This is a genomic window from Flavobacterium sp. DW-iso2 (assembly GCF_058725285.1).
In genome coordinates, this window is record NZ_JBZXDY010000008.1 from 307 (window position 1) to 57,977 (window position 57,671).

Below are 57,671 nucleotides of genomic sequence, written 5' to 3' on the forward strand. Positions count from 1 at the left end.
CTTAGTAGCGGGAACTGGACTCGAACCAGTGACCTTCGGGTTATGAGCCCGACGAGCTGCCTACTGCTCTATCCCGCGATGTGCGTTTGTAATCTCAATAAAATTAACTTAGTAGCGGGAACTGGACTCGAACCAGTGACCTTCGGGTTATGAGCCCGACGAGCTGCCTACTGCTCTATCCCGCGTTGTTTCGGGTGCAAAGGTACAACGAATTTTATCATTTGCAACAAAAATTTTAAAAAATGTTTTATTTTATCTATTCACTTGATATAACTACCTTTGTAAAATAAATAATATATTAAATGTCACATAAAGCAGGTTTTGTAAATATCATCGGGAATCCAAACGTTGGGAAGTCCACATTAATGAATGCCTTTGTAGGGGAAAGATTGTCTATCATTACGTCTAAGGCACAAACGACTCGTCATAGAATCCTTGGGATCGTAAACGGAGAAGATTTTCAAATGATTTTGTCTGATACGCCGGGGATCATTAAGCCCGCGTACGAAATGCAAGCATCGATGATGAACTTTGTAAAGTCCGCTTTTGAAGATGCTGACATTTTAATTTACATGGTAGAAATAGGGGAGCAAGACTTAAAAGATGAAGCGTTCTTTAATAAAATCATTCATTCAAAAATACCTGTGTTATTATTGTTGAATAAAATTGACAATTCTAATCAGGAACAATTAGAAAAACAAGTGGCTTTTTGGACGGAGAAGGTGCCTAATGCAGAAATATATCCTATATCTGCCTTGCAGAACTTTAATGTTCCAGAAGTTTTTCAAAGAATAATTTCACTTTTACCAGAATCACCAGCCTATTATCCAAAAGATCAACTTACGGACAAACCAGAACGTTTCTTTGTAAACGAAACCATTCGGGAGAAAATTTTATTGAATTACAGCAAAGAAATTCCATACGCAGTCGAAATTGTAACAGAAGAGTTCTTTGAAGATGAAAACATCATAAGAATCCGTTCTTTGATTATGGTAGAGCGTGAAACTCAAAAAGGGATTATTATTGGACATAAGGGAGCTGCACTAAAGAAAGTAGGGATGGATGCTCGTGCTGATTTAGAGAAATTCTTTGGAAAACAAATCCACATCGAACTGTATGTAAAAGTGAATAAAAACTGGAGAAGTAACGTGAACATGTTAAAGCGTTTTGGTTACAACCAATAAGCTTGTTGTTTATCGTTTTGATTCGAAATTAAAAGTAAACAGTAAGAAACATAGCGTTTAGTTCCGGCAGATCTTATAATATGAAAAATCAATATTAGAATTCAAATTCTGATATTGATTTTTTTTTGCTCAATTCGATCGGGATCAAATATATTTTTAATAATTAGGATGCTAGAATCTTTAAGAACAGGGTTTCTAATTCATTCATTTGATCATGACCATTTTCGCGGATTTGTTTTGCAATAAAATACAATAGGAACCAGGAAAATACCATAAGTCCAATAACTATAAAATCGAATGTCATGCTGTTTTTTAAAACATAGTCGGAGTAGGCTATTCCGCTAAATGTTAGAAAGATTCCCGCAATTATAAAATGAAGAAACATGAAAAGAGTCCATAAGGTGGGGTCGGGGCCAAATAATCCTCTTATATGTGTTTCGTTCTCATTTTTCGGTTCCAATTCTAAATGTAAATGCGGGGAATAGTAGGATCTTTTGTTGTCTTTTATATTTAGCCAAATGTGGGTACCACCCGTTTTTACAGAATAATCGTCGCAGTTTGATTTTTTATAATCTTCAAATTTTTGAAGTACTATGTCTGTGTTTTCTGGAACATCTTTGTAAAATCGTAAACGAAGTCTTAATTCATTATTGGTTTCCATAGTAGTAAAGTTATATCTGTTAAAAAGGTAAGGATGTGCTAATATATCAAAAAAATTGATATTGACGGGATTAAACACTACCTTTGCAAAATATTGAAATTAGTATTATGAATAACATTGTTGCGATAGTAGGAAGACCTAATGTAGGGAAATCAACCCTTTTTAATAGGCTGATACAAAGAAGAGAAGCTATTGTAGATTCAGTTTCGGGAGTTACCCGTGACAGAAACTACGGAAAAAGTGAGTGGAACGGAAAGGAATTTTCTGTAATCGATACGGGAGGATATGTACGTGGCTCTGATGACGTTTTTGAAGGCGAAATCCGTAAGCAAGTAGAATTAGCCATCGATGAAGCAGATGTTATTATATTTGTTGTTGATGTCGAAGAAGGGATTACTCCAATGGATGATGCTGTTGCGAGACTATTGCGTAAAGTGACTAAACCGGTTTTACTTGCTGTAAATAAGGTGGATAATGCGATGCGTGAAAAAGATGCGATTGAATTCTATAACTTAGGTCTAGGAGAATATTACACTTTTGCAAGTATTTCAGGAAGTGGAACTGGGGATTTATTGGACGCATTAATTGATGCCTTTCCTATAAAACCAGAACCAACACAGGAAGAAATCGAATTGCCTCGTTTTGCAGTAGTAGGAAGACCAAATGCGGGAAAATCAAGTTTTATCAATGCATTAATTGGTAAAGACAGATATATTGTTACTGATATTGCGGGTACTACTCGGGATTCTATTGATACAAAATTTGACCGTTTTGGTTTCGAATTTAACTTGGTTGATACTGCTGGAATTCGTCGTAAGGCCAAAGTAAAAGAAGATTTAGAATTTTATTCTGTAATGCGTTCGGTGCGTGCCATCGAGCATTCTGATATTTGTATCCTGATAATTGATGCAACTCGTGGATTTGAAGGTCAAGATCAAAGTATTTTTTGGTTAGCCGAAAAAAACAGAAAAGGTGTTGTTATTCTTGTTAACAAATGGGATTTGGTCGAAAAAGAAACCATGTCAACAAGAGATTACGAAGAAAAAATCAGAGAAGAGTTAATGCCATTTACGGATGTGCCTATTCTTTTTGTTTCTGCATTAACTAAACAACGTTTATTGAAAGCATTGGAAGCAACTGTAAAAGTGTACGAAAGTAGACAACAACGTATTGCAACTTCTAAATTCAATGAATACATGTTGAAAGTGATTGAAGCGTATCCACCACCTGCAACAAAAGGGAAATATGTAAAAATCAAATATTGTATGCAATTGCCAACGAAAACACCACAGTTTGTGTTTTTTGCTAATATGCCACAATATGTAAAAGAGCCTTACAAACGTTACCTTGAAAATAAAATCAGAGACAACTGGGACTTCTCTGGAGTACCAATTGATATTTACATTAGAGAAAAATAAAGATACAAAACAAACAAAGTATAAAGAATATAAAAACCCTTGTAGGCAATAGCTTTTAAGGGTTTTTTGCTTTTGCAAATATAGCTTTATTTTGTGATGTTATGTGTTAGTTTTTCATTAGATTTGTCCCTATTGTGTCCCTCAAAACAAATTTATATGAGAACTAAAGTAACCATAAAACAAAAACCGTTATCGGAAGGACGTGAAAGTCTTTATTTGAATTTTGCTCCTAAATTCATAAATCCAAGAACGAGCAAAGAAATACGTAAACTTTATTTAAAGGTATTTATTTATACCAAGGCGAAAACACCCAAAGAAAAGTCTGATAATAAAGAGGCATTAAAATTTGCAGAGGGCATGAGACAGAATTTTGAGACCCAAGCCAATAAATTTGAAATCTACAATGTATTAGAATTGGAAGTACTTAAAGAAATTGAAAAAGAGAAAGAAAATTTTATTGATTTTTTTGAAAAAGTTAAAAATACTAAAGTAGGAGCAACAAAATCAATTTATAAAAGTACGCTAGATTATTTTAAGAATTACACAGGACATAAAACCGTTATTTTCAAAGATGTTAATTCTTTGCTCGTTGAGGGGTTCAGTAACTTCTTAAAAACAACACCAAGTATAAAGAGTAAAAAGGTTACACTTTCTACAAATTCAGCTTCTAATTATTTAGGGAAACTAAAATCAGTTTTAAGAGAAGGGCAAAAGCAAGGTTTTCTAAAAGATAGTAAGGTTTTTAATGTTGCAAGTATTAAAACCGAAGAAGCAGAAAAGAATTTTTTAACAGTTGATGAGCTGAACAAAGTTTCTAATACAACTTGTAAAATTCCAATATTAAAAAGTGCCTCTTTATTTTCAGCTTTAACTGGTCTAAGGTTTTCAGACATAAGGAATTTAACTTGGAGAAGTTTTGAAACGGATAAAGGGAATTACTTTTTAAAATACAACCATCAAAAAACCAAAAAACATGTACACAGGCAGCCAATACCTAGACAAGCCTTCGAATTAATGGGAGAGCCTAAAGAAGCAGATACAAAAGTTTTTGAGGGTTTAACTTATGGTTCAGTTGAAAATAATACTATTAAGAATTGGGTTAAAGAGGCGGGAATAACAAAAAAAATAACCTTCCATTGCTTTCGCCACACGTATGCAACTCTACAACTGGAAGCTGGGACAGATATTTATACAGTTTCAAAGATGTTAGGGCATAAGGCATTAACGACTACACAAGTTTACGCAAAAATTGTTGATACAACTACACAGAAAACAACTAAAGCAATTAATATAGATTTTTAACAAATGAAAATAGAAAAGGATACCGTAAGTAGAATAAAGGAATTGAGTAAAATGCTTAAAAATATAGTAGGAACAGCCCCAACTGGAAGTTTTTTTAACACTTCTAATGGCGAACTGATAGACCTCCGAACAAAAAAAAACGAAAATGACCGTAACAAAATCAATTCCATAGAAAAACAAAAACTTAATTTAAAAGATTTGTTTTGTAATGAAAACGACATTCAAAGATGTCTTCAAGTTTTAAGAGATTTAGAAAAGCCATTCATTACGGCAGATAATAAATATATTGGAAATAATAAGGGAATGTTTCCTTTGTGGATTAATGTATTGAGAAACCAAAAACCAAAGTCTTTAATTAATATATTGACAGATGAAGCAGTAAAAGACATTTTAAACGATAATATTGAAGGCTTGAAATTAAGTAAAGATGCAAGCGAGTTTAGAAAAACGTATTCAAGGTTAGAAAATAGCGGAGTTAGAATGGAAATAAAAACCCTTTTAGCTTCAAGATAGACCTTTAATCTTCCCAATTTTCCCATCGTGCCGAATTGGGAAAATTACCTTTTATGTTCATCTTTAATTTGTTCCGAACCAACAAATTAAGAAAAAAATGGAACAGATTATTTTTACTTCGTTACCTATTGGAGATTTAGAAACTCTAATGATTAACTGCTTTACAGCTTGTTTAAAACAACACGTAAAAGCAGAAAAACAACCCTCCAATGAACAACAGCAAAATGAATTGCTAACCGTTCAACAAACAGCTACTTTTTTAAGTTTGTCAGTCCCGACAATTTACGGCTTAATTCATAAAGGAGAAATCCCAAATATGAAGCAGGGCAAACGATGCTATTTTTTGAAGTCTGATTTAATGAAATATTTAGAACAGGGCAGACGTAAAAGCAATGCAGAGATAAAAAAAGTAGTTTCTAAAGCCGTCAAATCTATTAATCATTAATATTATGAGAGATAGTAAACCACAGGCAAAACAGTTAAGCGATGCAATTGACAACGCTATGACCACGGAACAAACGGCAATTTTAAACCCGTTTCCTATTGATGTATTCCCGTTACTTTTTAGAGATTTGGCAAAGGATTTAAACACGTCCTTAAATTTTCCTACTGATTATGTAGGAACAGCAATTTTAACAGCAGTAGCCACAGCAATCGGAACAACAGCAAAAGTAAGAGTAAAAAGCAATTGGTTTGAATATGCTTCACTTTATACTTGTTTTATAGGAAACGCTGGAGCAAACAAAACCCACCCGATGAACTATTTATTTGGAGCTATACGGGAACTCGACAAAAAAAGCCACGATATTTTCAAAGAGCAAATGATTGAGTATGGAACTTATTGCAAATTATCAAAAGCAGAAAAAGAAGGATCAACGCCCGTTCCTTTACCAATTCTAAACAAAAGTTTATTAACGAACTTCACACCCGAAGTATTAAATAAAAGATTAGAAGAAAATTTGAGAGGTTGCACGGTTGTAAGCGATGAAATGTCTACTTTTTTTGAGGGAATGAATCAATATTCAAAGGGCGACCAGATTGGCGTGTATCTTTCATTTTGGAGCAACCAACCCACCACAATTGACCGAATAGGAAACCCGATACCTTTATATATTCTAAGCCCTTATTTGTAGATCATTGGCGGTTTACAACCTCGAATGTTAAGTAGTGCGTTTCCAGTTCAAAAACTAAATAATGGATTTTTTCAAAGATTTTTATTTGCGTATCCTGAATCTAATTTCAAACAACCGATTAATGATATTGAAAACGATGAAGCTATTTATAACAAGTATAAAGACTTTATTCAAAATTATATTAACACTTCAACGGTTTATGAAGTGGACGGCAAAATTGAAAGTAAAATTTTAAAATGGACACCCGATGCGAAAATATTTTTCTACAAATGGCAGAAAGAAAATTGCGATTTAGTGGATGAATTTCAAAACAATATTAAGGGTGAAATTGCTTCAAAATATGATAACCATTTTGCAAGGTTATCTTTATTGCTTCAATTGATGTTAGACCCGAAAAGCGAAAGTATTGACATTACAGCCGTGCAAGGTGCAAAAGAATTGTGTAGCTATTATATGAACTGTGCTTTTAAAGTTTTGGCAGTTATTCAAAACCCCGCTGAATATTTGGAAACATTAAACCAAAATAAAAAAGATTTTTATAAGACTATAGCAGATAAATTCACAACAGCCGAAGCCTTAGCAATAGGATTAAGATTTGACTTTCTTGAAAGGCGTATAAAGGAATTTTTAAACGATACCATTTTATTTAAGAAAATAAAACACGGAATGTATGAGAAAATCATAAAATCCGAACGAGAAAATTTAAAATAATTTAGTCTTTGCACTTTGCATTATCGACATTATTGACATTTTGAAAGTGTTGAAAGTGTTGAAAATGCAAAGTGCAAACTATAAAAATCTTATTACGATGAAAATTTATAAATACAATTTGGATAAAAGCGGAAAAAAGTTTTTTTGTCCTAAATGCAATAAACGAACCTTTGTTAAACTTGTGGAATTTGAAACAGGAAACTATTTGAGCGATGAATTTGGACGGTGCGATAGAGAAACAAATTGCAGTTATCACAGCACCCCGAAAGTTGAATTTATTAATTCCTATGTAGTCAAACATATTCCAACGCCCGAACCCTCATTTCACAATTACGAACTTGTGAGCCAAAGCGGTCGGAACTTTACACAAAATAACTTTGTACAATTCCTGAAAACAATATTCACACACGATCAGGTTAAAAATGCACTATTAAAATATCTTATAGGTACTTCAAAACATTGGAGCGGTGCAACTGTATTTTGGCAAATTGATCAAAATGAGAAAGTAAGGCACGGCAAAGTAATGTTATTCAACTTTGACACAGGCAAACGACAAAAACGAGCAGACGGCAAAGCTTACATTAGTAGCGTTCGCAGTATCTTAAAACTTGAAAATTTTAATCTTAACCAATGTTTATTTGGTTTGCACCTAATTAATGAAAGCAACCACAACACTATTGCGGTAGTAGAAAGCGAGAAAACAGCCGTTTTAATGAGTATTTTTAAACCTCAATACATCTGGGTTGCAACTGGAATGAAAGGGGGGTTTAAATACGAGAATTTGAAGCCAATTAAGAACTATAAAATTATAGCGTTTCCAGATAAAAGTGAGTTTAACGATTGGCACAATAAAGCAATAGAATTAAATGTAGTAGGGTTTAATATAAATGTAAGTGATTGGCTGGAGCAAACAGACTATAAAGAAGGAACAGACCTCGCAGACGTTTATATTGATGAGGTTGCAAATGTAGTTCCTGAACGAATAAGAGAACCTACAGCCACAGAAATAATAGTTAATCGAATAGCAGATCACACGCCCGAAATAAGGTTATTAATTGAAACCTTTGATTTGACCGATGTAAATGGTAACGAAATAAGAGAGAATTAATTTTATTAAATTGTGGAAACCCGTAAAGTAGATTAAATTTATTAGTGTACTTTTGATTAAATTTTAAATTATGAGAAAAATATTATTATTTGGGATGTTGTTATTGAGTGTTAGTTCTTACAGCCAATCATATAAAGTCGGAGCTTTGTTTTTTAATTCTACTATTGCAAAAACTGACATACTCCTCACGATAACTGATGAAAAAGTTAGACTTGAATCTAAAGATTATCCATCAGAGTATGATATAGTAAAAAACACAAACGGCACAATTTATACAACAGACGGAGTATTAACACAATCATTTATTCTTTCTAAACAATCGGGAAAGCAAAAAGGATTTGCTTACGATACTATAATTATTTTTAGTTTAGACGCTAAAATACCAACAAGTCAAAAAATAATGTATTATTGTAAACTTCAGGAATAATTTATTCAATACTTAATAGACAAAAAAAAGGCGAACCATTACGGAACGCCTTTTTTTATTCAAAATAGTTCACACAGGCAAGTGTAAAACCTTAACAAATATAATCATAAGTTTTATCTATCAATAATATTTATTACATTTGTTTTATCTATAATAGTTTAAATTAGATTGATATGGCAAACAATACAGGAATTAAATTTGGAGGTCGCACAAAAGGAGTGCCAAACAAGACCACCGCAGAAACCAAAGAACTATTACAAAAGATAGTTTCAAAAGAGATAGAGAATTTAAGCAATTTGCTGGAGCAACTCGAACCGCTGGAGCGTGTTAATGCAATAGCTAAACTTTTGCCTTACATAGTTCCAAAACAAAGCGAAGTTTCGGTATTAGAACCAGAATTACCTCGAAGAATTTTAATAAAAGTCAATAGGCAGTAAGTTGAAGTTACCCAAAATTGAGTAGTTTTTTTATTTAAATATCACTAAAAGTGGGTATTGTTTACCACAGATTTAAGTTGTTTATTGTTAATATATATAAACAACAAAAAAGATGAAAAAAGTATTAGGTTTACTATCGGTTATATTATTAGTTTCGTGTTCCAATGATTCTGAATCAATTTCAACCGATACACAAAAATATGTAACTGATAGCTCGTTTAAGTATAGAGTAACAAGTGAAACACAAATATATGATTTCACAAATGATGGGGTTTTCAACCCAACGGAGAAAGACTTATACCCTATCTCAGATAAGTATTATACTGATTATTACGCAGTAGCAAATTATTCTTTTTTTGACAAAGAAAAAATGATTCTGGACGATAAAGAGCATGGCACATGGGATGGTGGTGATAACCTTCAGGTATTTGTTAAAGTAATTAGTTCAGATATGGGAATTTTAAAATTGGAGTCTGGTGAAAAAGTTGATTTTACATTAAAAAATCAATTTACCGTAAAAATTATTGAACAAGGCTTGGCTGATGACAGAACGTATTATGGTTGGTTATCAACTACAATTTATAAATTAATTCCTTAATAATAAAAGTAGTTTATGAAATGGATAAAATCATTGTTTAAAACGGACAAAAAAGAAGAAATTTTGGTTACTACAGTAAGAAATTCTAAAGTTGATAACATTCAAAATTCAAATTCTTTTCCTACTACAAATGTCATAAGTGAAGGAAGTAAACAATTTGAAAAAGTTAAAGCTTATACGGAAACAGAAATTAGGCAATACATAAACGAAGTTGTTAGAGAAGCGAAAGATACATCAAAGGTGGATACTGGATATTTACAACGTTCTATTCGTGGAAATTTATTTAAAGGAAAGATTACTTTTAGGCAAATTTATTATGGAGCAGAGAATGGAAATTCTAAATTAACTGAAATTGCTCAAAGATTAATGCCTAAAGATTTAGAATGGAAAATTATTTTACAGGATGATGAAGGTAGGGATTTGTCTTAATATGTTCGAACATGAAAATTTTGGAAGCTAGAATAATAGTCTGATTAAAGTGCTCTTATTGGTACTATTTATTCCCTTAAAATTTTTTCTGAAAGTATTGTTTTTAATAATTTTAAGTTAATTAAGTCCCTTTTTTGTCCCTATTAATAGTAAGTTACTGATAATCAAATACTGATATATTTATTAGAGAGAAATAATTTTTATTTCCATATTTATAACAGAAAGTTTATCGAGTTAGTCATAACTCGGTAAACTTTTTTACATTTATAATAAAAAATGGCATCTATAAATAATAAAGTAGTTTGGATCACTGGAGCTTCCAGCGGCATCGGGGAAGCTTTGGCGTATGAATTAAGCCAAAGAAACTGCAAACTTATACTTTCTGCTCGTAATGTTGAAAATCTCGAACGTGTCAAAGCAAAATGTTCGAATGCCGAAGTCGAAATTCTTCCGTTTGATTTGGCAGATTTCAATAATGCCAAAAAGCATGTTGAAAAAGCCATTTATTTTTTTGGTAAAATTGATGTTCTAATCAATAATGGTGGAGTGAGTCAACGTTCACTTTTAGTTGACACTGATTTTGAGGTAGACAAAAAACTCATTGAAGTAGATTATTTAGGAACGGTTGCTATTACAAAAGCGCTATTACCGCATTTTATTTCGAATAGAAAAGGACGTTTTGTAACCATAACCAGTTTGATGGGAAAATTTGGTTCTCCATATCGTTCTGGTTATTGCGGAGCGAAACATGCGTTACATGGCTTTTTTGACGTGTTGCGAATGGAGCATCAAAAAGACAATATCAATGTCACAATCATTTGTCCGGGATTCATACAAACGAATGTCGCAGTAAACGCACTGACGGGAGATGGGTCAAAACAAAAAAGTAACGATCAAGCAACCCTGAACGGTATGCCAGTATCGGTCTTCGCTAGAAAATTAGTCAAAGCTGTCGAATCTAATTCGTTTGAATCTTATATAGGAGGAAAAGAAGTGCTGGGCATTTATTTAAAACGATTTTTCCCTAAACTGCTTCATCGTCTTGTGCTAAAAAGTCAAGTAAGATAATAAATCTCTATTTTTTCTAAGGGGTGATCATTTAAATGCGATCTCTTAATATCTGATATTCATTTGTTATAGAGGAAGAATTTTAAAATTGCCATAAGAAATTACATATATTAGAATAAATAACTTAAGTTCGTTAGAGATTTAAAATAGTTAGCGATCTTATTTAATTATGACAAAATTTCACCTTCTTATCTTTTCTTTTTTGTTAAGTTTTTCTTTGTTTGCCCAAAGTACTGTTAATCTTCGAGGTAAAATTTTGGACGAAAATACACAAGTGCCTTTGGAGGCCGCTACGATTTATCTTACTTCTGTAAAAGACTCTGTTGTTATCGATTATACTATTTCAGATAAAAATGGAGTATTTAAAATTGATATAAAACAAATCAGCAATCCTTTCTTTTTGAAAGTTTCTTATATGGGATATCAAGCCTATAAGCAGAAGGTGGCCGCTATTTTAGAAAGTAGGGATTTTGGAATTTTACATCTGATTGAAAATTCACATACTTTAGATGAAGTCGTTGTCAAGAGTGAAGCGCCTCCCATTAGAATCAAGAAAGATACTTTGGAATTTAATGCCTCCTCTTTTAAAGTTCGTCCTGATGCTAATGTCGAGACCTTATTAAAACAATTACCAGGAGTAGAAGTGGGAACAGATGGTAAAATTACAGTTAATGGCAAGGAAGTTAACCAAGTTTTGGTAAACGGTAAGCCGTTTTTCGATAAAGATGGGAAAATTGCACTTCAAAGTTTGCCTTCGGATATTATTAATAAAGTCCAAATTTCGGATACGAAAACTAAAAAAGAGGAGTTGAGTGAAGAAGCATCGACATCTAATAATGCTAGTATTAATTTGACTATTGATGAAAAGAAGAATAAAGGGTTCTTTGGGAGGATGATGGGTGGTTATGGAACAGGGGAACGATATGAAAGTAGCGCCTTAATAAATTACTTTAAAGGAAAAAGAAAGATAAGTGTGCTTGCTTCGTCAAATAATATCAACTCTACTGGATTCTCCATGAATGAAATTTTTGATAATATGAGTGGCGGAAGAAACAGTTCTATGGCAGTTAACTCAGCCAACGGGTCTTTTACGCTTAATGGAAATCGTTTTGGTGGTGGACAAGGAATAACTCGTTCTAATATGGTAGGAGTTAATTATTCGGATGAATTATTCGAAAAATTAGAAATAAGTGGTAATTATTTCTTCACGAATTCTAATTCAGATAATGTAAATAGAACCAAGACGATTACATTTTTGCCTACTGGAAATATAAACCGCGAGTCTGAAGCAATAACAAATGCTTATAATTTGGGACATAATGTAAGTTTTGAATTTGAATATAAAATAGATTCGACTGCAACTATTTTTGTTGGACCAAAATTTTCTAAGTCGAACTCGAAATTTTCTAATGACTCTTTTGAAAAATCTTTCAATGAGATCGGTCAGCTGGTTAATGAGAGTATAGCCCTAATTTTTGACGAAAGTGACAAAGGAAGCTTTAGCATTCCAATTAATTTCAATAAGAGATTCAGTAAAAAAGGACGCTTTCTAAGCGCTTCATTTAGCAACGAAAATTCGATTGAGGATGTAAGTTCTTTAAATAAAACCAATACGCAGTTCTATCAAGGTACAGATCCAGATATCATTAGAGATCAAATTAGAAAAAACAGGAATACTGTGGATAGGTATGTGGCTGAAGTAGAATATGCTGAACCTATTTCAGACTCTCTAAAAGTTAAATTTGGTATTAATTACAACAAGGAATCTAAGTCGAATGATAGAAATACCTTTGATTTTAATTCTGGTTCTCAAACCTATTCTGATTTGAATCCAGAATTAACAAATGAGTTGGCGTCAAGCAAAAAAACTTTTCGTCCTCAAACTGGGTTCTCCCTCAACAAAAAAAAATATAACCTAAATGTGACGGCAGGCCCTTCGATAGTGCAATATGATACTCATTCATTTTATCTGGGACAACCGACTAATTTGACAAAAAATCATGTTTTACCATATGCCACTGCGCGACTTTCATATCGCTTTAGTAAATCTAAGTCGATATATTCGAACTACACTTTTGATTATGATTTTCCTAGTGCAACTCAGATTTTACCCGTAAAGGATCTATCAAACCCTTTAAGTACTACTGTGGGGAATGTTAATTTAAAGCCAAGTGGGAATCATGTAGGGTATGTTGGACTACATAACTATGATTATGCGACACGATCTGGTTACTCCTTTTATTTTGGTGGAAACATCTACGATAATCAAGTGGTTTCTTCGGTGCTATATGATTCGAGTATAAAAAACAGTATTACCTTTGAAAATGTTTCGGGAACTTATTCTACTTGGATTGGATCTTCTTGGAACAAATCATTTAAAAAAGAAGCTCATACTTTTAAATATGGCTTGAACTTTAGTGCCAATTATGGATTAGCAAAGGGTTTTGTGAATTCCGAAATGTATGAGGCTAAAACATTAAGGTTAAATCCAAAAGCTAATTTTACTTATGAGTATGGCGAGTTATTGACCATTAATCCAACTTATAATTTCACTTACAATGATTCCAAGTATACTAATTTTAGGACTAACGGAGCCTCGAGTGTAATCCATAAATTTAATGTGCAAACAACGAATTATTGGCCTAAAAACTGGGTTTTCGGAAATGATTTTGGATATACATTCAATTCTAATATTGCAGATGGATTTAAAAAGGATTTTTATCTATGGAATACGAGTTTAGCCTATAGTTTTTTTGAAAATAAAATGACAGCAAAAGTAAAAGTGTATGATATGTTGAATCAGAACCAAAGTGCTACACGAACGATTTCTCCAACAGATATACGCGATGAAGAAAATGTGGTTTTAAAAAGATACCTTATGTTTTCATTGACATACAAACTTAGCAAGTTTGGAGCGACGGACAAAAAATCAAATGGTAATAGTCTTATGTTTTTCTAGACAAAAAAATCTTTTTCCTTACAGTTACTATCTACCAGATATAAAATATAGTCCCGATTTTTGTCGGGACTTTTTATGCTTTACAATTTCTGGTACTTTAAGAATCCTTTAATTTATGATCTTTAATGCGTGCTGAACGCCTTCATAATTTTTTCAACTTGGGGTGTTTGGCAAGTCGATGTCATTTTTCCAAAATTCGTTGACTTTGACTCTCTATCATTCGTTTTCATTTTACCTAATTTCATCATCACAAGTACCCATGATTTGGTAAGTGAATTTCTCGTTCTAAATTTTTTACGCTAATTTCCAAATCTAAAAATAGTTTAATTGAATGATTCATTCTTTATCACGGATGAATAATTACTAGTTTCGTTTGGAATTTCGCGAGATATATTGCAGGTCAATAGTGATTATTTATTCATAACCGGAGTATGATTTATTTTAAAAATTTATCTCTAGTCATCTAAAGTATTCATAGGATGATCACCGTACCAATCCTTAAACGTTTTTGTAGTGGTGTATTTATCAGTCAGTACCGTGTAAACCATAAATAGAATTAATAATTCTCCAAAAATAAGTAAACTTAGGAGTATGGGTACTACTATGTCAGTTAGACATAAACCGGCAAAAATAAATACAAATGCTGTGGTAAACCACACGACTTTTATTGCAAAATTTTTCATGGCTTTTTTCTATTAAATTTACAATTAATAGTTAAAAAATATAGTTAACTAATTGGTAATCAATTATTAAAATTTAAAATAACCTACAAAGTCTAAGTGACCAAGAAATAAGTCCATATAAATTACTTTCTGCGTTGTGGTAAAAAATCAAATAGAGAATAACCATAAAAAAAAGCTGCAAATTGCAGCTTTTTTTATAATTGAATAGAGTGAATCTTGTTTACCAACTTCCTCCAGAACCTCCTCCAGAAAATCCGCCGCCGCCAAATCCACCACCGAATCCGCCTCCGCCAAAACCTCCTCCAGAAGATCCACCTCCAAAACCTCCGCCTCCGCCTCCACGGCCAAGACTGCTTAAGAGAATGACATCCAGTAAACTGGGTCCACCGCCACCGCGATTACCAGAGTTACCACCACCTTTATTTTTTGAAATCAATACAAGAATGATAACAATAATAATGATAAAAGGTAAAATAGGAAAATCTTTTCCTTTGGTTTGCTTTCGCTCTCCTTTGTATTTTCCTTTAAAAACATCAAATAGCGCGTCAGTTCCTTTATCTAAACCATTATAGTAGCTTCCAGCTCTAAATTCGGGTAATATAATATTTCGAGTTATTTCACCACCAATTCCTGCTGTTAGGCGATCTTCAAGGCCATAGCCAGGTGATATCCATATTTTTCTTTCGGCTTTAGCCAATAAAATAAGGACTCCGTTATCATCCTTTTGAGTTCCTCCAATTCCCCATTCTTGTCCCCATTTTGGTGTTAGTATACCTATGTCTTCTCCTTTTAGGCTTTCAATAGTAATAACTACAATCTGGGTAGTTGTGGTATCCGCATACTTAACGAGTTTTTCTTCTAACTGTGTTTTTTCTGATGCACTTAATACATTGGCATAATCATAAACACTAGTTTGAAAATCGGGTTTCTTTGGAATTGTAAATTGTGCAAACCCTATTTGCGTTATAAAAAGACCAATAAGTAAGTGCAGTAAAAGGGTTGTATTCTTTTTTTGTAAAATCATTATCCTTTAGATATTTCGTTTGATAGTTCATTCGTGTCATCTTCAGACCACGGAAAATGTTTCTTAAGTTCTTCGCCTGCTCTTAGGATTCCGTCAATTAATCCTTGTTTAAAATTACCGTTTTTAAAATGAGCAACCATGATATCTTTCGTACTATCCCAGAACGTATTAGTTACAATATCATTTATCCCTTGGTCACCACAAATCACAAATGTTCTGTCTTTCACGGCAAGGTAAATTAAAACCCCATTTTTAAGTTCAGTTTGGTCCATTTTTAGTTCGTTAAAAACTTCAAGTGCACGATCATAAGGATCTAAAGCAGTCGTTTTCTCGAGATGCACTCTGATTTCTCCAGAGGTATTTTTTTCGGCCACACGAATAGCTTCAACAATTTCTTGTTCTTCTTCTTGGGTTAAAAAATCTTCTACTTTTGACATGAGTTGCTTTTTTATTTAGAATTAATAGATAAAGAGGGCTGATTCATTTTAAAATAATAAACCATTAAGAAACAAGATTCATTATTTCTTAATAATCTAAATTCCTTAATGGTTTATTTTAAAACTGCCCTTTTTAATTTAGGGGATTTAGAATTTTACTTCAACTGGTTTTTCAGCACCTACAACAGCTTCGAAATATGGTTTTTCCTTAAATCCGAACATACCTGCAAAGATTGAGTTTGGGAAAATTTTGATATGATTGTTGTATGGTTTTACCGCTTCGTTAAAACGCGTTCTGGCTGTAAGAATTTGATTTTCTGTACTAGCTAATTCATCCTGTAATTTCAAGAAATTTTGGTTTGCTTTTAATTCAGGGTAACGTTCTACACTAACCAACAATCTGGAAAGAGAACTGCTTACGCCGCTTTGTGCTTGATTGAATTGTGCTAATTGTTCCGGAGTGATATTTGTAGGGTCAACAGTAACCGAAGTCGCTTTGGCACGTGCTTCAATAACGGCAGTCAAAGTACTTTTTTCGAAATCAGCAGCACCTTTTACAGTATTCACTAAGTTTCCGATTAAGTCATTTCTTCTTTGATAAGAAGTTTGAACATTACCCCAGGACTCGTTAATTCCCTGCTCGTAAACTACAGCAGTATTATTGATTCCTTTTACATAGCTGTATATTCCGATGATAACAACGGCTCCGATAATCCAAGGCAAAAATCTTTTCATGTTTGTTTAATTTAAAGTTGATTTTTAATATTTGTTAATTGTGTTCTTATTGTTTCTAATTTTCGGATAATTTCAAATTTATCCAATGTTTTCTTCTGTCCTTCTTTCAAATGTGTTTTAGCCCCTTCTAAGGTGAACCCTCTTTCTTTTACCAAATGATAAATAAGTTGCAGGTTCTTAATGTCTTCCGGAGTAAACATTCTATTCCCCTTAGCATTTTTCTTTGGTTTCAGAATATCAAATTCATTATCCCAAAACCGAATCAGCGAAGCATTTACATCAAAAGCTTTGGCGATTTCACCAATGCTATAATATCTTTTATCTGGTTGTAGCTCTATGTGCATTAGTCTAATGATTGATTTTCCTGGTTCGCTAATTTTGAAATGGCAACATATTCCACTGCCGAAATATTTCCATAATAAAAATTAAGCGGATTAACTACTTTACCGTCTTTGTGTACTTCATAATGTAAATGTGGACCTTCAGATCTACCTGTACTTCCCACATAACCTATAATGTCTCCTCGTTTCACTCTTTGTCCCGCTTTGACATTGTATTTGCTTAAATGGCCATACAAGGTTTCGTATCCATAACCATGCCTAAGGACGATATGATTCCCGTAACCGGAAGCCCTGTTGTCCGCTTGTGCTACAACTCCGTCTCCAGTTGCAAAAATAGGTGTGCCTTGTTTAGCTGTAAAGTCCATCCCCTTATGCATTTTACGGGCTTTAGTAAATGGATCTGTCCGGTATCCAAAACCAGAAGCCATTCGTTTTAAATTTTCGTTCATGACAGGCTGAATGGCAGGAATGGCAGACAATAATTTGTTTTTGGCTTTTGCCAGTTTTAAAATGTAATCGAGCGACTTAGATTGTATGGCCAATTCTTTGGTAAGAACATCTACTCTTTTTGTTGTATTAAGTACCAGCTGCGTATTGTCATAACCCTGTAAAGCAGCATATCTATCTTCGCCACTAAATCCTGATTTGCGTTCTTCTTCTGGTATCGGCGCTGTGTTGAAATAAGTTCGGTATAAATTATTATCCCGTTCTTCAATCGCTTCAATTACATTGTCAAGCTGATCCATTCTTTTGTCTAAAACGGCGTAATTCAATTTTAAATTGTCATTTTCACGAATTAGTAGCCGGTCTTTCGGTGTGTCAAAGTAAGGTGTGTTTAATAAAAGCACAAATATAAGTGAGCCAAACAATGCCGAAGCCACTAAAAACAAGGCGGCAAAACCAAATTTCCATCTTTTTTTTGTTTTTATTTTTCTATAAGCTAGATTTTCCGAATCGTAATAATATTTTACTTTCGCCATATTTTAAAATACCCTATTTTTGCACATTGTAAAATGTAAGATGAACAAATTTAATAAATGTTTCATTTGTTCTCGCGTTTTTTCAATAATAAATAAAATAATGTGCCTATTCCAGCTATTCGTTGCAAGTTCTCGTTTAGTAATCGTTTTTTCTAATGATACAGCAGGAGCTTCCGCTGGTCGCTCTGCCGTTTCAAGAAAAAAATGATTACTCAATCTCGAAGCTTTCCACTACTATCTGGGGCATGAAATGCTTTAGAGCAATACATAAATAAAAAAACTTTGTGCCTTAGCGCCTTAGTGGCAAAAAAAATAAAATAATGAAATCACAAGACGTACGTAAACAATTTTTAGACTTTTTTGAAAGCAAAGGACATTTAATTGTTCCTTCGGCACCCATAGTACTTAAAGATGATCCAACCTTGATGTTTAATAACTCAGGAATGGCACAGTTTAAAGAATATTTTTTGGGTAATGCCACACCAAAAAGTAATAGAATTGCCGACACTCAAAAATGTCTTCGTGTTTCAGGAAAACATAATGATTTAGAAGATGTAGGGTTTGATACCTATCACCATACTATGTTCGAGATGCTAGGTAACTGGTCTTTTGGTGATTATTTCAAAGAAGAAGCCTTGCCTTGGGCTTGGGAATTTTTAACCGAAGTTTTAAAATTAGATAAAGACCGTTTGTATGTTTCTGTTTTCGAAGGAAACGAAGCAGAGAATGTGCCTTTTGATCAAGAAGCATTTGATATTTGGAAACAGTTCGTTCCTGAAGATCGCATTATCCTTGGAAACAAAAAAGACAATTTTTGGGAAATGGGAGACCAAGGACCATGCGGACCATGTTCTGAAATTCATATCGATTTGCGTACTGATGAAGAAAGAGCGGCAGTTACAGGTAGAAGCTTAGTTAATGCGGATCATCCACAAGTCGTTGAAATTTGGAACAACGTATTTATGGAATTCAACCGTAAAGCCGATGGTTCTCTTGAAAAATTACCGGCACAACACGTAGATACCGGAATGGGGTTTGAGCGTTTGTGTATGGCAATGCAAAATACTACTTCAAATTATGATACGGACGTGTTTACACCGCTTATTGAAAAAGTGGAGGAAATTACAGGATTGAAATATACTTCGAACGAAGTAAAGGAGATAAGTGAAGATCAAAATAAAACCAATATTGCGATTCGTGTAATTGTGGATCACGTGCGTGCAGTAGCTTTTGCTATTGCCGACGGACAATTGCCTTCTAATACTGGAGCGGGATATGTAATTCGTCGTATTTTGCGTCGTGCAATACGTTATGGATTTACTTTTTTGAATACCAAAGAACCTTTTATATTTAAGTTGGTTGCTGTTTTAGCGGACCAAATGGGAGAGTTTTTCCCTGAAATCAAAAAACAACAAGGCTTAGTAACAAATGTAATTCGAGAAGAAGAAACTTCTTTTTTGCGAACATTGGATCAAGGTTTACAGTTGTTAGATAACGTAATTGCAACTAATCAAGGAAAAGAAGTGCCGGGGGCAAAAGCATTCGAATTGTATGATACTTTTGGTTTTCCAATCGATTTGACGGCTTTGATTCTTAGAGAAAGAGGATTCAGTCTAGACGAAGCTGGTTTTGATAAAGCGATGCAAGAGCAAAAAGCACGTTCGCGCGCTGCCTCTGAAGTTTCAACAGATGATTGGAAAGTTTTAGTAGAAGGAAATACAGAAACTTTCGTAGGTTATGATCAAACAGAAAGTGAAGCAAAAATTACCCGCATTCGTAAGGTGGACTCTAAAAAAGAGGGTGTGATGTACCAAATCGTTTTAGATAACACACCGTTTTATCCAGAAGGTGGAGGACAAGTGGGAGATAAAGGGGTTTTAGTTTCGGCAAATGAAACCATCCAAATTATAGATACTAAAAAAGAGAATAATTTATTTCTGCATTTTACTAAAAAATTACCAGAGAATGTAAACGGTGGTTTTGTGGCTAAAGTAGATAGTAAATTAAGATCAGATACAACAAAAAATCACTCTGCGACCCACTTGATGCATCAGGCATTGAGAAGCATATTAGGAACACATGTGGAACAAAAAGGATCGTTAGTAAGTCCAAACCATTTGCGTTTTGACTTTTCTCATTTTGCAAAAGTGACTGATGAAGAACTGCAGCAAGTAGAAGACTTCGTTAATGCTAGAATTCAAGAACAATTACCATTAATAGAGCGCAGAGATATTCCTTTCGCGCAAGCGGTAGAAGAAGGAGCGATGGCTTTGTTTGGTGAGAAATATGGAGATCATGTTCGTGCAATTAAATTTGGCGAAAGCATGGAACTTTGTGGAGGAATTCACGTGAAGAATACTGGCGAAATCTGGTATTTCAAAATCGTTTCAGAAGGAGCTGTTGCTGCAGGGATTCGACGTATAGAAGCGATTACTGGTGATGCAGTTAAGGTCTTCTTTGCTTCTCAGGAAAATGCATTGAACGAGATTAAGCTTGCTCTGAAAAACCCGCAAGATGTTATTAAAGCGGTAGTTTCAGTACAGGAGGAAAATGCCAAATTAAAAAAGCAAGTAGAGCAATTAATTAGAGATAAAGCAAAAGGATTAAAAACAGAATTGGCGCAACAAATCCAAGAAATAAACGGAGTACAGTTTCTGGCAGTTCAAGTGGATCTTAACCCAGAAGGAGCTAAAGATTTAGCTTATGATTTAGGGAATTTAGGAACTAATATGTTTTTGGTTTTGGCTACAGCCGAAGAAGGAAAACCAATGTTAAGCTGTTATATTTCTAAAGAATTAGTAGCTGATAAAAGCCTAAATGCTGGACAAGTGGTTCGTGAATTAGGGAAGCACATACAAGGTGGAGGAGGTGGACAACCTTTCTTTGCTACTGCAGGTGGAAAAAATGTGGATGGAATTGCAGAAGCTTTAAACAAAGCGGTGGATTTTGTGAAGTAGTTTTTCTTACTCATTAAAATGACTAACCCTTTCCTTTTGCGCAGGCAAATCGAAAGGGTTTTTAAATCACAAATAAAGATTCTAAATTAAATTTTAATTGCTCAATAAACTAAAAAGGAATTTATATCTTAGAAGAAGATGTTGATGAAAATAAATTATATTAATGAAATTTAACTGCTAAGTTGATTTTAATTTATTTGATGAACTCAAGAACATTGTAACGTTTCTGAGTTCATTTTTTATTTCATAGAGATCAAATTTTGTATTTTTGAAACGATTTAATATAATCCTATGAATTTCAGAACTCAAATACCCATTCCTAAAAGTACTCATTCGATAGATTACAATTCGAAGATTATGTCTTTGGGCTCTTGCTTTGCGGTAAATATGTCAGAGAAACTGCATTATTTTAAATTTCAGAATTTCTGTAATCCGTTTGGAATTTTATTTCATCCGCTGGCAATCGAAAAATTTATTGCCTTCGCTGTTGCAGAAAAAGTATTTACGGAGGCCGATATTTTTTTTTACAATGAACGCTGGCATTGTTATGCTGCACATTCTGATTTAAGTAATGCTAATCCACTTGAGTTAATAAATGATTTGAATAAAATCATCCAATTAACTTGGAAACAGCTAAGCGAAGCTTCACACATCATTATAACGTTTGGGACGGCTTGGGCATATCAAAATATTGAAAGCAACGCGATCGTTGCCAATTGTCACAAAGTTCCTCAAAAACAGTTTAAGAAAGAACTGTTGGCGATAGATATAATTCAGAAAAGTATTCAAAATACAATCGATTTAATTCATTCAATTAATCGGGAAGTAAAAATCATTTTTACGGTTTCACCAGTGCGACACATCAAAGATGGTTTTGTCGAAAATCAATTAAGTAAGTCCCATTTAATAGCTGCTATTCATGAAGTTTTGATAACAGAATGCTACCAACTGAAAACGGAATACTTTCCCAGTTATGAAATCATGATGGATGAACTTCGGGATTATCGTTTTTATAACGAAGATATGTTGCATCCCAGCCAGGTTGCGATTGATTATATTTGGAAACGTTTCAAGGAAGCTAATATTTCAGAAGCCGCTTTAGTTGCAATGGAGGAAGTAGAAAATATCCAAAAAAGTTTATCTCATAAACCTTTTAATCCTAGTTCAGAAAGTCATCAAAAATTTGAAGCTAAACTAAAGGATAAAATTACTACATTGGTCTCTCAATATTCATTCATGAAATTTTAATTATGCTAAGAAGATTACTTATTTTTATGGCAATGATAGTCGTCGTTGTATTATTGTTTAAATATTGTGAATTCAAGAAAGAGGACGATTCAGGAATAGATTACAATACGAGCTTGATACAGCAACAAATTGTCAATGTAGGTAAACTAGTAGTAACGGAAGGGCATTTTTCTGAAGTGATTACATATAAGAATCAGGAAAAATACCTGATGGGAATGCTTACATTCGATAAAAAGGCTTTGATAGTCGTTAATGCAGATGTAACTGTCGCATATGATTTGCATAAAATGAAATATGATATTGACGAAAAAAACAAAATGATTTCCATTTTATATATTCCAAAAGAGGAAATTAAAATTAGTCCAGATATTCAGTTTTATGATGTAGAACAAAGTAAGCTAAATCCTTTTACCGGAGATGATTATAATAAAATTAATAAATCAGTAAAAGCAAATCTGGCCAAAAAAATAGAAAAGTCAACACTTAAAACAAATGCTCAAAACAGGTTAGTTAGCGAGTTGTCTAAGTTCTTAATTCTTACCAATAGTTTAGGATGGACATTAAAATATGAGGGGGTTGTAATTGAAAGCGAAAAAGATTTTGGACAGAAAATAAAATTGTGACGCGTTTGCAATTTGTTTTTCGATTCAATAAAAAGGGTTTAAACAGTAGACTGATTTAAACCCTTTTTTTTATTATTTTGTAAGTCCTAATTCAGCCATCATTGCTTCTCTCATCTCGACTTTACGAATTTTACCGGTAACAGTCATCGGAAATTCAGTGACAAATTTTACCTGACCAGGAATGGTATAATGAGCTATTTTTCCTCTACAATATTCTTTTATTTCTGAAGCCGTGAGTTCTGATTTGTCATGCATTTGAATCCAAACACATACTTGCTCTCCATATTTTTCATCCGGTATTCCAAAAACTGATACTTCTTTTATTTTGTCATGGGTATATAGAAACTCTTCTATAACCTTTGGGTAAATATTTTCGCCGCCACGGATAATCATGTCTTTGATTCTTCCCACAATATTAATATAGCCTTCTTCATCCATCGTCGCCAAATCGCCACTATGCATCCAGCCGGCGGTGTCAATAGATTCTTTTGTTCTAATGGGGTCATTCCAATAACCGAGCATTACGCAGTATCCGCGAGTACAAAGCTCTCCTGATTCGCCGATGGGAACGACTTGATGAGTCTCTGGATGGATGATTTTTATCTCGGTATGCGGCAAAACTCGATCCACGGTGCTGACTCTTTTGTCAAATGGAGCATCGTGCCTAGTTTGAGTGCTCAGCGGACTCGTTTCTGTCATGCCGTAACCAATTTCCATTTCGACTAAATGCATTTCGGTTTGCACCTTTCTCATCAGTTCTGATGGACATAGCGATCCAGCCATAATTCCTGTTCGCAAACTGCTGAGATCATATTGTTTAAGATCAGGGTGGTCTAGCTCAGCAAAAAACATTGTGGGTACTCCAAAAAGGGCAGTGGCCTTTTCTTCAGAAATCGCCTTTAAAGTTGCTTCGGCATCAAAGGTTTCACTCGGGTAGATCATAGTTGCTCCTTGACTGATGCAACCTAAATTCCCTAGTACCATACCAAAACAATGGTAGAGGGGAACTGGTATTACGATTTTGTCTTTTTCAGTGATACGCTGTGTTTTAGAAGTAAAATAAGCGTTGTTTAAGATATTATGATGGCTTAATGTGGCTCCCTTTGGACTTCCTGTTGTGCCACTTGTAAATTGGATGTTGATCGGATCGTCAAAAGAAAGAAGACGTTGTCTGGTTTCTAATTTATGATAATCAATGTGGATTCCCATATCGATAAATTCTTCCCACATCAGTATTCCTTCAAGATTGGTCTGACTTAAAGAAATAACCGATCTTAACAACGGAAATTCATTACAATCAAAAGTAGGAAGAGTGTTGTTTTTGAGATTAGGGATTAATTCAAAAAGCATTTCACTATAGTCCGTATGTTTGTTTTTATCAGCAATCACAATCGATTTACATCCGGAATGATTTAAGGCATATTCTAGTTCGTAAGTGCGATAACTGGGATTTATATTTACTAAAATCGCACCTATTTTGGCCGTTGCGATTTGAACAATTAACCATTCTACACAGTTGCTGGCGCATATGCCCACGCGATCACCTTTTTGTATATCAATCGCTAAAAATGCCTTGGCACATTGGTTTACCCGAATTTCTAGTTGCTCGTAGGTATAACGAATATTCTGATGTCTAGAAACAACAGCCTCGTTTTTGGGAAACCGATTTACGGTATCTTCAAAAGCTTCGCCTATTGTTAGACCTAATAAAGGTTCATCACTGATGCCGCTTGTGTAGCTGTATTTTTTCATAATCTTTTATTTAAAAAGGAATTGATTTTTTGCGATATAAGAAAAGGGTTTTCTTTGTATGGAAAATGTCTGCAGCCCTCAATAATAATGGGTAATGCAGTACTTCCTATTTTTTTGGCAATGTTGGTACAATGTTCTTGTGTGGCATACTCGTCTTTTTCACCTTGCAGGATAAGGCTCGGGCATTGAATTTTTTGGAGCTCATCTTCTATATTCCAATTGCTAAATCCCTCTGAAAGCCAGCAGTTTTTCCAATTTTGAAAAAGACGTGCTGTTTTATTGCTATGGTATTTTTCTAATTGAGCAATGATTTTTTCTGAATTTTGAATGGTATTTCTAATACCTGCCTTAGTCGCTTCTTCCACTTTGACGTGTCCTGCAATACTTATGATTGCTTGACAATCTGGGTATTTGGCGGCATATAATAGCGCGATGCTGGCACCGTCGCTCGAGCCAATCAAAATAAAATTTGTGAAATTTTGTGATAGTATAATTTCTCTCAGAAAATAAGCTTCCGCTTCAAGGTAGCCTTTTGACCATTTCGAATCTAAGGTATCTGATTTTCCATGACCTAATCGATCATACAAAAAACCTCTTGTTTCTAGTTTGTCGCAAAGTTGAACAGGGAATTCTTTCCAACTTTCAGAACATCCCAATGCATCATGAAGAAAAATGAGTACGGATTGATTTGTGCAATTCAGTGGAGTGATCTGGCTGCAAAAAATATTATTTTCTACGATGCGAATCATTTTACTGTCTTTAGTACCCATATTCATATTTCCTTTTGAAATTTAAATATAGGCTTTTTTATCCTGAATCAGCCTGATTGCTGTTTTTCTTTAGCTGTATTCCGCTATTGCGTTGAACTATTCTCGTTTTAAAGCAAAAAGGAGGTAATCTGTTTTAAGGACTAAAAAAATACGCTGCCAAACAAGAGATGTAGGGCAGCGTGTAAACTATTAAAATACTTTTTATTTAAAAGTGGGGGGAATTATAATGTTATAATAGTGCGAAAAATTAAGTCCAGACCTCCGCTAATCAAATGAGCTATTTCTGGTCTTTTCTGTTTTAAATCTTCAAGGTGGTTTAGAACTTCATCCAGTAGTTGGGTCTCATTTCTGTTTTTAAGGAGTTCCGCAATTTCAACAGCAAGCAACCAGTCTTTAGGATGATCCTTTTTTAGCTTATTAAGAATAGGAGCTAAGGAAGCGTATATGTCTTTGGATTCTCTTATGATTCGGACAGTTTGGTATAAGACTTCCAGGTCGTCGCGCTCAGCAGTATGCTTTGCCTTAATAGTGGTGCTAGAAGGCATATGTGTAATCAGGTCAAAACTATTCACATCAGCAGGTCCAGAAAATGCCGAAACTACTTTTTTACCCACTGCCATATCGTAAATACCCCACTCCGGTTGAAATAGAATCGTTTCTCCATGTGTAACGGTACAGTTTTTAAAACGGATAAGGATAATTGCTCCTTGTAAATTTCTGGAACCAGTGATGATTTCTCCTTCAACCGTAATGTCTCCTTCAAATTCTAGTTTTACACTGTTGCTTTCCGTTATGCTGTAAGCGTTTAAGTCTTTTGGACTCATGTCTTCGATGGCTATGTTGATGCCTTTCAGTTTTCCGATTGGACTACCAAAACCTTCGGCATGAGTTGCTGTTCCGTGACCTACTAATTCTTTTTCGCGGGAGGCTAGTGCTGTTTTTCCTGTCGTTTGTATGTAAATCGGTTTCCCTTCATGCTCAATTACATTGGTAAAAACTCCCGATATTTGTAAGCCAGTACTTAATTCGATTGTTCCTAAAGCATTCGAGTTAACCAGTTTTTCGATTCCAGATAAACCACCTGTTCTCAATGCCATTTTATTAGCAAACTCCTCCAAAACCAAATTTAGATAAGCAAAATTTGGAGTTACATAAAGCTGAGGTTGCAACTTTGTAATGTCAAAACTTTTTTGGGCAGCCGTAATATCATAAGGGAATTTCTCTACTTGATCCGTCATGCAATGGGCGCTTTCTCCAATTGAAGATAAAAGTCCAGCTCCATAAATTTTAGGGTTTTCAACAGTTCCTATTAGGCCGTATTCCACAGTCCACCAATGTAGGTTTCTTATTTGGGCCATTTCAGATAGTTCGCTCATATTGTTTTGCAAATCTTCTACCGCCTTTTCGGCTGCACCAATAGTTGCCTGTGGTGTGTCTTCCGCTTCTTTGACAATCGAAAGTAATCGGATGGCTTCATACATTTGGTAATCCTTATCAGAGGATATGGCTTTACAACCTATTTCTCCAAAACGACGCAAATATTCCGCATATTCCGGATTGGCGATAATAGGTGCGTGACCGGCACCTTCGTGAATAATATCTGGTGCTGGCGTGTATTCTATATGTTCGAGTTGACGAATGTCTGAAGCAATAACCAGCACATTATATGCCTGAAATTCCATAAAAGCATTAGGCGGAATAAATCCGTCCACAGCTACGGCAGCCCAACCAATTTCGGTCAGGATACGGTTCATACCGTACATACTCGGGATATTATCGATTTCTATTCCCGTTTTTTTTAATCCTTCTAGATATGAACGATGAGCCACTTTTGACAAGTAATCCACGTTTTTACGCATAACATAACGCCACACCGCTTGATTGATAGGCGTGTAGTCACTATAATCTTGAGGCTTAATAAATTGCTTCAAGTGTTTTGGCAATCGGTCTAATAAGGGATTACTTTCAATATTTGTGTTCATGTCGAAAACGTTGTAGTTATAGCACAAAAGTACGAATTCTGGGAGCCATTTCCCGCTTTTCATCACAAGTTTTTATTTAGCCGTTCGTTTTTCTAAAGTTGATAAAAAAGCAAATAAAAGGCCGTTTTCCTATTTTCTCCCTTTCTTTTGGAGAGGGCTGGGGAGAGGAGTCGCTTTTTATAAACAAGAAAAATAAAAACGGCTTGCATAAAAAGCTTTCCATTTCACTCGGGGCTAGGAGAGTTTTGGTGTAATGAAAGATTAGATGTTTCCAAGTCATTTAGCTTATCATTCAAACGAAGGATGAGTCTCATTAATGATTATTCGTTTTAATTACTTATCAACCGAGTCATTGCGAGTAGTTGCGAAGTATGAAGCAAAGCAATCACGATAAAACACGCACTCAAAACATTCCGTAAACAATTTGCCCAACTTTGTCATTCTGACGAAGGAAGAATCTCACAGTGGATTGTTCACTATAAATTATTAACAAATCTAGTTGTTACAAGAGGCAGAGCAATCGGATTATGTAAAGAATAGGAACACTTGTTTACATAGATAACAGTTAATGGAGTTTCTAAATCGTGGTTTCTCCTTTGTCGAAATGACAAGTTGGTAGGGTTAGGTTCTAAATAGATAGTCATTTTCTTTAGTGAAGTGATCTTTTTAAAGAAAAACATTATAGCCAAGGTATGAATAAAATGAGTATAAGTTGGTTAATCTAAAAATGATTATCCGTTTTTAAAAAGTCGTATCTTTACGTTATAAAATAAATGCGTTATGAATATCGAAGCTTATAAAAACAAGATAATCAAGAAACTAATAGATGTTCAAGATAAAACTATTTTAGAGAAAATAGACACAATCTTGAATGGAGATGTTATAGTAGCTCGAACTATTGAGGGAAAGACTTTGACTAAATCACAATATGTTGAACACATCGAGTCCATTAGTGAATCCGTTGCAGATGGAGCAGAAACCTACACGTCAGAGGAGGTGAAAAACCATGTTTTAGGTAAAAAGAAATGAAGGTAGTTTGGTCTCAGGAAGCTCGAAACTCACTTTCTGATATTTACAATTATATTTTTGAGGACAGTCCTCAAAATGCTGAAAACGTTTTAAATAAGATAATTGATTTAGTGGAATCTTTAAAAGATGAACGTTATGAGTATGCCATGGATCCCATCATAAATAAAGAAAAGTTCCGTCATTTCAGTATTTGGTCATATAAAATTATATACGAACGAAATGATACTACAATCTTAGTTGTAGATATCTTTAACGGCAAGCAAAATCCTAGTAAATTAGATATGTATTAAAATGGCCACGGTATTTATATCGGAGCTATTGATGGTATTGAAAATCAAATTCTAAAATTTAATCAAATTCAAAAAGCAACACTTGCGTTTTCTGTTTATCAGAGAAATTATTGTCAGATACAAAAAGTAGTGATTGCTTGCCATTAGCCAGTTTTGGACCAAAAGTCAACCCTTCGATATTATCAATAAAAATCCCCAAGTCATCCATGTTTAGGATTAGTTTTTTGGAAGCCATAGTAAATTCTTGGTTTTGCAAAGAAGCAATTTTTTTTACATCAGTTGCTTTTGAGAAATCACATAAATAGACTTTTATCGTACAAGCTTGTTTTCCTACTGAGTAGGAGCGTTCTATCACTAGCAATTGGTCTTTGCTATAATATTGAATAGCAGAAACTCCATTTACCGCAAAACCATTTTTAGGATTGGGCTCGTGCGCAATGGGATCTAATTCATATGCATATTGTGCTGTATTTTTTCTAGATTTTGTGTCAAATTTAAATATTCGAATCAAACCGCCTTTAGTTGTTGTAGCTTCGGTGTCGTCTTCGTACAAAGGTTCTTCAACGTTGGTGTACAGCGTCGTGTATTTTTTGTTAAAAGTGATGCCTTCGAGTACGCCGTTGCTACGAGGTCCTTTTTCTTCTTTTTGCATGTTGAGATTGGCGGGTAAATCAAATTCATTTACAAAATTTCCGTTAACAGCGGCTGTTTGGATTGCTGGATTCTGCAATACCGAAAAGTCTTTGGCGATAACGCGGGCGCCTTCACTGCTCCAAACTACGGTGTTGGTTTTTGGGTTGTAGCGTAATTCTTCGGGATCAATAGAGGAGTTGGGTTGTGTCTCCCAGTTGCTGTATTTTTTGCCAGCAGCATTTTTTAAAGAAACTACATTTTGAAAGGCTAGACTATCGATTTTATTGGCGGTCAAATGTATTTTGGCAGTATAAAAACGAGCGTCATTATAGACGGCTCTATCGTCACAAATAAAATAGTAAAGATCATTCTTTGCATCATAATCGATGCTAGATATTCCGCCAACGACTGTATTTTTAAATTCTTTATTGAACGGAATTTCAATGCTGTTTAACAGCGTTAATCTAGGATTGCTGTTTGCGGTTTCATTTGTTTTTGCAGTAGAGCAAGAAAGGAAACTAAAGGGTAAAAAAGCAAGTAATAATAATTTGCGCATCGAGTGTTATTTCAAATTTAAAAGATCTCCGTTTTGTGCGGCATTTCTAAAATAGTCAATTTTATAATTGAACATTTCTGCCATATTCTTGGCGCGTATTTTTGCTTCTTCAGCAATAACACCATCAAATAACTCGTCTGTTGTGGTGGTGAAAATTTCCATCCAGCGGTCAAAATGTTCTTTGGCAACCGGTAATTGTTTATGTGGAGGGAACGGACTGCCGGAATAGGTGTGTACTTCGAGTAAGATCGTTTGCCAGAAGCGGTACATTTTTTCCAGATGTTCTGGCCAGCGATCGCCTATCTTTTCATTAAATATTGGGCCTATAAATTCGTCTTTTTGTACTTTGGAATAAAAAGTATCAACAAGTAATTTGATGTCTTCGAGGGTAGTAATGTCTGTAAGTTTTGTCATAATTGGATATAAAAAAAGCCTACGCAAAGGTAGGCCATTTCTAGTATATACGGTTTATGGATTTGTTATTTTGGTGGAAACTGTGCTAAAATTTTAGCAACAAACTCATTAATTTGTTTTTCTTTTTGGTCACGATTTTCGGTTAAGTAACCTACGCCTTCACCTTCCCATACTAATTCTTTTTTCTTGGCATCGATCAGGTCAATGTATAAAGTTCCTTCTGTAGAAGAGCTTACATAATTGCGTCCTCCCCACAAATAAGGATTCCACCCATATCCCCATCCGTAACCCCATCCAGCATTAAATTGATTTACTTCCAATCTTTCTCTTTCTTTGGTAAAAATATTAATTAACAAATCGGGGTTTTCGCTTTTGGTCATTCCCATTTTGCTTAGTTCGTTATCGATGGCATAAAGGATACGTTTTTTGTCAAATTCAGATATTTGTACTTTGTCGATGCCACTTTTGTGAAAGGCGTAGGTTCTATATTGGGTAAAGTCTACATTTTTGTCATAATCTGCATTCACTCTAACAGAGCTACAAGCAGCTAATATGAAAAGGAAAAGTACGGGAAGGAGTTTAATTGCTTTCATGGCTAATTGTTTGATTACTAAAGGTACGTTCAAATTTTTAAAAATCCAATAAATTATCTGCAACAATATTAGGGATCGTGACCTTTAATAAAGGTTCTGCCTCCATTGCTCTTTTTATTGCAAATAAAGCTCCTTCGTTACGAGCCCAACTTCTTCTTGAAATACCATTGTTGACATCCCAGAAAAGCATTGATTGTAAGCGTCTTGAAGCTTCTTTAGAACCATCAAGAACCATGCCGAAACCACCGTTTATTACCTCTCCCCAGCCTACTCCACCGCCATTGTGAATGGATACCCAGGTAGCTCCACGAAAACTGTCTCCTATTACGTTTTGTATCGCCATATCAGCCGTAAAACGGGAGCCATCGTAGATATTAGAAGTTTCTCTGTAAGGTGAATCTGTTCCAGAAACATCATGATGATCCCGTCCAAGAACTACCGTTGCAATATCTCCTTTGGCAATAGCCTGGTTAAATGCTTCCGCAATTTTCACACGACCTTCAGCATCGGCATATAAAATACGAGCTTGAGATCCTACAACTAATTTGTTATCTTGTGCGCCTTTTATCCATTGAATGTTATCCTGCATTTGTTGCTGAATTTCAACTGGTGCTGTTTTTGCCATTTCTTCCAGTACTTGGCAGGCGATGGCATCTGTTTTTTGTAAATCTTCTGGTTTTCCTGAAGCACAAACCCAGCGGAAAGGGCCAAATCCGTAATCAAAACACATGGGTCCCATGATATCTTGTACGTAACTTGGATATCTGAAATCTATATTGTTTTCTGCCATTATATCCGCTCCAGCGCGAGAAGCTTCTAGTAAAAAAGCATTTCCATAATCAAAGAAATACGTTCCTTTGGCAGTGTGTTTATTGATGGCGTCAGTGTGTTTACGTAATGTTTCTTGTACTTTTTCCTTGAATAAAACAGGATTTTCTGCCATCATCGTATTTGCTTCTTCAAACGAAATTCCAACAGGGTAATATCCTCCTGCCCAGGGATTATGTAAGGAGGTTTGGTCACTTCCTAAATCAATGTGTATGTTTTGTTCGTCAAATTTTTCCCAAACGTCTACCACATTTCCAAGGTAGGCAATCGATACGATTTCTTTATTAGCTTTCGCCAAAGCAACTCTTTTTACCAATTCATCAATGTCTTCGATCACTTCGTTGATCCAACCTTGGCTGTGACGTATGTGGGTGATTTTGGCATTTACTTCCGCACAAACGGTAATGCAACCTGCGATATTTCCTGCTTTGGGCTGGGCGCCACTCATGCCGCCTAATCCGGAAGTAACAAATAAACCTCCTGTAGGGCTTTGTTTTATTTTTCGAAAAGCATTCAGTACCGTAATAGTTGTGCCGTGCACAATTCCTTGTGGCCCGATGTACATATAACTACCAGCAGTCATTTGCCCATATTGTGACACGCCTAAGGCGTTCATTTTTTCCCAATCATCTGGCTGAGAATAATTAGGAATTACCATTCCGTTAGTTACAACTACTCTTGGCGCTTCTTTATGAGAAGGAAATAATCCCATAGGATGACCGGAATACATGGTTAATGTTTGCTCGTCTGTCATTTCTGACAGGTATTTCATTGTCAATAGGTACTGTGCCCAGTTTTGAAAAACAGCTCCGTTGCCACCATAGGTGATTAATTCATGAGGATGCTGTGCTACTGCATAATCCAGATTGTTTTGAATCATCAACATTATGGCTTTTGCTTGCTCACATTTTCCAGGGTATTCATTAATTGGACGCGCGCGCATTTCATAATCCGGGCGAAAGCGGTACATGTAAATACGACCGTAGGTTTCCAGCTCCTGACGAAACTCTTGTATTAATTCGGCATGATGTTGCGGTTCAAAATAACGCAAAGCATTTTTTAAAGCTAGTTTTTTTTCGTCAGCTGAAAGGATTTCTTTTCGTTTTGGCGCGTGATTGATAGCTACCTCATACGGTTTTTGTTGAGGTAGTATGGTAGGGATTCCTTGTTGGATTTGTTCTTGAAAATTCATTTTATTTTAATTCGTTAGTTTATGTAAGTGGTTTTTCGCTAAAACAGATTCCTTGGAATCTATTTCTTATGTCAGTATACTGAGCGTTGTGAGATCACTAGGGATAACGAATATCCGACCGATGATAGGATTTGTGAATTTTGATTCTAAATTTCTGGGAACAAATATCCATTTTGTTTTTTTTATTTTATAACAACAGCAGCTAAAGATGACTACTTTTTGTTTGTACCTGTTTTTTTGTCATAGCCATAGGGGCAATGACGGCATCCGCTTTTGCAACAATACCCTCTTTTTAGGTGATGCTTTTCAGTAAAGCATCTATAACCTTCTGGCGTGTAATAAAAATCTTCTCCTTCGATTAATTTATTTGGATCATTCTCGTTAATCATGTTTGAAAGTATGCTGTTGTAAATAGATTTGTGGTGGTCCGGTTTAGTCGCCTATTCAAATTATTGAATATTTCATTAAAAAGAACTCCTTAATTATTACAAATTTATAATTTTTATAACGAATCTCTCTTGTTGTTGCTAAATATTTAATTGTGTTGCTTATTCTCAGTTTTGCGGGAACCAGTCTGATCCATAAGTTTTACACAAGACGATACTTTTTTAAACAAAAAAACAGTTGGTTAGGAGTGGTTTTAACTTTTTTTTCTTTCGGAGATTATTTTTTAGAAACAACTTCATCATTTATAGTAGAGATTTTTAGGATCAATCATGTAATTGGTTTGTTTATTGTATTTTTAAAAAAGAGCGAAAATTGCTTTTCAGGGAATTATGTGAAGTATTTTATAAACCATCCATTTATTTTAGTACTTTGCTTGTATAGAATTGAAAAATTATAAACTACTTTCTAATGTTTCTGATCGTTACAAAATATTTAGTACCTAAAGGCTTTCGTGGATTAACCACTTTTCCATTCATTTTCGTACGACAGGATATGGACAAAGAAAACCTTGTTTTTCTCAATCATGAAAAAATACACCTGCGCCAGCAGTTAGAATTATTAATACTTCCTTTTTTTATATGGTACTTTCTGGAGTATCTTGTTCGATTAGTTCAGTATAGAAACAGAGAGTTGGCCTACAGAAATATTAGTTTTGAGCGGGAAGCGTATACTAACGAAACAAATTTAGACTATTTGAAAAGCAGATCTCTTCTAAGATTTGCGAAATATTTATTGCTACATAAATAGGGTCCCACCCCATCGAGTGTAATTATCAAAAGCTAATTACAAACAACAACATATCTTAAACTACTTTTCCATTACAACTTAAATCTGTATTTCATTATTATCAATGAGAGTATAATGATCGATTGTCAAATAATTATTTGAATCAATACGATGAGTTTTAGCATTCTTTTAGACGCGATGTGTTTTTTAATATTTGTAAGATAATATATTAATTTAAGTAAAATATATGTAGTTTGTCGATTTTAAATGCTTATTGTCGATATAATTTTTATTTTTAATCTTATATTTGATTCAGTGTAATAAAAAATAAGTTACTGGCTTTTAGGATAAGTGTAGGACAATTTTTTATAAACGAGTAGATTAGAACTATCAAAGCACAATTAGATTTCGAACAATTAAATGTAATAAATATGAATACAAAAATACTTAAACAATCATTTTTGGTAGTTGCTGGGTTTTTATTTCAAATGCCCGTACAAAGTCAAATGTATGTCAGTGACGGTAGTTATGTTTATTCCAGTAATGTCGCGGTTTTTATAAAACAGGATTTAGAATTGAATACTGCAACCAGTAATTTTTATCTTAGGAATGATGCTCAATTGCTACAAGGGTCTTCAGGAACAAGTTCTAACAAAGGAGAGGGTAGCCTGTCTGTGTTTCAAGAAGGAACTACTAACAACTTTCAGTACAATTATTGGTGTTCTCCAGTAGGTGGGAATATAGCCTCGGCTGGGAACTCTCCATTTGGCGTTACCCAACTTAAAGATATTGTTGATTTAACCACAAGTAATGCTCCAACTATTTTGGCAACAAATAATTACAATGGTACGGCCTCGCCTTTTGCTATTGCTCCATATTGGATTTGGAAATTACCCGCTATTGCTTCGTCAAATTGGGTTTATGTAGGCGCTGCTTCTACAATAAATGCCGCGGAAGGCTTTACGATGAAAGGTAGTTCTGGAACTAATGCTACTAGTTTAAATGGGGTTCAAAATAACCCAGGAAGCAAACAGCGATATGATTTTAGGGGAAAACCGAATGACGGTACTATTTCGATTCCAGTTTTATTTGAAAAATTAACTTTGACAGGAAATCCCTATCCTTCAGCAATTGATCTTTCTGCTTTTTTGACCGATGCAACTAATTCAACAGGTATCGCTTATTTCTGGGAACAGGATAAAACAGTAAATTCACATTTTATAGCCGACTATAAAGGAGGATATGGGACTTTTTCGCCAGGTGCGTTAAATAGTGTAGGTATTTATGTTCCTGCAACCTTTTATTCTTATGATGGATCTGGTAATCAAATTACCCAAACTGGAATGGGGGCAAATTATGAAAGGCGTTTTAGTCCTGTAGGACAGGGTTTTATGATAGGCGGTTCTGCTAATGGAACTGTTAATATGAAAAATAGTTATAGAGTATTTGTTAAAGAAGGTGCTGTAAATAATTCACAGTTTGAAAAAAACTTAAATAGTTCTAAAACGAATAAAAGTAGTATCTATTTATCTGGTATTGAATCTGTTTCGGGTTTTGATTATACAAAAATAATTGTTGAAGCGACGCCACAAATCAGATTAAATACTTTACTTAACAGTCAAGGTGTACGTCAACTTGCTTTAGCATTTATTCCAGAAGCAACAGACGGAGTTGATCATGCAATGGATGCCATCTCAACAAGTGATGGTCCTGCAGATATTTATTTTGTTTTGGATGATAATGAATATGTTATTAATGCTTTAAATTTTGATGTCGATAAGAAAATTGCAATTGGGTTTAAAAATACTGCTGAAGCAAATTATAAAATCACTGTTAATCAAATTCTGAATTTTACCGACGCTGAAAATATTTATATACATGACAAAATTTTAGATGTTTATCATGATATTAAAAATAGTTTCTACGATGTAACATTACCAGAAGGAGTTAATAATACTCAATTTGAAATTACTTTTAAGAAAGAAGTGACATTAGGAATTGATTCTGCTGAAAGTTCAAATTTTATCATGTACCAAAATAATACTACCAAAAATTTAACTATTAACAATCCAAAACAAAAAGAATTGGTTGCTTGTAATCTATATGATATAGTGGGCAAGTTGATTTTTACTAAAAAAGATTTAGGATCTAATACTGATTACAGTTTTTCAACTGCTGGATTAAGTGACGGAATCTATATAGTTAAATTAATTACTACTGAAAATCCTGACATCGGAAAGAAAATAATCATAAAAAACTAATTTTTAAGACGTGAAATTTAAATGCAATCGGTATCGATTGCATTTTTATTATATTAAGTTTTATCTTTGAGAAAAATTACCCAGTTTGAATCAAAGACTCATTATAAAATTCCCAAACTCGATTTCGGTAACTATCAAACGTGAAGATTTGATTCATCCTTTTATTTCAGGGAATAAGTTTAGAAAGCTAAAGTATAATTTGCTTCAGGCAAAAGAGAATAATCAGGAAACGCTGCTCACTTTTGGTGGAGCTTATTCAAATCATATTGCCGCAGTTGCATTTGCCGGAAAAGAAAATGGATTCAAAACCATCGGGATTATTCGAGGGGATGAATTGCGTGATAAAATAGCGACTAACCCAACCTTGCAATTCGCCCAAGACTGTGGCATGCAATTCGAATTTGTCTCAAGAGAAGACTACCGATTAAAAAGCGAGATTCCATTTTTGGAAAGCTTAAAGCAGCAATACGGCGACTTTTACCTTATTCCAGAGGGCGGTACTAATGAACTAGCAATAAAAGGTTGCCAGGAAATTCTAACCAAAGAAGACGAACAGTTTAATTACATTTGTTGTTCAGTGGGAACTGGGGGAACTATAGCTGGAATTATTAACAGTGCATTGCCACATCAAAAAGTTTTAGGATTTCCTGCTTTAAAAGGGGACTTTTTAAAAGATGAAATTCGTAGTTTTGTAACCACGATTCCGGATGAAAATTGGGAGCTAATAACCGAGTACCATTTTGGTGGATATGGTAAAGTGAATCAGGATTTAGTTGCTTTTATCAATCAATTTTTTGAAAAAAATAATATTCCTTTGGATCCTATTTATACTGGAAAGATGGTTTTTGGAGTGATGGATAGGATAGAGAAGAATTATTTTCCGGCTGAATCAAAAATTTTGCTGGTTCATACTGGTGGACTTCAGGGAATCGAAGGGATGAATACAAAATTAAGAAAGAAACAATTATCAATAATAAACGCCCATGTTTAAAAAAATCCTACTAGTATTTACACTACTTACCTTACTGAGTTGTAATGTAACAAAACCTGTGATAGTGACAAAAAAAGCGGTGCCTTCAAGTTCAAAAAAAGTGGCGGCGCGTGCAATCAAAAAGACAAATGAAGTCAAGTCGATACTAAAGAAAGAACAAGAACAAGTTGACGGGGAAGATGAAGTAATAGAATCAACCTCGGTAACGTACGTTGGGACTGATGTGATAGGCAAGTATATTTCTCAGTATAAAGATATTGCTATGAGCAATATGAGAATTTACGGAATCCCAGCAAGTATTATTTTAGCTCAGGGAATATTGGAATCTGGAGCAGGAAAAGGTGATTTATGCATTAGGGCCAACAATCATTTTGGGATAAAATGCCATGAGGGTTGGACTGGAGAATCGGTCAGACATGATGATGATTCGAGTCAGGAATGTTTTAGAAAATATTATGAACCTGCAGAGTCGTTTAATGATCATGCCTTATTTTTGACAGGTAGGAGTAGGTATGCAAGTTTATTCAAGTTGTCAAAAGTAGACTATAAGGGATGGGCAAATGGACTTAGAAGAGCTGGTTATGCAACTGATCCAAAATACCCAGACAAGTTAATATCCTATATCGAACGGTACCATTTGGGACAGTATGATGCCATTGTTATGGGTGAAGAGTATGTGCCAATTGAAAATCAACGTACAAGAATAGCGGCTATTGATAATCAGAATAGGTCTTTATATGAAGTGCAAAAAGGAGATACTTTGTATTCGATATCAAAAAAATATAATTTATTGGTTACTGAATTAAAGCAAATCAATAATCTGTCAGCCAATACCCTTTCAATTGGACAAAAATTGAAAGTGAAATAATAGAAGCTAGAATCGAAAAAAGCATAATTTAAATAAAATATCAAAATTATACATGTTATATCAAAGAAGTAGTCAGCTTTTTGCTGAAGCAGAAAAGGTAATTCCAGGAGGAGTAAATTCGCCGGTAAGAGCGTTCAAAGCAGTAGGGGGAACTCCAATTTTTGTGCAACGTGCCAAGGGTGCTTATATGTACGACGAAGATGGAAATCGTTTAATTGATTATATTAATTCTTGGGGTCCTATGATTTTAGGTCATGCTTTTGAACCGGTGGTACAAGCCGTAATTGAGAAAGCGAAGTTGGGTACTTCTTTTGGTATGCCAACGGAATTGGAAACACAAATTGCAGCTTTGGCTGTTTCGATGGTGCCTAATATTGATAAAATCAGGTTTGTGAATTCAGGTACAGAAGCCTGCATGAGCGCGGTAAGATTAGCTCGTGGGTTTACAAAGAAAGATAAAATAATAAAATTTGCAGGTTGTTACCACGGACATTCTGATTCGTTTTTGATTCAGGCAGGGAGTGGAGCAGTAACTTTTGGATCGCCTAACAGTCCTGGAGTAACTGCCGGAACAGCTAAAGATACTTTATTAGCGAAGTACAATGATTTAGAAAGCGTAAAGATCTTAATTGAGGCCAATAAAAATGAAATCGCCACTATAATAGTGGAGCCAGTTGCAGGAAATATGGGTTGTATCCCGCCGAATAACGGTTTCTTAGAAGGCTTGCGCCAACTTTGTACCGACAATGGTATACTACTTATTTTTGACGAGGTGATGACCGGATTCCGATTGGCACGCGGTGGAGTGCAGGAATTATTGAATGTTGATGCAGATATTATTTGTTTCGGAAAAGTAATTGGTGGCGGGCTACCCGTAGGTGCTTTCGCTGCTCGTGCAGAAATAATGGACTATCTCGCGCCACTAGGACCCGTATACCAAGCAGGAACCTTATCAGGAAATCCTTTGGCGATGGCCGCGGGACTTGCGATGTTGCAGGCGTTAAATAATGATGCGGCTATTTTTGAAAGACTAGAGGAGAAAACAGCTTATTTGCATAAAGGAATTGATGCCGTTTTAAAAGCAAATAATGTGGTTTACACGATTAATAGAATTGGATCTATGATTTCAGTACATTTTGACGCTACTCCCGTAGTTGATTTTAAAACTGCTGCAAATGGAGACAATGAGACGTTCAAAAAATTCTTTCACGGATTACTGCAAGAGGGAATTTATATTGCGCCATCGGCTTATGAAACTTGGTTTATTACGGATGCGCTCACCTATGAAGATTTAGACTTTACGATTCGAGCGATTGATAAAGTATCTAAAACTTTTTAAACAAAAAAACTTCCGGCGAAAGCCGGAAGTTTTTTTTTATTTCTGCATTTCTTTTTTGTGATCCATTTTGTGATCCATTTTTTTATGCATTCTGTGTGATCCTCTTTTGTGGTGTTTACTTTTCATAGCGTCCCATTTTTCAAATTGATCAGCAGATAAGATAGTTTTCATTTTGGCTTTCATGGCAATTTGCTCGTCAAGCATTTGGCTTTTTCTTGCGAAACGCTCGTCTGAAGAAAGTTTTGAATCGGTATCTTTATTTGCTTTCCACTCTTTCATGCGAGATTCTCGTTTAGCAGTTTGTTCAGCAATGATACTTTTCATCTGTTCTTGCTGTTTTGCGCTCAAGTCCAGTTCTAGTGTCATTTTTTTCAACATCAGCTGGTTTCGTTGCTCAGGAGTAAATTTTTCCATTTCTGCTCTTTTAGGCATGTCTTTTCGGTCTTGTGCAAAACTAGTCATACTAACAACCAATAATGCGGCAATAATTAATTTTTTCATTTCTATTGTTTTAGGATTATATGTATAAGATGCGTTTAGCTGATTAAGGTTTAATCCTTAACAAAAGTTTAGTAAAAGTGATATTTATCACATAGAATTGAAAATGAAAATCTATCTTTGCAAAGTGAAAAAGTGTGCAGTCATAATTATTCTCGTTTTATTTCTAAAGCCAATCTTTCCGGTTATAGACTACGCCGTCAATTATGATTATATTTCAAAAGTACTTTGTATCAATAAAGATAAACCTGAATTGAAATGTAATGGAAAATGTCACTTGATGAAAGAACTGGCAAAAGCTTCAGAAGATGACAAACCCATTTCTTCTGATAAAAAGCAAAGTTCAAATCCATTTGTAGATCTTTTTGTTACAGAAACGACTTCTTTTAATTTTCTCTTTTTTCAAAATGGGACCAACCAAGAATTAAATTGCAGTTATGCTAATTTGTATTCGTATTTAGACAGCTCTTTTGTTTTTCACCCACCAATTTTCATTTCTTAACAATACCGTATTTTTTTGCGTCTGATTCCCTTTGGCCAAAGCCTATGAGGAGTTCTTTTGGCGCAGCTTATTTAAAAAATTATAAAAAAGAAATTACACTTAAAGAAATGAAAAATTTACTATACAAGGCGGTAGCTGTTTTAGCTATGAGCGCTGCATTGACCGCATGTTCTAATGATGACGAAGCAATTTCAGGAATGGGAACTGTGGCTTTAGAATTTGATAACTCTTTCAACGGAAACGATTTAATTCTTGAAACACAAGCAAATACAACTGCCAGTAATGAAGTACTTAAAATTACCGCTATAAAATACATCATCAGTAATATAGTTTTGACTAAAGAAGACGGAACTACTTTTACGTATCCTAAAAGCGAAAGCTATTTTATCGTAGATGAAGCAACTGCAACTAGTCATGTTTTAGACTTAAAAAATGTGCCTGCGGCGAACTATACTAAAGTAACTTTTGGAGTTGGAGTAGATAAAGCGCAGTGGGAGCTGGGAGCAACAGGACAAGCTGATTTCTTGGCAAAAGCACAGGCAGAAGGAATGATGTGGAGCTGGTCAGCAGGATATAAATTTATAGCTTTTGAAGGTACTTTTACATCAGCTACCGTAGGGACTGCTTTACCGTTTAAAGTACATACCGGACAAACAGGAACAGATTATAACTACGCAACGATTAGCCTTGATTTAAAGACGAAAGCATTAGTAAGAAGTAACATTACGCCTCAAATTCATATCGTTACCGATTTGTCTAAAGTGTTAAATAGTACCAATGTAATCAAGCTTTCTGATAATAATCCTAACGGAACAGGCGCGATGATTATGGGAGGTGCAAACTTACCTCTAGTCACTCAAAACGTAGCTACTATGTTTACTGTTGACCACGTTCATAACGATTAATTTCATTTTTTAGGAGGACAGGAGTGGTGGTTTAAACAAGTCGAGTCCCGTTTTTCGCTGTATCTTTTTTTGAAAATAAAAAAAGGATGCCGCTGCAACCGGGGCTATTCCATCACTTTTGTACTTCTTTTAAAATTCCAAATCATGAAAATAAAACATTTTCTTTGGCTACTCGTTCCGTTAGTATTTAGTTGCTCTGATCAAGATGACACCTATGTAAATCTACCATTAAATTTTGTAGTGCCTTCAAATTTCCCGGATTTAGCCTATGATATTACTATAAATCCTCCAACAGAAAAAGGGTTTGAGCTCGGTAAAAAACTATTTTATGATGGTCGTTTAGCTTCTGACGGACTAGTATCTTGTGGATTTTGTCACCTGCAAGAAAATGCCTTCACCCATCATGGACACACCGTAAGTCATGGTGTAGATAATGCCTTGGGAACCAGAAATGCACCCGCTATTCAAAACATGGCTTTTCAACGTATTTTTATGTATGACGGAGCTTCGTCACATTTAGACCTGCAACCCATCATTCCTTTGACTAGCGAAATAGAAATGAATGGTAATTTAAATACCATTCTTGCCATGATGAAAGGGGATAAAAGCTACCGTGAACTCTTTAAAGCTTCTTTTGATGACGGCACCGTTTCTATTGAGAACATGCTCAAAGCACTTTCTCAATTTATGGTCATGCTGACTTCTTCTAATTCAAAATTCGATCATTACAGACGCAATGAATCAGGAGGAACGCTTACTAGTGACGAAGCAGCTGGTTATGCTCTATTTAATACCAAATGTGCTTCTTGTCATGCAACAGATCTGATGACTGATGATGCTTTTAGAAACAGCGGACTTGCCATTAATCCATTAATCAATGATGTTGGGCGTTATAGAGTAACTCAACAAGGACAAGATTATTACAAATTCAAAGTACCTAGTTTGCGTAATGTTGAGGTATCTGGACCGTATATGCATGATGGTCGTTTTGGAACACTCGAGGCAGTGCTTAATCACTACAGTTCTGGAGTTGTTGATTCAGCAACATTAGATCCTATTTTAAAACAAAATGGAAAATTGGGAATCGCACTTTCTGAAACGGAGAAAGTACAGCTAATAGCATTTCTAAAAACATTAACCGACAATCAATATCTTACTGATAAACGATTTTCAGAATTTTAATTACAATGAAAAATACAATAATAATAAGCCTACTTACTTTTTTATCCATTCAATTTGTTAAAGCTGCTCCTGTAAAAGATAGTATTTCTGGATTTACTTTCCAGAAAATGCAACTCGATGCCGCCATGGATTTTGACTGTGATGCTTGCGGATGTTCTGCCAGCGGAGGAAGTATGGGATTCAGTTCGATGCTGAATAGTAACTTTATTGGTATTCGATACTTCAATCAAAGTTACTCTAGTAGAGATGGGATTTTTGCTAATTCGCCATGGATTGACGAAAACTTTAATACGACTCAAATTTGGACTAAAATTCCTGTTAACGAAAAAATTCAAATCGCCGCTTTGATTCCGTATCATTTTCATAATAGAGAATTAACTACTGGAACTGAAAAAATCAGCGGTCTGGGGGACATTACCCTTATGGCAACCTATTCTGTGTATAAGACACAAAAGGATAGTGCTGTTTTTACTCATAATATACAAATAGGCGGTGGTGTGAAAATGCCCACAGGAAAATTTGAAGAATCTAATAATTTAGGTACAGTTAATCAAAGTTTTCAATTGGGAACCGGAAGCTGGGATTATCTTTTTGTTACCGAATATATGATCAAGAAAAAAAATTTAGGACTGAATAGTATGATAAATTACAACATCAAAACAGAGAATTCTAAGAAGTACCAATTTGGTAACCAATTGAATTACGGAAGTACTTTCTTCTATCTTTTAGACTTGAAAACGGTACAGCTGGTTCCGCAAGTTGGTTTTGCAGGCGAAGTCTATGAAACGAACAAGCAATATGGTGAAAAGGTTATAAATACAGCTGGAGATATTCTTTTTAGCAAGTTTGGTCTTGAAGTAGGAAAAGACAAACTTTCGTTGGGAATTAATGCAATGCTTCCCATCAATCAAAATTTATCAAGTGGCAATATAGAGGCTAATTATAGATTGAGTGTAAACTTAAATTATACTTTATAGGGATTTTGAGATTACCTAGTTTCTAAAATAAAAAAAGCAATACTAATTCTATAGAATCGGTATTGCTTTTTTGTTTATAAGTATTTTTGAATAAGTATTGTAATTGTACTATTTTTCTAACTTTAGATATTATTATTATTCAATCTCTCTTTTAGGAAGAAGTATTATCTCAATATTATGACACCAAAGCATGACTTAATTTTACAAAAGATTTCTTTTTTTTCAACACAATCTTACGATAAATCCTTTTTTGATAATTTTAGAATGTCGCTGTCCAGAATTGTAACTGCATTGAAGGACACTTTCCATCAATGAACAGGGGCGATTCGCTAAATCTTTCTCCATCACAAAAATGATCTTGTGTGAATTCGTTCGCTTTAATGTTGGAGTTGCACAGTCATACCGCCGTCAATATTTTGATAGTAAAAATAAGCCGCTGCTCATTCATGAAAAGCGATTTCATTTTTTTTTATCTTTTGTTGCGACTGCACTCTGGGGAAAATTAAATTAACATCGATCGACATAATTAACTGGATGTTTAGTAAAGGGACATTGGCTTATTTTTAGCATACTAACGCAAAAGTCATCTCTTTTTTACTTTAATAAAATGATAATTATCAGCTTTTTAACGGTTTGCATTTATGAAATTTGCGGTCTATTACAATAGATAAAATTTGACGAATGACAACAACAACTAAACCCTTACATACTTTTCATATCCCTGTAATGGGACTGGCATATACGATTGACAGTCCGATTAGGGTGGCGAAGTATGGAATCTCCTCTGTAATTTCGATTATAGATGATGATTTAATTGAAAAAATGAATGCCTTTTACAGCACTAAATTTAATTTGCCTTACCAGGAAATAACTCAAAAAATACAGGATTACCGTGCGGAACGTATTACTTCTTATTTGAATTTGGTAGACAAAATCGTAAAAGATAAATTCGAAAATTTCAAAAACGAACTGGCTGAAAGTAAATTAGCTTTAGAAAATTACATCGCGATGTTGCCTAACAAGTCTGAGATAAAACTGGGCTTGCAGCATTTAATCGATGAAGGTGTTGCCTTTAAAGACAATATCAAAAGTTTTCTTGAAAACAATCTGATAGCTGGTGAGATTGACGTCAATATCATGACTAAAGTAGACAAGGACAATTTTATTAAAGACGAGCAATTGTCAACGGAATTTAATGATGCCCATGCCTCTCTTCGTGGTTTTGCTAACAGTTCATTGACTTCTTCGGTGGTACTTTCTGCGGGGATGAATCCAAGATTGTATAGCTATTTTGAAAATTTTGATGTGTTTTTCCCGGATTTTGAGAATAAATTAAACAAGAAAATTATTCTCAAAGTGAGTGATTTCCGTTCGGCTATGATTCAAGGGAATTTTTTGGCTAAAAAAGGACTTTGGGTTTCTGAATACCGAATCGAATCAGGGCTGAACTGCGGAGGTCACGCTTTTGCGACCGAAGGGCATCTTTTGGGACCTATTTTAGAAGAGTTCAAACAAAAAAAAGACCAATTGATCCAATCGGCGCACGAACTAATGGTGAAGGCCTTAGGGCAAAAAGGAAAACATGTTCCTGAGCATCCATTAGAATTAAAAATCACTGTTCAAGGTGGGGTAGGAACAGCTGCAGAACATGACTTTTTGTTGGACTACTATCAAGTGGATTCTGTGGGTTGGGGTTCACCTTTTTTATTAGTTCCTGAAGCGACTTCGGTTGATAAAGAGACCCGTAAGTTATTGGCGAAAGCCAAAGAAGAAGACTTGTATTTGAGTCATATTTCTCCTTTGGGAATTCCTTTTAATACTTTGAAAGGCACAACTAATGAACTATTGAAACTAAAAAGAATTCAGGAAAGCAACGCAGGAAGCTCCTGCCCGAAGAAATTTTTGGCGTTAAGCAAAGAATATGGGGCAAAAGGAATCTGTTCTGCTTCCAAGAAATTCCAGGATTTGAAATTGGAGGAATTGGATAGTAAGAAAGAGACTTTGACAGTAGAAATGTTTGAAAACGCAAAAACCAAAATTACCGAGAAATCTTGTCTTTGTGTAGGCTTGGCCAATGCTTCTTATTTAGAGAATGACATGAAAATCAAAGGGCAGGCGCAAGGGGTTGTTATTTGTCCCGGACCCAATATGGCTTATTTTGATCAGGAAGTATCACTTTCTAAAATGGTGCAACACATTTACGGGAATGCTGACGTATTGACCACAACAAATCGGCCGAATATGTTTGTCAAAGAATTGACGATGTATATCGATTATCTAAAAAATGAAATCAAAGGAGTATCTGAAGAGATTACGGCGGGTCAAATTAAAAAATGGAATGCATTCAAAAAGAATTTAGGAGAGGGAATTGACTACTATCGAACCTTATTTTCAACGACTATTTCTTCTGAAAATGATAAGAATCAATATCTACTTACTTTATATAAAGAAGAGCTGTTAAGTGTCAAAATTCCAGAAATGGAAGTGGTATAAATAGAAAAAGCGGCTTGAAATTTCAAGCCGCTTTTTTATCTTTTCCGTAAGTCATGTTGTGATATATAGATAATCAAAACAAGCTTATGTATTGCTCGACGAATAGCCATTAGGCTGTTAATTCATCCATGTCAGCGAGCATTTCATCTAGTTTTTTTAGAATTCTTCCATAAACAAGGTTCAAATCGAAATTCCCTATTTGTCCGCCAAAGTAGGCTAGTAAACTGATGATTGTGAATGCTACAACTAGTAGTATTAGGGGAAAACCCAAGACCAAATAGCTGTCGGGGAACCGCTCAATAAAGTGGTTTAAAAATGTATTGCCTGGAATATCCCCTCCAATACTTCCAAACCAAAATCCACCAGTCATCGTTATGAAAACGTAAGGATATAAAAATCGAGAGAGTTTAGTGTTTGTTGAAACCATTTCTTTAACCCAATTGTCAAACGAAATCAGGTATTGGTAGCTGCTTTCGGTTTTGTCCAGTTTGTTTAGGCTTCTACTGAATTTCTGAGCTATTGCGGCTAGTATGTTGAATAAAACGAACATACCGATGCCCATGTAGGGTATTTTGACTAGAAAAGAAAGAGGCAAAATTATAAATGCAAATGCAAGGATTACAACCCGATTTATTTTATACATTCTTCTAAATTTATCTACAATATCTATCGATTTCTGACTATAGAGATTGTTCAGTTTGGGCGCTACTAGAGCATCGTTTTTTAAAAAACCTTCTTTCCAAATTGTTTCAATTGACTTTTTCATCTAATAATTTTTTTAATCGTTCTTTAATTCGTTTAATGCGCACCCCGATGTTGTTTGGGTTTGTTCCAATAATTTCGGCGATTTCCTGATATGACTTTTCTTCCAGATAAAGCATAATGACCGCCCTGTCCACATCAGATAATTGTCTGATTGCCTGATAGAGTTGGTTAAGTGATTCATCTACAAAAGAACGGCTGTCCTCTATTGCCTCTTCAGGCAAAGAATTAGAAACAAAATTATGTTTCTTTTTTTTCTTCAGTAAAGTCAAGCATACATTTAATGATATCCTGTAAACCCAGGTTGACCACTCCGATTGTTCTCGAAAACTGGCATGACTTCTCCAAATCTGTAAACAGACCTCTTGATAGTAATCCTCAAAATCCTCTTGGGTATTCGTATAAGCCCTGCAGATCTTAATGATGATTCCTGAATAGGGTAAAATGAATGTGGTGTAAAAATCGCTACTCACTATTGTTTTTTCTTAATTAGTGGCTAAAGTTCTGGATTATTACAGGTACAAGAATTTTTTTTTAGAAAGTTTTTAAAAGTTCGGGCTTTTCCCTCACTGGAATCGTTATTATAGAAGAGAAGTAGATAGAAATTTATAATTTTAATTGCTACTCATTTTTTATAGAAAATAATCACTGGTGCATATTCAAAAAAAAACGGTCATCTAATTTTTAGATGACCGTTTTTACTATAATTTTAAGAATTACTTATTCTTTCAAGCGACAAGCCTTAGTTTCTCCGTCAACAACGACTTCAGTCATTCCTAGAGAAGATAAGTTTTTCATGGCTTTGTCCCATTTTTTACCGCTCAATTCTGATTTTATTTTTAGTAATCCAAATTCCATTTGGTTCTCATTAGCCTGCAATAAAGAAACAATTAGTTTTTCATCGTCTTCCAGTTCCACTTGAACTTGTTTTTTCTCTGGTCTCATTTGTGGAAATAGCAACACTTCTTGAATAGAAGCATTATTAGTCAAATACATAATCAAACGATCCATTCCTATTCCCATACCAGATGTTGGAGGCATTCCATATTCTAATGCTCTAAGAAAATCTTCGTCAATTATTCCTGTTGCTTCATCATCTCCTTTTTCAGACAAACGCATTTGCTCTTCAAAACGGCTGCGTTGGTCAATTGGATCATTCAGCTCAGAGTAAGCATTCGCCACTTCTTTACCGCAAACCATTAATTCAAAACGCTCCGTCAATTCTGGATTGTCTCTGTGTTCTTTACACAAGGGTGACATTTCCTTTGGATAGTCTGTAATGAATGTTGGCTGAATATAATTTCCTTCGCATTTAGCGCCAAAAATCTCATCAATTAATTTCCCTTTACCCATCGTAGCATCCACGTCAATTCCCATGCCTCTTGCTGCATCAAATAATTCAGCTTCACTTTTACCTGAAATATCAAAACCAGTAAAATGCTTGATAGAATCAGTCATTGTTACACGTGCATAAGGAGCTTTGAAGTTGATTTTATGCTCGCCAAAAGTAGCTTCGCTCGTTCCGTTAACGGCAATCGCGCAATGCTCAAGAAGGTCTTCGGCAAATTCCATCATCCAGTTGTAGTCTTTGTAGGCTACATATATTTCCATAGCGGTAAATTCTGGGTTGTGCGTTCTATCCATTCCTTCATTTCGGAAATTTTTAGAAAACTCATAAACCCCTTCAAAACCACCAACAATCAATCTTTTTAAATACAACTCATTAGCAATACGCATGTATAATGGCATGTCAAGGGAGTTGTGGTGTGTGATAAACGGACGCGCTGCAGCACCACCAGGAATCGGTTGTAAAACAGGAGTTTCTACTTCAAGATACCCTCTGTCGTTAAAGAAAGAACGCATCGCGTTGAACATTTTTGTTCTCTTGATAAACGTTTCTTTCACATGCTCGTTCACGGTTAAATCTACATAACGCATTCTGTAACGCAATTCAGCATCATTAAAAGCATCGTGTACTTTTCCATCTTCATCTACCTTTGGTAATGGCAATGGACGCAATGTTTTACTCAAGAAAGTGAATCCATCAACACGAATACATTGTGCACCCACTTTAGTCGTAAACAATTCTCCTTCGATACCAATAAAATCACCCAAATCGGTTAATTTTTTGAATACCTGATTGTACAATGTTTTATCATCACCAGTACACAAAACATCACGATTGACGTACAATTGAATACGGCCTTCGCTATCTTGCAATTCGGCAAAACAAGCTTTTCCTTGATCTCTCACACTCATCAAACGTCCGGCCACAATTACCTTCTTCCCTTCTTCAAACTGCGATTTTATCTGCTTCGAAGTATGATTTACAGGAAAAAGATTAGCGGGATAAGGATTGATTCCTAAGTTGCGTAAGGCTTGAAGTTTTTCTCTTCGGATGTTTTCTTGTTCTGATAATGCCATTTTTGTGCTTATTTTAAGAGCGCAAAGATAGTCTTTATGTCTTAAAGTTGCAAAGTGAACAACTGCTAAAATAGGAATATTCTAAAGTGGAATTTCTGGAGCACAAGGAGTCGAAATTCAATATCGAGCTGTCCCGCTTTCCGCTTTATCCACGCCAAAAATGAGCGTGGGATATCGCTTTCAATCGGGGCTAGATCACAACGAGTTGTATTTGTAAGAATATTTTGTTAAAAAGCATGTCGTTATATAAAAGTCTAGTATTTTTGAACTTTAAAAAATAGAATATGAAATACACCTGCCTTTTGTTGTTACTAGTCCTTTTATCGAGTTGTGAAGTCACTGAAACTTTACATATCAATCCAGATAATTCTGGGAATATTGAATATGATAGCCATAGAAACGAAAACAGCTACATGCAAATTGCCAAAGAAGAGTATTCTAAAGAAACCGTCTTTCAGGATACCACTTATGTATTTGATGAATACATCAATAAATACAATGCTAATTTTATTAAGTACACGCCAAAAGAGCAAGAACTATTTAACTGCTTTAAAAACGTAAAAGTGCACATGAAAAAAAGCGCTTTTGATAAAGAATACAGAACAACAATTTCTCAAGATTTCAAGAAAGTAGAAGACATTGCAGACTTGACAAAAACACAAGACTATGCGGATGACATTAGGCACAATTACGCCTTAACGGCCGAAGAGCATTATTATAATATTCGCTATACTTTAAACGGAAATCAGTTTAATAGAATTGTGACCATTACAGATGAGGCTATTTTTATAACAGAAAAAGAAAAATTGGAAATCTATAAAACGAAGCTTGCTAGCTTTAAGCTAGTACAGACCTACATAATTAAGTATCATTTTCCACGAAAAATAAAAGCTGTTTCAAATCACAACGCAATAATTAGCTCCGATAAAAAATCGCTGGAATTACAATTCAATATAGTTGACTTTCTACAAAACCCTACAAGTACAAATCTTGAGGTAGTGTTGGAATAAATTATTATTTTAAAAAAATCGTTAACTAACAAACTTTGTGACTTTGTGTCTTCATGGCATAAAACGAGAATTAATAGTACCTTTGTATCCAACAAATAAGTGAACGAAAATAGATTGCCTTGCTTCGTGCTTCGCAACTCCTAACAATTTCAAATGAACAAAACAATCCAACTTCAAGATTTAGGAAATAAAGACTACAAGGAAACTTGGGAATACCAAGAAGAACTGTTCAAAGGAATCGTTGATCTAAAAATTAGAAATAGGCGAGAGGAACTCACTTTAGAGACTCCAAATTATTTTTTGTTTGTAGAGCACCCACATGTATACACCTTGGGAAAAAGCGGTGATTTATCTAATTTATTGTTGTCCGAAAAACAACTCGAAGACAAAGGCGCCACCTTTTACAAGATCAATCGTGGCGGTGATATTACCTATCATGGGCCTGGACAAATTGTAGGGTATCCTATTTTAGACTTAGATAATTTCTTTACTGATATTCATAAATATTTACGCTTTCTGGAAGAAGCCATTATTCTTACTTTACAGGAATATGGTATAGCATGCGGTCGAAGCGATGGCGAAACAGGGGTTTGGTTAGGCGTAGGAACACCATTTGCACGCAAAATATGTGCGTTGGGAGTTCGTGCTTCACGCTGGGTGACCATGCATGGATTTGCGTTAAACGTAAATGCTGATTTAGGTTACTTCGATAATATCATTCCATGCGGAATTCGTGGTAAAGCGGTAACTTCTTTAAATGTGGAACTTGGTGTTGAAAAAGTAAATGAGGACGAAGTAAAAGAAAAAATCTTGAAACATTTAACTGCATTGTTTGGTTGTGAATTTCAATATATAGCACCATAACAAATTTCAATATCAAATCAGAATTTTGTATTTAGTATAGATCTGGAATCAAAAAATATAATACTATTTTATTTTTGAATATACTGTAATAGAACACAACCACAATCTTGTCATTCCGACAAAGGAGGAATCTCATCAAGCCACTCACATAACGGGGATTCCTCCTTCGTCGGAATGACAAACTAAGTGTTAGATTTGGGGTCTGATAAATTTTACAGTATTTTCTATACTGAGAAGGTATAAGAAGTTCTTTAGTTTAAAATCTGAGATCAAAAATCGTTAATTTACAATCAAAAATCAAATTTCTGCTGCTCAGGCAACAATCTAAAACTCATTCTGTGGTATTTAGTAACGCCATATTTTCTAATTGCTTCTCGGTGTTCTTTTGTTGGATATCCTTTGTTTTGTTTCCAGTTGTACATTGGAAATTCTTCGTGAATCCTGTTCATGTAATCATCCCGATACGTTTTTGCCAATACGGATGCGGCGGCAATACTCATGAATTTGGCATCTCCTTTTACAATACTGCTACTCGGAATGGAGGTCAAAATAGTAAGCTCTGCGGGAGTAAAAATTTTCCCACTACTGTTCTTGATCCCTTTTTTTCGAATAAAAGGACTGTTCCCATCTACAATAATATATTCAGGTTGCGGATTGAGTTTCAAAACGCATTCCTGCATTGCTTTTATCGAGGCATTCAAAATATTGATGTCAGCAATTTCTAAAGGTTCTAGGTGAGTTACAGCAAAAGTAACGGCTTGCTGCTCAATAAAAGGGCGTAATTTTTCTCTCGCTTTCTCAGATAATTGTTTGCTGTCGTTTAGAATTATGTTTTCAAAATCAGAAGGAAGGATTACAGCCGCGGCAGTAACAGGTCCTGCAAGACAACCTCGGCCGGCCTCATCGGTTCCAGATTCTAAATGTGACGAAAAAAAGAATAATTTTAACATTTGGCTGTATTTCTGACAAAAATAGTATTTGTTGTTAATTATTTGTGTAATATTCGTTTTTTTTTAATGAATTTAATAATGAATTAATTTTTAATAAACATTAATAAAAAAAAATTTTTTTTAAGAATTATTTGTGATTTTTGTAGGATTAACTAATTCAAATTAATTTAAATATGAGATTAAAATTCAAATGGATTTTTACGCTATTAATAGTGTTATCTATGCAGTTTTCTTTTGCGCAAGAGAAAGTTGTGTCTGGGACTATTTCAGATGCACAGGGACCTATTCCTGGAGCCAACGTTTTTAATAAAGGAATGAACAGGTCGACTCAAACTGATTTTGATGGAAAGTATTCTATTATTGCAAAACCGGGGCAAGTTTTAGTGTTTTCCTATTTAGGTATGAAAAACACATCAATAACGGTAGGTGTATCAAGTAACATAAATGTTAAAATGACTGCCGCTGCTGAAGAGATGGATGAGGTAGTTATTGTTGCTTATGGTAAAGCTAAAAAATCATCTATAACGGGATCTTCTACAACCATAAAAGGAGAAGGACTTGGAAACAGGCCAGCGACAAACGTTCTTGCAGGAATCGAAGGTGCCGTTTCTGGAGTACAAATTCAAAGTGGTTCTGGTCAACCAGGTTCTGCACCTGCGATAAGGATTAGAGGTTTTAGTTCTATTAGTGGTTCAAATACTCCGTTATACGTTGTAGATGGAGTACCTTATACTGGATCTATAAGTGATATTAATGCTGCTGATGTTGAGAGTATGACAATTTTGAAAGATGCGGCATCTACCTCTTTATATGGTTCTAAAGCAGCGAATGGAGTTGTAATTATTACAACAAAAAAAGGTACGTCATCTAAAGATAAATTTACTTTGAACGCTAGTACAGGTCTTTCTGCAAGATCAATTCCTGAATATGATAGAATAAATGCTTTTGACTATTATCCAATAACATGGGAAGCAATTAGAAACAGTAGGCCTAAAAGTACTCCTGCCCTTCTTGCTACTGCAAATGCATTCGCCTCAACTAGAACTCCTATAGATTTAGTTATTAATCCATTTAATGTGGATAATAGTAATTTATTTGATGCTAATGGAAAATTAAATCCAGATGCAAAACTATTGTATGCCGATGATTTGAACTGGGAGAAGCAATTAGCTAGAGTAGGTGTGAGAAGAAATGTGGATTTCAATTATCAAGGAAGAACAGAAAAAACGGATTATTTTGTGTCTGTTGGTGATTTAAGTGAAGAAGGAGCTATACAAAATTCAGACTTTAAGCGTACAACAACACGTTTAAACGTGAATACAAAATTAAACGACTCGTTTAAGACTGGAGTAAACTTAACGGGGGTTTATAGTAGTTCAAACCAAGCTGTCGACGGTGCTGCGAATTCTACTTCATTTAACAACCCTTTCCGTACGATTCGTTATATGGGGCCAATATATCCAGTTTTGAGTCATGATGCGACAGGAGCTGTAGTGCTAGATGGAGCAGGTAATCCAGTATATTCACAGCTTCGTGGATCTGGAGCTTCAAATGGAAGAAATGTTGTTTATGAAACTTTAAATAATATTGATAGAAATAAAGGTCTTACTGTTAATGCTCGTAGTTATGTAGAGCTTAAATTTCTAAAAGATTTTAAATTCACTACTAACCTTGCATTTGATAATACACATTCAAATAATAATGTTTTCTGGAATAAAGTGATTGGAGATGGAGCTCCTGATGGATATGCATCACGCTCTAATACAATTACAACAGGTACTACTTTTAATCAACTACTTGACTATACCAAAAGTGTGAAAAATCATAATTTTAGTGCTTTAGTAGGACATGAAAGTTTTGATTATGAATTAAATTACTTATTTGGTTCAAAAAGAATACAAAATGTACCAAATAACACAGAGTTCATAAATTATATTACGGTATCTGATCTTACTTCTTATACTAGGAATTATGCTACGGAGTCATATTTTTCTCGTGTAGGATATGATTTTAATGAAAAATATATTTTTTCTGCCTCCTTCCGTCGTGATGGATCTTCAAAATTTGCTGAAGTAAACAAATGGGGAAATTTCTATTCAGTAGGAGCTGCATGGAATTTAGGAAAAGAATCATTTGTTGAAAAAATAACTTGGATTAATGACTTGAAGTTAAGAGGTTCATTTGGAGAGGTAGGTAATGATTCTCATATTAGCAATGATGGTTTGAATTTTTACATTGGAGCGCCAACTTTTTCACTAGGGTTTAATAATGCTAATGAAGGTGGGGTTATTACAAATGATCAAGGAGCACCAAATTTAAAATGGGAGAAAAATACGCAAAAAGATATTGCTTTAGATTTTGCTTTTTTCAATAATAGATTAAAAGGTTCTGTAGAATATTACAACAGAAAAACAGATGGATTAATTTTTAATGTACCACTTCCTGTATCGTCTGGTTTAGATTCTAAAGTTGCAAATATAGGTTCAATGTTTAATCAGGGTTTTGAAGTTTCGTTAGATGGAATGATTTTAAAAACAAAAGACTTCTCTTGGAACATTAACATTAATGCATCTACTATTAAAAATCAAATAACTTCATTACCACAAAGCGAAATTATTACAGGAACTAAAAAATATACTGTAGGAAGTTCAATTTATGATTACTGGTTAAGAAGCTGGTATGGAGTAGATCCGTCCGATGGATATGCATTGTTTATTGTAGATCCTTTACTAACTAATCCAACAGACACTGATTCTAGGGTAGTTAATGGAGTGAATGTTACGATAAATCAAAACAAGGCATTATATGAATATCAAGGATCGGCTTTACCTGATTTATTTGGTAGCTTTACAAATAGTTTCAAATTAGGTGGATTTCAAATGGATGTGTTATTTACCTATCAGTTAGGTGGTAAAATATATGATTCAAACTATGCAGGTCTAATGCATTCAGGTATTACTTACGGATCTGCTTTGCATAAAGACATCTTAAACAGATGGCAAAACCCAGGAGATATTACTAATGTCCCTGCAATGAATATAGCAAGAAATCCACAGAATTCAGCAGCGTCAAGTCGTTGGTTGGTTGATTCTGATTATCTTTCATTAAGACAAGTTTCCTTATCTTACAATTTACCTAGAGAAATCACTTCGCAATTAAAAATTGATGCGGTTAAGTTCTATATGAATGGAGAAAATTTAGTTCTATTTACTAAGCAAAAGGGAATGGATCCACAAGCTAATTTTAATGGAACTACGCAAAATAGATTTTCGCCTTCTAGAGTAATTTCATTTGGTGTCAACTTAAACTTTTAATATTATATCATGAAAACACTAAACAAAAAACTTTTATTGATAGTACTAACGGTACTTTCATTAAGCTCGTGTTCAGAAGATTTCTTAGTAAAGAAACCTACAGAGTTTGTTGATTATGCTTCAGCAACTTCTACAACGGCTAATCTATATTCCTCTCTAAACGGAATTCATCGTTCTCTATATATCAGATATGAAGGGCAAAATGAAACTGGTATTGCTGGATGTATGCAACAAGTGGATATCGCAGGAGAGGATCTTGTTTATCCAATTTCAAACGGATGGTTTTTAGGAGTTTACAATTGGACAGGTTTGAACAATGAAAATTCCCAAGATGTAGCATTCCCATACAGAACTTTTTATAGAATTAACAGAAATGCTAATACAATATTAGAGGCAGTAGATAATGCTATTGGGGCTGATGCTGATAAAAAGATAATTAAAGGGCAAGCCCTATTATATAGAGCTTTTTGTCATTTCCAATTAGTACAACTATACGGAGGACGTTATGACAAAACAACTATTCCTAATTCGCAATTAGGTATCCCATTAGTGCTTAAAGTGTCTGAGGAGAGATTACCTAGATCAACTGTTGAAGAGGTGTATACTCAAATTAATAAGGATATTGATGGTGCTTTGACTTTGCTAGTAGGTTATAATAAACCAAACAATTCCCATTTAGACTTAAGAGTAGCGCAAGGATTAAAGGCACGTGTAGCATTGGTACAACAAAACTGGCCAGTAGCTTCTGCTAACGCAATACTTGCAAGAACTGGAAAATCGTTAATGACTAATGCTGCTTATGCTTCAGGTTTTAATTCATATACGAATTCAGAATGGATGTGGGGAAGCTTTGTAAACGAACTTCAATCGGAATCATTTGCAAATTTTGGTGCTTATATGTCACGAAATTTCAGTTCTACGGTAATTCGTTCTTGTCCAAAAGCAATTTTCAACAAACTTTGGGATCGTTTTCCTGCTACAGACGTACGTACTACAATTTTTAGCAAAACAGGAGCGCACCCAAATATTACTTTGGTTTCAACTGCAGTAAAATTTCCTTACACTAGTCAAAAATTTCTTTCGGTAAGTACTGGTGATAGTAGATGTGATGTTCCTTACATGCGTATTGCTGAAATGTATCTTATAGAGGCGGAAGCAAAAGCCTGGATGAATGATGCTACTGCATCTCAAGCCTTATTTACGTTAATTTCAAATAGGAATCCTGCCTATGTAAAGTCGACAGCTACAGGTCAAGCGTTGCGTGATGAAATCTATTTACACAGAAGACTTGAATTATGGGGAGAAGGGTTTAGATTTTATGATTTGAAAAGAACTAATTCGTCTTTAGATAGAGTTGGACCTACTACAGTTCCTGCGACGACTTCTAATCATATATCGTCAGTCGCACAGGTGTTTAGTATTCCTGCTGGTGATAAAAGATGGCAATGGTTGTTTCCAAGAGCGGAAATGAATGCTAATCCTCTAATTCAGCAAAATCCAAATTAATTTTGTGCATCCACAGGACAAAATAACTTATAATTATTTATGTTTTGATTTTAGTAGAAGATCTGCCCAATTTATTGGGCAGATTTTTTTTATTTCACCTATGATTGAGTTTAAATTTTTGGGTCGAATCGTAAAGTCTATTTGTAAAAGAAGAGTGTTTTTAAAGTATTTTTTTATATGAATTTATCATTTACCTTTGTTCAATCACTAGCGTGGGAATAGTAGCCATAATTAGATCACTTTACAAATGAGAATTCTTTTTTTTCTATATTTTTTAGTATTGCCAACAGTCTTGTTTTCTCAAGTACAATCAGGCGATGATTCGATAAACGATAAATATCAGAGTAAGCCAGAGGCGTCAAAAAATTCCACTTCACAAAAAGTCGCAGCAATGGATCAATACCGTTTTATTTCTATAGAACGCGACACTACTTATCTAGACACTTCACTGACCATTAAAAGAGAATATAGTTTTAATTATTTACGAAAGGATAATTTTGGACTTTTGGCTTTCGCCAATGAGGGACAAACTTATAATACCTTACAATATAGTTTAACGCAGTTTACTCCTTATCCGGAATTTGGCTTCAAGGCCAAGCATTTTAATTTTCTGGAAGCAAACCAAATAAAATATAGC

General features: G+C 34.6%; 52 protein-coding genes, 2 tRNA genes and 1 pseudogene (1 of these 55 running past the window's edge). 33 read left to right on the plus strand and 22 right to left on the minus strand.

Going from position 1 to position 57,671, the window contains the following annotated elements:
• Positions 1-5: 5 nt before the first annotated feature.
• Positions 6-78, minus strand: a tRNA-Met gene (locus AC4PRO_RS07330).
• 34 nt (positions 79-112) lie between these two features.
• Positions 113-185 (minus strand) — tRNA-Met (locus tag AC4PRO_RS07335).
• 117 nt (positions 186-302) lie between these two features.
• On the opposite strand from AC4PRO_RS07335, the gene era reads away from it, so the two are divergent.
• Positions 303-1,184: a GTPase Era gene (gene era, locus AC4PRO_RS07340; RefSeq protein ID WP_074721452.1), complete on the plus strand. Its 882-nt coding sequence runs from the start codon at positions 303-305 to the stop codon at positions 1,182-1,184.
• A gap of 163 nt (positions 1,185-1,347) precedes the next feature.
• Here the strand turns inward: era and AC4PRO_RS07345 are convergent, their stop codons facing one another.
• Positions 1,348-1,845: a hypothetical protein gene (locus tag AC4PRO_RS07345; RefSeq protein WP_074721450.1), complete on the minus strand. Its 498-nt coding sequence runs from the start codon at positions 1,843-1,845 to the stop codon at positions 1,348-1,350.
• Between the two features lie 107 nt (positions 1,846-1,952).
• Here AC4PRO_RS07345 and der point away from each other — a divergent pair, with 107 nt between their 5' ends.
• The 12 genes and pseudogenes from der (at position 1,953) to AC4PRO_RS07405 (ending at position 13,948) form a co-directional block, all read left to right on the plus strand.
• Positions 1,953-3,263, plus strand: a complete 1,311-nt coding sequence (gene der / locus AC4PRO_RS07350) for a ribosome biogenesis GTPase Der (protein ID WP_074721448.1) — start codon at positions 1,953-1,955, stop codon at positions 3,261-3,263.
• Positions 3,264-3,677: 414 nt separating this feature from the next.
• Entirely contained in the window at positions 3,678-4,565 is an 888-nt protein-coding gene (locus AC4PRO_RS07355) for a site-specific integrase (RefSeq protein WP_492116885.1), read from the plus strand.
• Positions 4,566-4,568: 3 nt separating this feature from the next.
• Entirely contained in the window at positions 4,569-5,078 is a 510-nt protein-coding gene (locus AC4PRO_RS07360; protein WP_492116886.1) for a hypothetical protein, read from the plus strand.
• 97 nt (positions 5,079-5,175) lie between these two features.
• Complete coding sequence (locus AC4PRO_RS07365; protein ID WP_492116887.1) at positions 5,176-5,523, plus strand: helix-turn-helix domain-containing protein; 348 nt, start codon at positions 5,176-5,178, stop codon at positions 5,521-5,523.
• A 58-nt stretch (positions 5,524-5,581) separates the two neighbouring features.
• A pseudogene (locus tag AC4PRO_RS07370) lies at positions 5,582-6,922 on the plus strand (DUF3987 domain-containing protein).
• A gap of 97 nt (positions 6,923-7,019) precedes the next feature.
• On the plus strand, positions 7,020-8,030 hold the full coding sequence (locus tag AC4PRO_RS07375; protein ID WP_492116888.1) for a DUF6371 domain-containing protein: 1,011 nt from the start codon (positions 7,020-7,022) through the stop codon (positions 8,028-8,030).
• Between the two features lie 70 nt (positions 8,031-8,100).
• The gene (locus AC4PRO_RS07380; RefSeq protein ID WP_492116889.1) at positions 8,101-8,457 is read left to right on the plus strand and encodes a hypothetical protein; all 357 of its coding nucleotides are present in this window, start codon (positions 8,101-8,103) and stop codon (positions 8,455-8,457) included.
• A gap of 173 nt (positions 8,458-8,630) precedes the next feature.
• A complete protein-coding gene (locus AC4PRO_RS07385) occupies positions 8,631-8,894 on the plus strand; it encodes a hypothetical protein (protein ID WP_492116890.1) in 264 nt (87 codons plus the stop codon).
• A 112-nt stretch (positions 8,895-9,006) separates the two neighbouring features.
• The gene (locus AC4PRO_RS07390) at positions 9,007-9,492 is read left to right on the plus strand and encodes a hypothetical protein (protein WP_492116891.1); all 486 of its coding nucleotides are present in this window, start codon (positions 9,007-9,009) and stop codon (positions 9,490-9,492) included.
• 15 nt (positions 9,493-9,507) lie between these two features.
• Positions 9,508-9,921 carry a hypothetical protein gene (locus AC4PRO_RS07395; protein ID WP_492116892.1) on the plus strand — a complete coding sequence of 138 codons (414 nt, stop codon included), beginning with the start codon at positions 9,508-9,510 and terminating at the stop codon, positions 9,919-9,921.
• A 276-nt stretch (positions 9,922-10,197) separates the two neighbouring features.
• A complete protein-coding gene (locus AC4PRO_RS07400) occupies positions 10,198-10,989 on the plus strand; it encodes an SDR family oxidoreductase (protein WP_492116893.1) in 792 nt (263 codons plus the stop codon).
• Between the two features lie 256 nt (positions 10,990-11,245).
• Complete coding sequence (locus AC4PRO_RS07405) at positions 11,246-13,948, plus strand: outer membrane beta-barrel protein (protein WP_492116894.1); 2,703 nt, start codon at positions 11,246-11,248, stop codon at positions 13,946-13,948.
• 455 nt (positions 13,949-14,403) lie between these two features.
• Here the strand turns inward: AC4PRO_RS07405 and AC4PRO_RS07410 are convergent, their stop codons facing one another.
• The 6 genes from AC4PRO_RS07410 to AC4PRO_RS07435 form a co-directional block, all read right to left on the minus strand.
• Positions 14,404-14,631 (minus strand): hypothetical protein, encoded by a 228-nt coding sequence (locus AC4PRO_RS07410; protein WP_492116895.1) that lies wholly within the window; start codon positions 14,629-14,631, stop codon positions 14,404-14,406.
• 220 nt (positions 14,632-14,851) lie between these two features.
• Complete coding sequence (locus AC4PRO_RS07415; protein ID WP_074721444.1) at positions 14,852-15,655, minus strand: TPM domain-containing protein; 804 nt, start codon at positions 15,653-15,655, stop codon at positions 14,852-14,854.
• The gene (locus AC4PRO_RS07420) at positions 15,655-16,092 is read right to left on the minus strand and encodes a TPM domain-containing protein (protein WP_074721442.1); all 438 of its coding nucleotides are present in this window, start codon (positions 16,090-16,092) and stop codon (positions 15,655-15,657) included. Before AC4PRO_RS07420 ends, AC4PRO_RS07415 begins: the two co-directional genes overlap by 1 nt.
• Positions 16,093-16,239: 147 nt before the next feature.
• On the minus strand, positions 16,240-16,827 hold the full coding sequence (locus AC4PRO_RS07425; RefSeq protein WP_074721440.1) for a LemA family protein: 588 nt from the start codon (positions 16,825-16,827) through the stop codon (positions 16,240-16,242).
• Between the two features lie 11 nt (positions 16,828-16,838).
• Positions 16,839-17,171, minus strand: coding sequence for a MerR family transcriptional regulator (locus tag AC4PRO_RS07430; protein ID WP_074721438.1), 333 nt, complete (start codon positions 17,169-17,171; stop codon positions 16,839-16,841).
• The gene (locus AC4PRO_RS07435) at positions 17,171-18,148 is read right to left on the minus strand and encodes a M23 family metallopeptidase (protein WP_074721436.1); all 978 of its coding nucleotides are present in this window, start codon (positions 18,146-18,148) and stop codon (positions 17,171-17,173) included. Before AC4PRO_RS07435 ends, AC4PRO_RS07430 begins: the two co-directional genes overlap by 1 nt.
• 320 nt (positions 18,149-18,468) lie before the next feature.
• Here AC4PRO_RS07435 and alaS point away from each other — a divergent pair, with 320 nt between their 5' ends.
• From alaS to AC4PRO_RS07450, 3 genes are all read left to right on the plus strand, one after another.
• Entirely contained in the window at positions 18,469-21,105 is a 2,637-nt protein-coding gene (alaS, locus tag AC4PRO_RS07440; RefSeq protein WP_492116896.1) for an alanine--tRNA ligase, read from the plus strand.
• Positions 21,106-21,396: 291 nt separating this feature from the next.
• Entirely contained in the window at positions 21,397-22,353 is a 957-nt protein-coding gene (locus tag AC4PRO_RS07445) for a GSCFA domain-containing protein (RefSeq protein ID WP_492116897.1), read from the plus strand.
• 2 nt (positions 22,354-22,355) lie between these two features.
• The gene (locus tag AC4PRO_RS07450; RefSeq protein ID WP_074721430.1) at positions 22,356-22,976 is read left to right on the plus strand and encodes a DUF4230 domain-containing protein; all 621 of its coding nucleotides are present in this window, start codon (positions 22,356-22,358) and stop codon (positions 22,974-22,976) included.
• A 72-nt stretch (positions 22,977-23,048) separates the two neighbouring features.
• Here the strand turns inward: AC4PRO_RS07450 and AC4PRO_RS07455 are convergent, their stop codons facing one another.
• The 3 genes from AC4PRO_RS07455 to AC4PRO_RS07465 all read right to left on the minus strand — a co-directional run bounded on the left by AC4PRO_RS07455 (position 23,049) and on the right by AC4PRO_RS07465 (position 27,480).
• On the minus strand, positions 23,049-24,728 hold the full coding sequence (locus tag AC4PRO_RS07455) for an AMP-binding protein (protein WP_492116898.1): 1,680 nt from the start codon (positions 24,726-24,728) through the stop codon (positions 23,049-23,051).
• The gene (locus tag AC4PRO_RS07460; RefSeq protein ID WP_083380341.1) at positions 24,725-25,498 is read right to left on the minus strand and encodes an alpha/beta fold hydrolase; all 774 of its coding nucleotides are present in this window, start codon (positions 25,496-25,498) and stop codon (positions 24,725-24,727) included. The genes AC4PRO_RS07455 and AC4PRO_RS07460 overlap by 4 nt, the downstream gene beginning before the upstream one ends.
• A 221-nt stretch (positions 25,499-25,719) precedes the next feature.
• A complete protein-coding gene (locus AC4PRO_RS07465; protein WP_492116899.1) occupies positions 25,720-27,480 on the minus strand; it encodes an aromatic amino acid hydroxylase in 1,761 nt (586 codons plus the stop codon).
• A gap of 780 nt (positions 27,481-28,260) precedes the next feature.
• On the opposite strand from AC4PRO_RS07465, the gene AC4PRO_RS07470 reads away from it, so the two are divergent.
• A complete protein-coding gene (locus AC4PRO_RS07470) occupies positions 28,261-28,509 on the plus strand; it encodes a hypothetical protein (RefSeq protein WP_074721424.1) in 249 nt (82 codons plus the stop codon).
• Positions 28,506-28,799: a type II toxin-antitoxin system RelE/ParE family toxin gene (locus AC4PRO_RS07475; protein ID WP_074721422.1), complete on the plus strand. Its 294-nt coding sequence runs from the start codon at positions 28,506-28,508 to the stop codon at positions 28,797-28,799. The genes AC4PRO_RS07470 and AC4PRO_RS07475 overlap by 4 nt, the downstream gene beginning before the upstream one ends.
• Before the next feature lie 58 nt (positions 28,800-28,857).
• On the opposite strand, the gene AC4PRO_RS07480 is transcribed toward AC4PRO_RS07475, so the two are convergent.
• The 5 genes from AC4PRO_RS07480 to AC4PRO_RS07500 all read right to left on the minus strand — a co-directional run bounded on the left by AC4PRO_RS07480 (position 28,858) and on the right by AC4PRO_RS07500 (position 33,404).
• Positions 28,858-29,988 carry an esterase-like activity of phytase family protein gene (locus AC4PRO_RS07480; RefSeq protein ID WP_492116900.1) on the minus strand — a complete coding sequence of 377 codons (1,131 nt, stop codon included), beginning with the start codon at positions 29,986-29,988 and terminating at the stop codon, positions 28,858-28,860.
• 6 nt (positions 29,989-29,994) lie between these two features.
• Complete coding sequence (locus tag AC4PRO_RS07485) at positions 29,995-30,402, minus strand: group III truncated hemoglobin (RefSeq protein ID WP_492116901.1); 408 nt, start codon at positions 30,400-30,402, stop codon at positions 29,995-29,997.
• Between the two features lie 65 nt (positions 30,403-30,467).
• Complete coding sequence (locus AC4PRO_RS07490; protein ID WP_074722036.1) at positions 30,468-30,995, minus strand: DUF4136 domain-containing protein; 528 nt, start codon at positions 30,993-30,995, stop codon at positions 30,468-30,470.
• Between the two features lie 37 nt (positions 30,996-31,032).
• Positions 31,033-33,015, minus strand: a complete 1,983-nt coding sequence (gene hutU / locus AC4PRO_RS07495) for a urocanate hydratase (RefSeq protein WP_492116902.1) — start codon at positions 33,013-33,015, stop codon at positions 31,033-31,035.
• 212 nt (positions 33,016-33,227) lie between these two features.
• Positions 33,228-33,404, minus strand: coding sequence for a C1orf53 family protein (locus AC4PRO_RS07500; RefSeq protein WP_175460254.1), 177 nt, complete (start codon positions 33,402-33,404; stop codon positions 33,228-33,230).
• 466 nt (positions 33,405-33,870) lie between these two features.
• Between AC4PRO_RS07500 and AC4PRO_RS07505 the strand changes: the two genes are divergently transcribed.
• The 5 genes from AC4PRO_RS07505 (at position 33,871) to hemL (ending at position 39,647) form a co-directional block, all read left to right on the plus strand.
• On the plus strand, positions 33,871-34,209 hold the full coding sequence (locus AC4PRO_RS07505) for a hypothetical protein (RefSeq protein WP_492116903.1): 339 nt from the start codon (positions 33,871-33,873) through the stop codon (positions 34,207-34,209).
• Between the two features lie 410 nt (positions 34,210-34,619).
• Complete coding sequence (locus AC4PRO_RS07510) at positions 34,620-36,449, plus strand: DUF8693 domain-containing protein (protein ID WP_492116904.1); 1,830 nt, start codon at positions 34,620-34,622, stop codon at positions 36,447-36,449.
• A gap of 85 nt (positions 36,450-36,534) precedes the next feature.
• Positions 36,535-37,440, plus strand: a complete 906-nt coding sequence (locus AC4PRO_RS07515; protein WP_492116905.1) for a 1-aminocyclopropane-1-carboxylate deaminase/D-cysteine desulfhydrase — start codon at positions 36,535-36,537, stop codon at positions 37,438-37,440.
• Positions 37,433-38,308, plus strand: a complete 876-nt coding sequence (locus AC4PRO_RS07520) for a glucosaminidase domain-containing protein (protein WP_492116906.1) — start codon at positions 37,433-37,435, stop codon at positions 38,306-38,308. Before AC4PRO_RS07515 ends, AC4PRO_RS07520 begins: the two co-directional genes overlap by 8 nt.
• A 52-nt stretch (positions 38,309-38,360) precedes the next feature.
• A complete protein-coding gene (hemL, locus tag AC4PRO_RS07525) occupies positions 38,361-39,647 on the plus strand; it encodes a glutamate-1-semialdehyde 2,1-aminomutase (RefSeq protein ID WP_492116907.1) in 1,287 nt (428 codons plus the stop codon).
• A gap of 36 nt (positions 39,648-39,683) precedes the next feature.
• Here the strand turns inward: hemL and AC4PRO_RS07530 are convergent, their stop codons facing one another.
• Positions 39,684-40,148, minus strand: coding sequence for a DUF4890 domain-containing protein (locus tag AC4PRO_RS07530; protein WP_492116908.1), 465 nt, complete (start codon positions 40,146-40,148; stop codon positions 39,684-39,686).
• A 103-nt stretch (positions 40,149-40,251) separates the two neighbouring features.
• On the opposite strand from AC4PRO_RS07530, the gene AC4PRO_RS07535 reads away from it, so the two are divergent.
• The 5 genes from AC4PRO_RS07535 to AC4PRO_RS07555 all read left to right on the plus strand — a co-directional run bounded on the left by AC4PRO_RS07535 (position 40,252) and on the right by AC4PRO_RS07555 (position 46,204).
• Positions 40,252-40,647 (plus strand): hypothetical protein, encoded by a 396-nt coding sequence (locus tag AC4PRO_RS07535; protein ID WP_492116909.1) that lies wholly within the window; start codon positions 40,252-40,254, stop codon positions 40,645-40,647.
• A gap of 107 nt (positions 40,648-40,754) precedes the next feature.
• Positions 40,755-41,552: an MbnP family protein gene (locus tag AC4PRO_RS07540; RefSeq protein WP_492116910.1), complete on the plus strand. Its 798-nt coding sequence runs from the start codon at positions 40,755-40,757 to the stop codon at positions 41,550-41,552.
• Positions 41,553-41,696: 144 nt separating this feature from the next.
• Complete coding sequence (locus AC4PRO_RS07545) at positions 41,697-42,734, plus strand: cytochrome-c peroxidase (RefSeq protein WP_492116911.1); 1,038 nt, start codon at positions 41,697-41,699, stop codon at positions 42,732-42,734.
• A gap of 5 nt (positions 42,735-42,739) precedes the next feature.
• Positions 42,740-43,711: a transporter gene (locus AC4PRO_RS07550; protein ID WP_492116912.1), complete on the plus strand. Its 972-nt coding sequence runs from the start codon at positions 42,740-42,742 to the stop codon at positions 43,709-43,711.
• A 681-nt stretch (positions 43,712-44,392) separates the two neighbouring features.
• On the plus strand, positions 44,393-46,204 hold the full coding sequence (locus AC4PRO_RS07555; RefSeq protein WP_492116913.1) for a hypothetical protein: 1,812 nt from the start codon (positions 44,393-44,395) through the stop codon (positions 46,202-46,204).
• Between the two features lie 109 nt (positions 46,205-46,313).
• Here the strand turns inward: AC4PRO_RS07555 and AC4PRO_RS07560 are convergent, their stop codons facing one another.
• The 3 genes from AC4PRO_RS07560 to lysS form a co-directional block, all read right to left on the minus strand.
• On the minus strand, positions 46,314-46,970 hold the full coding sequence (locus tag AC4PRO_RS07560) for a hypothetical protein (protein WP_492116914.1): 657 nt from the start codon (positions 46,968-46,970) through the stop codon (positions 46,314-46,316).
• A complete protein-coding gene (locus AC4PRO_RS07565; RefSeq protein WP_492116915.1) occupies positions 46,954-47,439 on the minus strand; it encodes an RNA polymerase sigma factor in 486 nt (161 codons plus the stop codon). The genes AC4PRO_RS07560 and AC4PRO_RS07565 overlap by 17 nt, the downstream gene beginning before the upstream one ends.
• A gap of 247 nt (positions 47,440-47,686) precedes the next feature.
• On the minus strand, positions 47,687-49,390 hold the full coding sequence (gene lysS / locus AC4PRO_RS07570) for a lysine--tRNA ligase (protein ID WP_074721391.1): 1,704 nt from the start codon (positions 49,388-49,390) through the stop codon (positions 47,687-47,689).
• Between the two features lie 284 nt (positions 49,391-49,674).
• On the opposite strand from lysS, the gene AC4PRO_RS07575 reads away from it, so the two are divergent.
• Positions 49,675-50,400, plus strand: coding sequence for a hypothetical protein (locus tag AC4PRO_RS07575; protein WP_074721389.1), 726 nt, complete (start codon positions 49,675-49,677; stop codon positions 50,398-50,400).
• Between the two features lie 153 nt (positions 50,401-50,553).
• Positions 50,554-51,264, plus strand: coding sequence for a lipoyl(octanoyl) transferase LipB (lipB, locus tag AC4PRO_RS07580; protein WP_492116916.1), 711 nt, complete (start codon positions 50,554-50,556; stop codon positions 51,262-51,264).
• A 290-nt stretch (positions 51,265-51,554) separates the two neighbouring features.
• Here lipB and rnhB read toward each other — a convergent pair whose 3' ends face one another.
• Complete coding sequence (gene rnhB, locus AC4PRO_RS07585) at positions 51,555-52,214, minus strand: ribonuclease HII (protein ID WP_492116917.1); 660 nt, start codon at positions 52,212-52,214, stop codon at positions 51,555-51,557.
• Between the two features lie 173 nt (positions 52,215-52,387).
• Here rnhB and AC4PRO_RS07590 point away from each other — a divergent pair, with 173 nt between their 5' ends.
• The 3 genes from AC4PRO_RS07590 to AC4PRO_RS07600 all read left to right on the plus strand — a co-directional run.
• On the plus strand, positions 52,388-55,528 hold the full coding sequence (locus tag AC4PRO_RS07590; RefSeq protein WP_492116918.1) for a SusC/RagA family TonB-linked outer membrane protein: 3,141 nt from the start codon (positions 52,388-52,390) through the stop codon (positions 55,526-55,528).
• A 9-nt stretch (positions 55,529-55,537) separates the two neighbouring features.
• A complete protein-coding gene (locus AC4PRO_RS07595; RefSeq protein ID WP_492116919.1) occupies positions 55,538-57,034 on the plus strand; it encodes a RagB/SusD family nutrient uptake outer membrane protein in 1,497 nt (498 codons plus the stop codon).
• A 247-nt stretch (positions 57,035-57,281) separates the two neighbouring features.
• Positions 57,282-57,671, plus strand: the beginning of a protein-coding gene (locus AC4PRO_RS07600; RefSeq protein ID WP_492116920.1) for a putative porin. The gene runs 1,557 nt beyond the window's last position; only the first 390 of its 1,947 coding nucleotides appear in the window; it begins with the start codon at positions 57,282-57,284; its stop codon lies beyond the right edge, outside the window.

Coding starts and splice junctions, on each gene's coding strand:
- AC4PRO_RS07360 (WP_492116886.1), top strand. CDS start 4,569: ATGAAAATAGAAAAGGATACCGTAAGTAGAATAAAGGAATTGAGTAAA.
- AC4PRO_RS07480 (WP_492116900.1), bottom strand. CDS start 29,988: ATGCGCAAATTATTATTACTTGCTTTTTTACCCTTTAGTTTCCTTTCT.
- AC4PRO_RS07390 (WP_492116891.1), top strand. CDS start 9,007: ATGAAAAAAGTATTAGGTTTACTATCGGTTATATTATTAGTTTCGTGT.
- AC4PRO_RS07420 (WP_074721442.1), bottom strand. CDS start 16,092: ATGTCAAAAGTAGAAGATTTTTTAACCCAAGAAGAAGAACAAGAAATT.
- AC4PRO_RS07375 (WP_492116888.1), top strand. CDS start 7,020: ATGAAAATTTATAAATACAATTTGGATAAAAGCGGAAAAAAGTTTTTT.
- hemL (WP_492116907.1), top strand. CDS start 38,361: ATGTTATATCAAAGAAGTAGTCAGCTTTTTGCTGAAGCAGAAAAGGTA.
- AC4PRO_RS07505 (WP_492116903.1), top strand. CDS start 33,871: ATGTTTCTGATCGTTACAAAATATTTAGTACCTAAAGGCTTTCGTGGA.
- AC4PRO_RS07460 (WP_083380341.1), bottom strand. CDS start 25,498: ATGGGTACTAAAGACAGTAAAATGATTCGCATCGTAGAAAATAATATT.
- AC4PRO_RS07430 (WP_074721438.1), bottom strand. CDS start 17,171: ATGCACATAGAGCTACAACCAGATAAAAGATATTATAGCATTGGTGAA.
- AC4PRO_RS07560 (WP_492116914.1), bottom strand. CDS start 46,970: ATGAAAAAGTCAATTGAAACAATTTGGAAAGAAGGTTTTTTAAAAAAC.
- AC4PRO_RS07535 (WP_492116909.1), top strand. CDS start 40,252: ATGAAAATCTATCTTTGCAAAGTGAAAAAGTGTGCAGTCATAATTATT.
- AC4PRO_RS07345 (WP_074721450.1), bottom strand. CDS start 1,845: ATGGAAACCAATAATGAATTAAGACTTCGTTTACGATTTTACAAAGAT.
- AC4PRO_RS07510 (WP_492116904.1), top strand. CDS start 34,620: ATGAATACAAAAATACTTAAACAATCATTTTTGGTAGTTGCTGGGTTT.
- AC4PRO_RS07435 (WP_074721436.1), bottom strand. CDS start 18,148: ATGGCGAAAGTAAAATATTATTACGATTCGGAAAATCTAGCTTATAGA.
- AC4PRO_RS07410 (WP_492116895.1), bottom strand. CDS start 14,631: ATGAAAAATTTTGCAATAAAAGTCGTGTGGTTTACCACAGCATTTGTA.
- AC4PRO_RS07590 (WP_492116918.1), top strand. CDS start 52,388: ATGAGATTAAAATTCAAATGGATTTTTACGCTATTAATAGTGTTATCT.
- AC4PRO_RS07475 (WP_074721422.1), top strand. CDS start 28,506: ATGAAGGTAGTTTGGTCTCAGGAAGCTCGAAACTCACTTTCTGATATT.
- AC4PRO_RS07365 (WP_492116887.1), top strand. CDS start 5,176: ATGGAACAGATTATTTTTACTTCGTTACCTATTGGAGATTTAGAAACT.
- AC4PRO_RS07545 (WP_492116911.1), top strand. CDS start 41,697: ATGAAAATAAAACATTTTCTTTGGCTACTCGTTCCGTTAGTATTTAGT.
- AC4PRO_RS07450 (WP_074721430.1), top strand. CDS start 22,356: ATGCTAAGAAGATTACTTATTTTTATGGCAATGATAGTCGTCGTTGTA.
- AC4PRO_RS07490 (WP_074722036.1), bottom strand. CDS start 30,995: ATGAAAGCAATTAAACTCCTTCCCGTACTTTTCCTTTTCATATTAGCT.
- rnhB (WP_492116917.1), bottom strand. CDS start 52,214: ATGTTAAAATTATTCTTTTTTTCGTCACATTTAGAATCTGGAACCGAT.
- AC4PRO_RS07485 (WP_492116901.1), bottom strand. CDS start 30,402: ATGACAAAACTTACAGACATTACTACCCTCGAAGACATCAAATTACTT.
- AC4PRO_RS07415 (WP_074721444.1), bottom strand. CDS start 15,655: ATGATTTTACAAAAAAAGAATACAACCCTTTTACTGCACTTACTTATT.
- AC4PRO_RS07470 (WP_074721424.1), top strand. CDS start 28,261: ATGAATATCGAAGCTTATAAAAACAAGATAATCAAGAAACTAATAGAT.
- AC4PRO_RS07380 (WP_492116889.1), top strand. CDS start 8,101: ATGAGAAAAATATTATTATTTGGGATGTTGTTATTGAGTGTTAGTTCT.
- AC4PRO_RS07445 (WP_492116897.1), top strand. CDS start 21,397: ATGAATTTCAGAACTCAAATACCCATTCCTAAAAGTACTCATTCGATA.
- era (WP_074721452.1), top strand. CDS start 303: ATGTCACATAAAGCAGGTTTTGTAAATATCATCGGGAATCCAAACGTT.
- AC4PRO_RS07465 (WP_492116899.1), bottom strand. CDS start 27,480: ATGAACACAAATATTGAAAGTAATCCCTTATTAGACCGATTGCCAAAA.
- AC4PRO_RS07550 (WP_492116912.1), top strand. CDS start 42,740: ATGAAAAATACAATAATAATAAGCCTACTTACTTTTTTATCCATTCAA.
- AC4PRO_RS07425 (WP_074721440.1), bottom strand. CDS start 16,827: ATGAAAAGATTTTTGCCTTGGATTATCGGAGCCGTTGTTATCATCGGA.
- alaS (WP_492116896.1), top strand. CDS start 18,469: ATGAAATCACAAGACGTACGTAAACAATTTTTAGACTTTTTTGAAAGC.
- AC4PRO_RS07395 (WP_492116892.1), top strand. CDS start 9,508: ATGAAATGGATAAAATCATTGTTTAAAACGGACAAAAAAGAAGAAATT.
- AC4PRO_RS07540 (WP_492116910.1), top strand. CDS start 40,755: ATGAAAAATTTACTATACAAGGCGGTAGCTGTTTTAGCTATGAGCGCT.
- AC4PRO_RS07455 (WP_492116898.1), bottom strand. CDS start 24,728: ATGAAAAAATACAGCTACACAAGCGGCATCAGTGATGAACCTTTATTA.
- hutU (WP_492116902.1), bottom strand. CDS start 33,015: ATGAATTTTCAAGAACAAATCCAACAAGGAATCCCTACCATACTACCT.
- lysS (WP_074721391.1), bottom strand. CDS start 49,390: ATGGCATTATCAGAACAAGAAAACATCCGAAGAGAAAAACTTCAAGCC.
- AC4PRO_RS07575 (WP_074721389.1), top strand. CDS start 49,675: ATGAAATACACCTGCCTTTTGTTGTTACTAGTCCTTTTATCGAGTTGT.
- lipB (WP_492116916.1), top strand. CDS start 50,554: ATGAACAAAACAATCCAACTTCAAGATTTAGGAAATAAAGACTACAAG.
- AC4PRO_RS07555 (WP_492116913.1), top strand. CDS start 44,393: ATGACAACAACAACTAAACCCTTACATACTTTTCATATCCCTGTAATG.
- AC4PRO_RS07530 (WP_492116908.1), bottom strand. CDS start 40,148: ATGAAAAAATTAATTATTGCCGCATTATTGGTTGTTAGTATGACTAGT.
- der (WP_074721448.1), top strand. CDS start 1,953: ATGAATAACATTGTTGCGATAGTAGGAAGACCTAATGTAGGGAAATCA.
- AC4PRO_RS07400 (WP_492116893.1), top strand. CDS start 10,198: ATGGCATCTATAAATAATAAAGTAGTTTGGATCACTGGAGCTTCCAGC.
- AC4PRO_RS07595 (WP_492116919.1), top strand. CDS start 55,538: ATGAAAACACTAAACAAAAAACTTTTATTGATAGTACTAACGGTACTT.
- AC4PRO_RS07500 (WP_175460254.1), bottom strand. CDS start 33,404: ATGATTAACGAGAATGATCCAAATAAATTAATCGAAGGAGAAGATTTT.
- AC4PRO_RS07385 (WP_492116890.1), top strand. CDS start 8,631: ATGGCAAACAATACAGGAATTAAATTTGGAGGTCGCACAAAAGGAGTG.
- AC4PRO_RS07520 (WP_492116906.1), top strand. CDS start 37,433: ATGTTTAAAAAAATCCTACTAGTATTTACACTACTTACCTTACTGAGT.